The organism is Paenibacillus sp. DMB5 (genome assembly GCF_001517085.1).
Lineage (GTDB): Bacteria > Bacillota > Bacilli > Paenibacillales > Paenibacillaceae > Paenibacillus_AQ.
In genome coordinates, this window is sequence record NZ_LRAC01000092.1 from 56,149 (window position 1) to 101,914 (window position 45,766).

A 45,766-nucleotide genomic window follows, 5' to 3' on the forward strand; every position below is an offset into this window, starting at 1 on the left:
TTCTAAGGCTATGCTGATTCTTGCTATTCCGTATACTGTACTGTGCTCCGCGGTGGTCTGCATTCCGCTGTACGGCTGGTGGGGGCTGCTGCTGTTTGTCCCGCTGGGCTTCGGTATCGGAACCTTCATCGCCCGGATTTACAGCACGATCCGGCTGACAGAGCATTAAACGCTCTGAAACCCCAAAAAAGCGTTGCCCGCGCATAGGCCGCAGGCAACGCTTTTTGGCTCTTCCGAAGAAGAAGCTGCTCCTAACCAAGCCGGGAGGCGGCGTTTTCTCCGGCCATATAGCCTGTGGAGAAAGCAGCCGTAATGTTGTAGCCTCCGGTGTAGCCGTGAATATCAAGGATCTCACCGCAGAAATACAAGCCCTCCATTAGCTTGGACTGCATCGTTTTGGGATCAACCTCCTTGAGGTTTATGCCTCCGCCTGTTACAAAGGCTTCTTCAATCGACAGAGTGCCGTACACCCTGATCGGAAAACGCTTGACCAGCTGGGCAAGCTGCTGCCAGTCCTGCTTAGGGATATTGTCATAGGTAAGATTATCCGGCAGACCCGCCCTCTGCAGCAGAATCGGGATGATCCGCTCAGGCAGATAGCCCTTCAGCACATTTTTGACCGACTTTTTCGATTCCTGGGCGGCCAGCTTCAGCGTTTCGTTATATACATCTTCTTTACTCTTTTCGGGCAGAAAATCAATCGAGACCTCAATGTTTCCGCTGCCGTACTGCTTCAGGGCCTTGACGACAAACTGGCTGCAGCGCAGGGCAATCGGCCCGGAAATGCCGAAGTGGGTAAACAGCATATCCCCCTGGTGCTCAATAAGCTTTTTGCCTTTGGGATTCCATACGGACAGGGACACCTCTCTCAGAGAGAGGCCCTGAAGCTCCTTGCTCTGGATAAAAGGTTCATTCGAGGTAAGCGGAACCTCGGTCGGGAAAAGCTCCGTGATCGTATGCCCCGCCTGTTCAGCCCAGGCATAGCCGTCCCCTGTTGAGCCGGTCTGGGGTACGGATTTGCCGCCGGATGCGATAATGACACTGCGGGCCTCTAGAACCTCGCCGCTCTGCAGCTGGACGCCTTCAACCCGTCCTTCCTTGTAGAGAATCTCGCGTACGGGTGCGTGCAGCCGGATCTGCACCCCCTGTCCCCGCACCTGATTGACCAGTGTATCCACAACGGTTTTCGCTTTATCGCTTACCGGAAACATCCGCCCATTGTCCTCTTCCTTCAGCCGGATTCCCAGATTCTCGAAAAAGGCTATAATGTCTTTATTGCTGAACTGTGAAAAAGCGCTGTATAGAAACCGGCCGTTTCCCGGAATATACTTGATCAGCTCATCAATCTCTTTATTATTGGTGACATTGCAGCGGCCTCCGCCGGAGATGCCCAGCTTGCGCCCCAGCTTGTCCCCTTTTTCCAGCAGAAGCACCTTCCCGCCCTTGCCGCTTGCGGCAATTCCGGCCATCAGCCCGGCGGAGCCCCCGCCGATTATGATTACATCGTATCTCATATGTTTAACTCCCAAACTGTTTGTTTGCTTTAATTTTACCATGTCAGCCGTTTCAATGCAGCGCCAGGATCTGTGCGGGATTTCCGTTGTCAGAACTGCCTTGGCTATGCTTTAATCTTAATTGAAAAGGGTATTTTGTCTAACGCAGGGAGTGATTACAATTATTGAGCAAATTAAGGATATTCTATTGCAGATATCGGCAGCCGGTTCCTTTTTGTTTGTGTTTCAATGGTGGCTGGACCAGGGTCAGATGACCCGCAGGAACAGGCGTCTCCCTGATGATTTGTCCTTTCTGGTTATCGGCTGTGCGCTCAGCATTGCCGTCTGTTCGATCCTTTCCTCATCAATCGCTGGAGGGGTATATCTTAATCTGGCCGTTCTGCCGGCTTTTATCGGCATTCTGTATGCGCCTTTCCGTTCCGGGCTGAGCCTGGCTGTGTTCTTTCTCCTCTGTACCGCCCTGTTCTCTGAGCCGCCGGGTCTGAGCGCCATCATCATTAATTCAGGGGCATTGCTCTATCCGCTGCTCTTTGGGTTAGCGCATCCCTTCAAACAGGCTAAATGGTTAGAAAAGGTAGTCCTGCTGTGGGCTGTATTGTTCCCGTGCATGTTTTTCGTGGCCATGGTGCCCAATATGCAGAAAATCCATGAGGCACAGACGTTCAACTCTGATGTAATACTGGTTACAGCCTATCTGTTTGTTGCTGTGGTGACGGGAAGTCTGCTGATCTTTTGCATCGAAACCGCTTGGGATAAGGTTCTGGTAAAAGAGAAGATGGAGGGCCTTTCGGAACGGTTCATGTGGGAATCCAAAAAACTGGAGCAGGTCACAGATATTGTCCAGCTTAATATTATGTCGATGAATGAACTCGGCTATATAACAGAACTCAATGAGTACATGCTGAAGCTGATTCACAGGCATTATCCCGATTATACGAGAGAGATGCTTCTTTCCCGGCCGGCAGCACTGCTGTTCGCAGGCAGTGTGGACAAACAGACCTATATGCAGCTGAAGGCCATTTTTTTTAACAAACAGCGCTCCAATGCCAAAATAAACTGTGGAGACTACATCTATCAGATATATACAGCACCGGTTCATCAAGGTTCCGGTTATCCGGACGGCGTAGTGATGATTGTACAGGATGTGACGGAGGAAGAGAAAATCCGCACGGAGCTGGATCATGTCGAACGGCTGACGCTGGTAGGCCAGATGGCGGCCGGCATCACGCATGAGATCCGTAATCCCATGGCCGTAGTGCGCGGGTTCCTGCAGCTGATGCGGGAGAAAAGTCCGGGGGAGCTTGATTCCTATTATCAGATCGTAATGGATGAGCTGGACCGTGCCAACGGAATCATTGATGATTTTCTGTCATTGGCCCAGAGCAGGGTTTCAGACAAAGAACTGGTGCAGCTCCATCATATAATAGAAGAATTGTCTCCGCTGATCTGGGCGGATGCCAATCTGCGCGGCCAGAGCGTAGAGCTGAACACAGCGCCTGCCCTGCCGCTCCTCAGGCTGAATGTCCGGGAGGTCAAGCAGGTGATTCTGAATCTGGCCCGCAACGGAATGGAAGCCATGGAGGCCAAGGGAGTGCTGACTCTGGAAACCCGGGTGAACAACAGCAATATTGAACTGGTCATCAGGGATACCGGCAGCGGGATTGAACAAGATAAGCTTGCAAATTTGTTTACTCCCTTTTTTACGACGAAGAACCATGGAACGGGCCTCGGTCTGCCGTTGTGCCTGAGCATTGTTGAGCGTCATAACGGCACCATCAGGGTGGACTCTGCGGCAGGAGAAGGTACAGCAATCACGGTAGCCCTCCCTTATGAAGCGGCAGAAGAAAACCTTGCGGGATAAGGGGAACATCCGGCCCGCATTCCTTGCTTTCACAGGGTATGTATGTATAATAAAGTTAGTGATTGCTGCGGTAATGCAGCCTAACCTTACATTCAAGAGGCAAAGGAGAGTGCAGAAGAAATGTCCATGTCATTTAATCAATATATGCGGGATTCGATTCAGCCTATGCGTGATGACCTGACCAGTATCGGGTTCCAGGAATTGTTGACTCCGGAAGAGGTGGAAGCCGCTCTTCCAGCTGCAAAAGGAACAGCGCTTGTTGTTGTGAACTCTGTCTGCGGCTGTGCAGCCGGCCAATGCCGTCCAGGCGTAGCCCAGGCTCTGCAGAATGAGAATCTGCCGGATCACCTGTTTACGGTGTTCGCGGGCCAGGAGAAGGAAGCAACCGCCAAAGCGCGTGAATACTTCGCTCCGTATCCGCCTTCTTCACCTTCCATCGCGCTGATGAAGGATGGGGAGCTCGTTCATTTTATTGAGCGCCATGGTGTTGAGGACCGTTCGGCAAGCGAAATCGCTGCTGAACTGAAAGAGGTTTTCGACCGTTATTGCCAGTAAATTAAGGGTAATAAATCAGAGGAATCTCGCGGCGGCCGGAAGCCCGGCTCTGCGGGATTTTTTTTCAAATAAGGAGATGCAGAAACGGAGGAATGGTTATGAGCCTGCAAGAAGAGATTATTGCTGCCCTTGGCGTCAAGCCGGCCATTGATGTGGAAGCAGAGGTACAGAAACGTGTGGATTTCCTGAAATCTTATGTACGTCAAGCCGGTGCCCAAGGGCTGCTGATCGCGATCAGCGGGGGTGTCGACAGCGCAGTAGCTGCAGGATTGTGCAAACGGGCGACGGACGAGCTGACTGCCGAGGAAGGCAAGGAATATATAACGCTTGGCGTTTTCCAGCCTTACGGTGAGCAGGAGGATATTGAGCACAGCTATGCGGTGGCGGAGGCGTTTGGGCTTACCCGCAAAGTTGAAACCAATATTGAAGAAGCGGTTAATGAGATTGCGCTTGAAGTGGAGCACAGCCTCAAGGCGCTGGGGCAGCACCGTCATATTACGCATCAGGGCAAGGGGAATGTAAAAGCCAGAACGCGGATGGTGATGCAGTATGCGCTCGCTTTTGAGAATAATCTGCTGGTAGTGGGTACGGATCACGCTTCCGAGGCAATTACCGGTTTCTATACCAAGTGGGGCGACGGTGCGGTTGACATTACGCCGCTGAGTACGCTTAATAAGCGTCAGGTACGCCAGCTTGCGGTCTATCTGGGAGTGCCGGCCGAGGTTGTGACCAAAGCACCGACAGCGGGCCTGTGGCCGGGTCAAACGGATGAAACCGAGCTCGGCATTACGTATGATGAGAACAGCGACTATCTGGAGGGCAAGCCGGTTAGTCCGGAGGCAGCGGAGAAGCTTGAACGCTACTATAAGAGAACCGCTCATAAACGTAATGTCATACCGGGGATTTAACAGGGGCAGGCGCTAAAGATCCTAGCCCAAGATTCATAGGTCAAAAAAACCGCCGGAGTCAGCCTGTACCGCTATCCGGCGGTTTTGCTGTGCAGGTCAGAGAAGACTGCTGTTCTCCAGAGTGTGCCCGATAAAAGCTTCTGAAGCTGCAATCGCCTGCTCCAGTTGCGGTGTTGTTCCGGCAAAGGGATGAACGGTGCAGAAGGTATGGTTGCCTCCGGCAATCTGCACCCAGCTGATATCCGGACGGAGCCTGGTTAACTGCTCGGATCCCTGCCGCAGCCTTGCGCTGTCTTCGGTTCCCTGGATCAGGACGACCGGGAAAGAGGCCGATTTCATCCGCTCAAGAATATTGTAACGCTCAGCCTGGCGCTCCAGATCTTCAAGGATCACAGCATCCAGCGGCATTTGCTGGCCGGTACGGCCGTTAAGAACATGGCTGCGGCCTGATGTTCTCATTTCATGCTTCTGCTCCTCTGTGAACAGATCAAGGTCGGTGATCCCGTTCCAGGAGATGACTCCGGCAACCTCATCCGGATGGTCGAGCGCGTAGAGCAGACTGTCGCCGGCTCCCCGGCTGTGTCCCAGCAGAAACAGGGGCAGAGCACCGAATTTATGGTGCTGGCTGAGATAGGAGAGCAGGATCTTCATATCTTTGATCTCCCGGTTATAGGTGTTGCGGGCAAACTTCTCAAGCTCGGTGAAATGCTGCAAATCCTCGCCGATCCCGGCATGGGAAAAGTTGAAGGAGATCACTTCATGTTCATGGCTGAGTGCGGCTGCGGTGTAAGGGAACATCCCCCAATCCTTGAATCCTTTGTAGCCGTGTGCGATGACTATCAGGCTCTTGGCCTTACTGCGGGCAGGAAAATGGGAGCAGCGCAGGACTGCCTCCTCTCCGGCAGGTAACTCGAAATTACGGTTCATCGGGCGAATCCCCTCTCTTAATCAGAGATAATATGACAGAATCTAAAAGCCGGACTATAATCATTTCAGAATACCCAGAATGTATATGAAGATAATACCATTATTAAAGCGGTTAAAGAAAGATGGCAGATGAATGTGTTTAAGTGCGCCAAGCTCATAAGGAGTGTGAAATTGTGATTTATGGAATCGGCCATGATGTGCTGGAGATCGGCCGCATGCAGCGAATACTGGCCAACGAATCCGGCCCCAAATTTATCCGGCGCATTCTTACACCGGCCGAGCTGCAGCTGGCAGACGGGCGGACAGGCAGGCTGGCAGAATTCGTCTCCGGCCGGTTTGCTGCCAAAGAGGCGGTTGTGAAAGCGCTGGGCTGCGGAATCGGCAGCGAAGTGGGCTTTCAGGATATAGAAATACTGCCGGACGGCTCCGGCAAGCCGTCCGTGACGCTCTCGGAGGCTGCCTGGTCCAGGCTGGGCCTGAACGGGGCAGAGTATATTCTCCATCTGACCATCACACACAGCCAGGAATTGGCTTCGACCTTTGCGGTTATGGAGCGCAGGAACTAAAGCTTAATGGAGAAGTTAAGGACAGCCTTTTTATATAAATAGAATTTATAGGCAAGGAGATAAAGAATGACAACGCATGAACAGCAGGAGCAGGAGGTAAAACGGTTTTTCAGCACGAATCTGCTGGAATGGTATAAGGTTCAGAAGCGTGATTTGCCGTGGCGGCGTCACCGTAACCCGTATTATATCTGGATTTCGGAGATCATGCTGCAGCAGACGAGGGTGGATACGGTCATCCCCTATTTCAACCGGTTCATCGAACGGTTTCCTACGGTAGAGTCGCTGGCGGATGCGCCCGAGGAAGAGGTGCTGAAATGCTGGGAAGGCCTCGGCTACTATTCACGTGCCCGGAATCTGCAGCACGCTGCCCGGCAGGTTAAGGAGCTGTACGGCGGGGAGGTCCCGAATGACCGGGATGCCGTATTCGGACTGAAGGGCGTCGGGCCTTACACAGCCGGTGCGATCCTCAGCATCGCCTTCAACCGGCCTGAGCCGGCGGTGGACGGCAATGTCATGCGGGTGTTGTCCCGCTATTTCCTGCTGGAGGATGACATAGCCAAGGTACGACCCGGGTGAAAATGGAGCGCCTGGCAGCGGAGCTGATCCCTGAGGGGGAGGCGTCGCACTTCAATCAGGCGCTGATGGAGCTGGGCGCGCTGGTCTGCACGCCAAAATCACCGCGCTGCCTCATCTGCCCGGTGATGGAGCACTGCGCGGCGCGCCTGGCGGGCTGCGAGACCTCGCTGCCCGTCAAGACCAAGGCCAAGCCGCCGCGCCCGGAGGAGCGGCTGGCGGCCCTAGTCACCGGCAGCGGCGAGCACGCCGGCCGGGTGCTGATCCGGCAGCGGCCACAGAGCGGGCTGTTAGCCCGCATGTGGGAGCTGCCGCACTGGCCCGCGCCGCCTGCTGAGGGCGGCGGCCCCGGTGCGCTGCCGGAGGCGGCAGCGCTGGACCGGCTGCGCCGGTCCCTGCGTCAGGCCGGGATTCTCGCCCGGCCTGAAGGGCACTGGACGGCTGCGGAGCACACGTTCAGCCACATTGTTTGGACCCTGCAGGTGTACATCTGCAGGGAGGAGGACGCCCTGGCGCTGCCGCTGGCGGCAGAAGCGCGGGCGTCCTATGCGGCGGAGCCGTTCGCGGATGGAGGCCATCCGGAGGACGGCGGCGCCGTACGCTGGATCCGCCGTGAGGACATGGCGGACTATGCCTTTCCGAACGTTTTTCTCAAGCTGCTCAACAGCTACTTCGATGAGGTAGAGAAGGAGCAGCTGTAGGCGGCTGGTAGCCGGAGATGCTGCATATGTTAGCTGCAAGGAATGCGTTAATGCTGCTGACGAAGCTTAAAAAGCAATCATTGCTGCGGAGCGAATGTACAGTGGATGCCTCTTCATTATTGTAGCTATTGCAGCAGCCCCAACAAGATAAAGGCCTTGCCGTTTGCCCGGCAAGGCCTTTTTTGTATTATGGAGATGCGGCCTGGCAGTAGCCATACTAAAGCTGCCGGAGATGTTCCAGAGTATTCCCCAGGATACTTTAGGCTACCCCGGAATATCCCGCCTATTTGGGGAACAGTCAAAGGACTTCGCAGTTAAAAAGTATTTAAGTGGATTTCCGCCATCTAATTCTGTAATTTCTCTGAATTTCTGATCATTAGGTGTAAAAACGCCACTTATTTTAAGCGGAATGCCCCTTTAAGCAGACAAGCGGTATAATTAAGTGTCTTTTTTCAAATTAGAATCCCTTATCCCGGCAAATGCCGCCTTAATAGGTGATGATTTTCCACTTGGCGTGATTTGCCCTCACCTGCAGGCGCATGGCCATCATTAGATATTTAGAATAGATGCACTTTGTACACTTAAAACCGGCAGCTGAGGGGGGAAACCGGTATTTTAGCTGCACAAACTGCAATTAACTCTTAAGGTAACCCTCCCTTTTGAAGGTCTATAAGCATCCCTGACTTCAGGCAGTCGGAATTTATATGCAATCAGCCGGTACCTGCTCGAAGATTAATTTGTTGTACTACTTTCATGAACAGTTTAGCCCGCCTCACCCGAACATAAAAACGGATACCGCCCAAAGGGCAGTATCCGTTATGTGTACTCAAGCCGCTTCTGCGGTAAGAGTCTTATTTTGCGCTTTCGTAGCGTTTGCCGACTTCTTCCCAGTTTACTACGTTCCAGAACGCTTTGATGTAATCAGGGCGTTTGTTCTGGTAGTTCAGGTAGTAAGCATGCTCCCATACGTCCAGACCAAGGATTGGTGTAGCACCTTCGCTGATCGGGTTGTCCTGGTTAGGAGTGCTTGTTACAGCCAGCTTGCCGTCTTTAACAACGAGCCAAGCCCAGCCGCTGCCGAAACGGGTAGTTGCTGCAGTAGCGAAATCTTCTTTGAATTTATCGAAGCCGCCGAGCTCGCTGTCAATGGCTGCTGCAAGTGCACCAGTCGGAGCGCCGCCGCCGTTTGGCCCGATAACTTCCCAGAACAGGGTGTGGTTGGCGTGCCCGCCGCCGTTGTTGCGTACAGCAGTGCGGATGGCTTCAGGTACTGCGTTCAGGTCAGTGAGCAGCTCTTCGATGCTCTTGTCTTGCAGTTCAGGCGCCTTTTCCAGAGCGGCGTTCAGGTTCGTCACATAAGTGTTGTGATGTCTGTCATGGTGAATTTCCATCGTCAGAGCGTCGATGTGCGGTTCAAGTGCGTTGTTCGGGTAAGGAAGTGCCGGTAATTGAAATGCCATGGAAAAATCCCTCCTGAGTTTTATGAGAATTTGTATGATAAAGAATTTTGGCGGTCTTGACGTCAAAACCCCTTATTTCCAATACGTCTTATAGGGTATGTAACCACTACGTTATTATTATTAAACCGTATCTGGAAGAAGAATGCAACATTAAACAAACATAAATGTTTAAAAAGTGACAGCTGTGCCAACCTCACGGGAAGTGTAAACACTATGTTAAAGAAATAGATTAACCCGGGAAAATCCTTTTTATACACTGGATTTTACCTTTATCAAGAAAATGTGTAAATTGTTTTAATGAAAGCGCTTGATATAAAGCGCTTACTAAAGAAAAATGGTGATATCGCCAGAAAAGTGTGCTTTAATAGAGTCAAAAGCAGGTATTCCTCGTTTTTTGAACATTGAAGATGTGATCAGCCGTTTACATTCGGTTAATACTTCTTTGACCACGAGAAAAGCTTCTACGTCATGATGGATCCGGCAGCTTCTTCAGATAACATCCATTACTTTTTTTTCATGCTTTTTTTCTGTGTTTATTTTTTGCAGGAACTCCTTCTTTTTGTAACATCCAAGCCATAGAAAAGGGAGATTATAAAGAATGCACGTTCGTTCCTTTCAATTAAGCGACGTTACCCCTGTGACTGAATTGCTGCAGACCGCATTGTCGGAAGAATGTTTCGAGAGCACGATGGAGCCTTTTTCCAGGCAGCTTTCCTGGGATTCCGATCTCATTGTAGTAGCTGAAGAAGAAGGAGAAATTGTCGGTGCGCTGATTGGTACGATTGAAAAGAATCATGGCTGTTATTTCCGCATCGCCATTCATCCCGAATACCGCCGCAGAGGAATCGGCAGAAGTCTGGTTTCGGCGATGGAGAGCAGATTCCAGGCACGCAAGGTTAGCGGTATTTACGTGGCTGTTGATGAGCACAACTCGTTTGCTCTACCCCTGTATGAAGCTATGGGCTATAACGAGAATCAGATTTTCAAATCCGTCCGCAAGCTTAGCATTGTCGGATAAGAACCTTTGCCGTCCGGTATGACGTAAGCGGAAACATTTACTAGAATAGAGAACTTTAACGACTTATATGGTCTGTTCCATTATACTGAAGCATATCTCCCCGTTGTCCGTTGCAAATGGCCGGGAGATATGCTTTTCTATTGTTACGGGCCAAAGCTGCAGCGGCGGCAGTACCGTACCAATTACCGGAGCAAGAGGGTGGCATATGAACGGGGAAACCAAGGAAGAACTCATACGCAGCCGCAAGCAAAGATACCGCTCAGTTACCCATAACGGCTCCAGAAGAACTCCGGTGCAGAGATGGGCCCGCGAGATTCGGGACTGGATGGTCACTGCTGCAATTGTATTTGCAGTCATGTCGCTGCTTAATATATTCGTATTTAATGTCTCGACTGTTATCGGGCAGTCCATGCAGCCGACGCTGTATGAAGGGGAGAAGCTGATTATTAACAAAATCACCCTCAGCTTTGCGGATCCTGGACGGGGCGATATTGTCGTGCTTCATGATCCCAGTATCGGGCCGGACCGGAAGGAATATCTGGTCAAGCGCGTGATCGGGGTACCCGGAGATGTTATAGAAGTAAAGGAGCATCAGCTGTACGTCAATGGCGTATTGGCGGATGAGCCTTATATTGATACGGTTATTCAGGACTCCGATTTCCAGGCGGTGACGGTTGAAGCAGGGACCTATTTCGTAATGGGTGACAACCGCCATGCCGGAGCCAGCAAGGACAGCCGTTATTTTGGTGCTGTTCCGCAGTCCTTCATTGTCGGGAAGGCTGCTTATATCTGGTGGCCCCTGTCCAAGCTGAATGCACTGTAGGCAATACCGGAAAGACCGGCTGAATGATGACCCAAAAAGGAGAACGCGGAAATGAACATCAAGGCCCAATCAGCATATGCTCCGCCGGCTTCCCGGTGGGAACAGCTGAAGGCTGAAATTAAAGAGGCTGCCCCGCAGCTTGGAATTGACGATATCGGGTTCACTACGGCTGACCCCTTCTTATATTTGAAAGACATTCTTCAGGATCACCGGGACAAAGGCTATGAATCCGGCTTCGAGGAGCAGGATCTTGAGAAGCGGACAGTTCCGGCCCTGAAGGATGGCGTGCCTAAATCTATCATTGCAATTGCTGTAGCCTATCCGTCCAAAATGGAAAACCCGCCCAAGTCGGAGCCGGGGGCGCGGCGGGGAATTCTGGCCCGGGCCTCTTGGGGCCGGGACTATCATCAAGTGCTGCGTGAAGCGCTGGCGAAGCTTGAAGAATTCATCCGCGAGCGTGTCCCGGAAGCCGTGCTTGAGAGTATGGTCGATACGGGAGTGCTGGTTGACCGTGCGGTAGCTGAACGGGCCGGAATCGGCTTCAGCGGCAAAAATTGTGCGGTCATTTCACCCGAGTGGGGATCATGGATTTATCTGGGTGAGATGGTCACGAGTATTCCGTTCCCGCCGGATACACCTGTAGAGGACGGCTGCGGGGATTGCACCAAATGTATTGATGCGTGCCCTACAGGAGCACTTGTCGGACCCGGGCAGCTGAATGCCCAGGCTTGTATTTCCTTTCTGACACAAACCAAAGGCTTTCTGAGTGAGGAATATATGACGAAGATCGGCAACCGCCTGTACGGCTGCGATACGTGCCAGATTGTCTGCCCCAAGAACCGGGGGAAGAGCTGGAATCACCGCCCGGAGCTGCAGCCTGATCCGGAAATCGTCAAGCCGCTGCTGCTGCCGATCCTTGATCTCAGCAACCGGGAATTCAAGGAGAAATTTGGCATGAGCTCGGCAGCCTGGCGCGGCAAAAAGCCGATTCAGCGCAACGCGGTAATTGCGCTGGGGAACTTTAAGGAGACTGCTGCCGTGCCCAAGCTGGCGGAGATTGTTAAGCACGAATCGCGGCCGGAGATGCGCGGTACCGCTGCCTGGGCACTCGGTAAAATCGGCGGCAGTGAGGCATTGGCAGCGGTGGAGCAGGCACTGCAGCGTGAAGAGGATGGCACGGTGCGGGAAATGCTGGACCGCGCACACCGCAGACTGCTGGAGCAGAAGGAGACGGACAGTGAATAAGTACAGCGTGGCGGCAGCCGCAGGTGTAACAACGGTATTTTACAGTGAAATGCCATCATTGATCGGTGACTTGACTTTATGCACAACGGATAAGGGATTGTGTCTGGTCCGGTTCGGTCCGCTTGCCAGGACACGGCCGGATATGGAGAAATGGCTGGCTGCCCGGATGGGCAAGGTGGAACTGCTGCCCGGGGAAGATCAGCTTGCCGGGGCGAAGCACCAGCTTTCAGAGTATTTCAGCGGGCAGCGGCGGGAATTCTCGCTGCCGCTGGATATGCGCGGCACCCCGTTTCAGCTCCAGGTCTGGACAGCGCTGCGCACCATTCCTTACGGGGGGGCAGTTTCTTATAAGGATATGGCGATAGAGGTAGGGAACGCCAAGGCGGTACGGGCAGTCGGCGGAGCCAACAACCGTAATCCTGTGCCTGTAATTGTCCCCTGCCACCGGGTTATCGGTGCTGCTGGTGCCCTTGTCGGCTATGCCGGAGGTCTCGGAATTAAGAGCTGTCTGCTGGAGCTGGAGGCCGGACAGTCAGGAGCCAATCCGGACGGGAACTATCTTTTTTAACGATGGGATTTACCAATTGCTGTCCAGATGTTGAAATGCTATGATAGAATCGCGTGCCCAAGCCGGGCAATGCCGACAATTGAGTACAGAGGTGGACTTTAGATGAATATTGCGTTGCCTATTATTACGCTTGTCGTAGGTCTGATCGGCGGATTTGCCATTGGTGTTTTCTATCTGCGCAGACAAATGACAACGATGCAGAATGATCCGGAAATGCTCCAGAAGGTCGCGAAGCAAATGGGTTATAACCTGAACAACAAGCAGATGCAGCGTGCGCAGCAGATGCTGAAGAACAATAACCAGCCGGGACGGCCTGCACCTGCAGCCAGACAGAAGCAGGGCCGCAAAGGCAGATAAAGGGTTCTCGTAATAGATGATTACAGATACGGGGACGAAAGGGGGAGGCTCTATGGGGGGCATCAAGGAATATGTGAACGGCAAGGTATCTGCGAACCGTGAACAGATCGAGTACCACGTTGCCAGAATATTGGAATTAATCGGTGAAGACACCGGCCGTGAAGGCTTGCTGGATACGCCGGCACGCGTCACGCGGATGTATGAGGAGATCTTTGGCGGTTATTCAGTAGATCCCCGCGAGGCGCTCGGTGTAACATTCGATGAGTCTCATGAAGAGCTGGTCATCGTAAAAGATATTGTCTATTACAGCCAGTGTGAGCATCATATGGCCCCTTTCTTCGGCAAGGTCCATATCGGGTACGTGCCAAGCGGACGGATTGCCGGGCTTAGCAAGCTGGCCCGTCTTGTGGAGGCTGTTAGCCGCCGCCTGCAGGTGCAGGAACGTATTACAGCGCAGATCGCAGACATTATGGCCGAGGTGCTTAGTCCGCACGGCGTGATGGTTGTGGTGGAAGGCGAACATCTGTGCATGTGCGCCCGCGGGGTGAAGAAGCCCGGCAGCAAGACGGTGACTATGGCCACCAGAGGCACCTTCCGTGAAGATGCGGCTGCACGCGCGGAATTTCTGGCCCTGATCAAAGAATAGAACGGGACAGGCTGCAAGGTGCCCCGAATATATTGAAAGCCCGCCCGCACTTCTGTGCCGGACGGGCTTTTTGGTGTGCCTTGCCGGACCTTTTCTAAGGTAATAAGCCTGCTGCGAGCGGCGGGACCGGATTAAAAGGGTTGCCACATCAGCTTGCGGGCAGCGGCATAACGCTCCGAGACATATGGCCAGTTGACCACCTTCCACCAGTCCTTAATATAGTCGGCGCGGTTATTCTGGTGCTTGAGGTAATAGGCATGCTCCCAGACGTCCAGCGCCAGCAGCGGAACAACATCCCATTGTGACAGATTCTGATGCTTCTCCGCGGTCAGGATCTCCAGCCGGCGGCTGCGCGGACTCCAGACAAGCAGGGCCCAGCCGCCGCCCTCCACCTTATTTGCCGCCTCCGTGAACTGGTTCTTGAAGGCATCGTAGCTGCCGAAGCTGCGCTCGATCGCATCCAGCAAGGCACCAGTCGGCCGTCCTCCGCCCTGGGGCGACATAACGTTCCAGAAGATGGTGTGCAGATAATGCCCTGCCCCGTTAAAGGCAAGCTCCCGCTCCCAATGCTTGACCAGATCGAAATCGCCGCTCTTGCGGGCTTCCGCCAGCTTGAGCTCGGCTTTGTTCAGTCCGTCCACATAGCTCTGGTGGTGCTTGTCGTGGTGGATGATCATTGTTTTCTCATCGATGTAAGGCTCGAGCGCATTATAGGCATAGGGCAGCGGCGGGAGGGTGTGGCCGCCCACCGGTACGGTGCCCGGCTCGCGCAGCTCCGGCGGCGGAGCCCCCGGGAACGAAGGTGCAAAAGCATCTTCGGGCTCAGCCCTGAACTGTGGCTGATACAGCTCCGGTTGATCAATAGCGGCTTCCCGCATCAGCCCGGCGACCTGGCCAGGTGCACTCAGCGTTCCGAGTACCGCCAGGAAATACTCCGATTCGCGGATAATGTGCACAATCACAATTCCGGCAAGCGGCTGGGCATTTACCGCCGCACTCGCTTCACGCAAAGCGTACAGCTGGCGGATGAACTCGCGGGACTGGCCGCAGGCGGTGTGGACCAGCTGCTCCGTATCTGCAGCAAGCCCGGTGTGCCCGGCAGGGCCTGCTCCGAGTGAAACCTCCAGCAGGCGCCGCGCGGCCTGCTCTGCAGCGCCAAAAACAACAGCCCATTGATCCAGCAGCTTAACGTAAGGCTCCTCCAGGCGGGGGACAATGGCTTTTATAACCTCGGTGTGCTCCTTCTCCTGGTTTTTCCAGAAAATAATCTCTTCGAGAATACGTACAGGCAGCAGCGGCCCGTAAATATACAGCATGGCTGGCAGACCTCCTGTCTTTGGCTCAATAACGGTTCATTATATGAGCGCGGAAGAGAGAATATGAGGATTACCGGCGGGCCTGTACGCTCACGCAAAAACGTGCAGAGCTGTATAGATACAACTCTGCACGTTTTGTATAGGGGTCATGCCTGCTATTTGCTTGCTGTAGAGGTTTCGCTGCCTTCCATTGACCGGGCCAGCTGCACATTGCCGAGAAAGGCGGAGACACGGCGCAGATACTCGCGCGGATGCTCCCGGAAGAGCAGCTCATGGTGACTGTCCTCAATAATCCAGGAATCGGAGTAAGGATTACTCTGATTGGCTGCCAGCTCCTCGGCAATCGGATAGGGCGCCTTGTCATCCTTCGTGCCGTGCATGAACAGGATCGGAAACGGATAATCCTCTTTTTTTACCTTGGCGTAAGGAATCTGGTTGAGTCCGGTTCCATTCAGCACTGGGAACAGCATCTCCATGATCTCCAGGGAAGGCTGGCGCGGCAGATCAATGTTTTGCTTAATATTATGGTACAGCGTATCCGGCTCCAGCAGGAAGGTGCTGTCCAGTATCATAGCATCGACGTCCTTGGTGACAAGCCCGGCCTGAAGCGCAGTGCCTGCGCCCATCGAAAAGCCCCATACAACAATCTCCCTGGCTCCCCGCTCCTTGGCAAAGTTAATGGCGCCGAGCAGCTGCTGGGATTCTTTTTTGCCGCCGGTGGCAATATCCTTGTTAATCTGGGAAGCGAAGCCGTAATCGAACATGACGACGTTGAAGTTCAGGCTGTGCGCGTAGTGGGCCAAATCATACATTGGAACCCAGGTCTCCTCGCGGTTGGCGCCGTAGCCGTGACTGAACACTATCGTCTTGGTCGAGCCTTCTGAAGGAATGTACCAGCCCTGCATCGTCCGGCTGCCATCCTGTGCCGGGAAGTTAACATCCTCATATTCCAGTCCCTTGGCAATCATAGGTGTGGAATAGAGTGGGGCTACTGTGGGGTTGGACAACACCCAGGCAATATAGCCATGCAGTGCAATGAAGCAGAAGACAAAAAAGAAAAAGACAGATAACAGCAACGCCACAATAATATGTTTGACACGGATCATCCGCAGAGAAATCTGATGCGCTGCACCTGGCTTTTGTTTATCAGGCTTGTGTGAGACCGGCGGGCCGGTACGGAGGGTTGCCAGATCCATATTTTCAACTCCCAAAAAGAATAATTCATATATTTAATCGTAGGTTGATGCCCCTTTAAAGTCAATGAATTAGCCGCTTTTGTAATCTAAATGTAAACTGCGCCCCAGCCTTTTCCGGGGCTGTTATTATGCTGGACTTTCCCTGGAGTTTTGCTCTAAGATAGAGTTGACTATGTAGAATAATGTAACCGGGTTTCATTTAATGAAACAGGTAAGGGGAGAAGACCGTGGAGGACCGGAAACTGACTGTTCGCGCTGTTGAAAGGGCGCTGGATATATTACTTTGCTTTACCCAGGAGAGCGATTTAAGCCTGACGGAAATAGCCGGGAAAATCAGCCTGCACAAGAGTACAGTGCACCGGCTGCTGACAACACTTGAGGAAAAAGGGTTCCTGCTGCGCAATGAAGCGACGGATAAATATAGGCTTGGCATCCGGATCTGGGAACTGTCCACCCACCTGCCGACGCTTGATGAGCCTGCGGTGCTGCTGCTTCCGGCGATGGAGCGGCTGCGTGACCGGCTCGGTGAGACAGTCAGCCTCTATCTGCGCGATGACCTCGAGCGTGTGCGTATCCAGGCTGTCCAGAGCCATCAGGCTATCCGCCGTGTGGCGCAGATTGGAGCCCGGCTGCCGCTGTCTGTAGGCGCCTCCAGCAAGGTCCTTGCCGCCTACGCCCCATCGGAGGTCCAGGTGCGCCTGCTGGCGGACCCTGCCTGGCCGGAGAGCGTCGACCGCAGCCTCTATCTGGAGCAGCTCAGGGAGATCACCCGACGCGGGTATGCGACCAGCTTTGAAGAGCGGGAGCCCGGGGCGGCTGCAGTAGCGGTGCCAATTATAGGCCGCAGCGGCAAGGTGGTCGCGGCACTGTCCCTTTCGGGACCGGTCAGCCGGCTGTCGCGGGAGACGCTGGAGGAATATGCGGTCATTCTGGCAGAAAATGCTGCCGAAATGGGCTTAATGATCGGATAGCCGGGAATCGGCTCTGATCCCGGATTGCCGTTATGAAAGCGGTTAATTTGGTTAAATAAACAGTAAAGCTAAGGCAAAACCGGAGTGAAATGGCAACAGGGGCAACAGCATGCCGGCCTGATCATAAATAGAAAATGAAAAATTGTATCTCCGCCCAAAATGAACTATGATAAAAAGCTATATAGAAAGTAGGAAGTGGCGATAGTATTGCGTATTTATAAGTTCTTTGATAATTCCGGGCATGGGGTGATTCTATGAACACAGGAGTACCCGATTCTTTGATGGAAGAAATGCAGCAGCTGCAGGATATGTTCGCAGCTGCAATGGATCAGGCAATAATGCTCACCGATCAGGAGGGAGGCCTGATTACCCGTCCGGCAGCCGCCTGCGGGCATTACAGAGAAATGCTGGCTTCCCTGCAGGATTCATTCCGGACTAATGAACAGATGCTGCAGCAGCTGGAGGGATTGAGCGATCCCGCCGTTATGGAATGGGTTCCGGGGCTGAATGTTGTAGTTACCCCGCTGGCAGCGGGCTGCGGACAGGTGTATTATTTGTGGTCAGGGTTTTATATGGAGCAGGGCACACGGGAGCGGGTACTGGCGATATTCGACGACCGGATGCGGGAGCATCCTGCATATGAACAGCTGCGGGCCGGCCTTGGTGAACTGCCGGAACTTGGCCGGGAACGGATCGCAGAGCTCAGGAAGAGCAACGCAGCGCTCGGCAGCATCATGTGCAAGCTGCTGTGTCAGACACAGCTGGGCATGGAAGGGGCCCTGCGTCTAAAGGAAGCGGCAGCACAGCTGCAGCATGCCGGGTCGCTCCAGGAGCTGGGGACGCTGCTGCTTGATGTGGTGACGGGTCTGCCCGTCCTGGTGTCTTCGGTACTGGTGCATTTCCAGACCGGGGAGCATGCCGCTCATACATACTATGCGAGGGGCTGGGCACCGGAATCCGGAGAGGACTATGTAAGTGATCTGGAGGCCCGTTATACTCCTCAAGCGTTCCTGTCATCGGCGATAATCCGCGAGGCTGAGGCAAAACAGATTTTGCTCGAATGTCCATTGCTGTCCGGAAATGAATTCAAAGGAGTCCTCTCTGCCGGATTCAGGCAGCGCGGTGAGGCTGAACAGTGGATGATCCAGCTGGAAACCATTGCGGCGATGGCCGGCGCGGCTATCCGCCTGATCGAAAGGGACAGCAGATACTCCAGACAGTCTGAAGTGTTTCTTACTAATTTCCGCGAATTTCTCCAGAATAACAATGCACAGCTGTACTATCTTTCTCTTGATGCTTCGGAGCTGGCCCGTGATTTGTCACGCTATATGGGGCGCCCGGAAGCTGAGGCTGAATTGCTGAGGCGCGCGTGTCTGCTTGCCCCGTTCCGCAGCAATCTTTTGAGCGAGTATGGTTTCTTCCACAGGGAGATTGAGCTGATTGAGCTGGTGGGCCGGCTTCCTCTACAGCATCCGGCGAAAGATAAGCAGGTAATGCCGTTAACGGCTGAGCTGCTTCTGCTTGTTCTGCGGCACATAAGCGGACAGGCGGACCGCGAGCAGCTTGCCGGCCAGCCGCACAAGTGGATTGATCCGTCCCGGTTCGTTCTGGAGCCTGATGCGACAGATGCAGTTGAGGATGAACCGCTATCCTCGTTCCAGCAGTTTCTGCGAAGCCGCATCGATTCCCGGCCCAAGAAACGGGTTGTAAACGGGTCGAGGCTGCTGGACAGTGCGGCGCTTACGCTTTCCAAGGAGGAATGGGGCATATCCCCGCGCGAGGAAGAGGTGCTGGAGCTGATTGTGCACGGCAAAACGAACAAAGAGATTGCCAGCGCCCTGTTCATCAGTGAGCATACCGTCAAAAACCATCTGAGCCGGATTTTCAATAAAATGAATGTGACTGACCGCTCGCAGATCATTGCCCTTATCTATAAACGGATCCTGAATTCGGAACGGATTGAAATCTGACAGGTCGATAAATAAACAGCCCCCGCTGCTTCCAGATGAAGCAGGGGGGCTGTTTTATTTGGTCCGGCCGGCGGGCCGGATTATTCAAGCTGATTATTCTACAGGCAGAGCAGTTTCCGAAGCGGTAGCATCAGCCAGCATCTGGCGGAGTACCGTCTGCAGAATACCGCCATTGCGGTAGTAGTCGATATCCACAGTGCTGTCCAGGCGGGCAATAACCGGGAACTCGAACTGTGTGCCGTCTTCACGGGTAGCTGTAACAGTCAGCTCCTGCCCCGGAAGCACATAGTTGTCGAGGCCGGTGATATTGAAGGTCTCGCGTCCGGTCAGCCCCATGCTGCTCCAGCCGTGGCCTTCTTGGAACTGCAGCGGCAGTACGCCCATGCCGACCAGGTTGCTGCGGTGAATCCGCTCGAAGCTCTCGGCAATAACCGCTTTGACGCCCAGCAGCAGTGTGCCTTTGGCTGCCCAGTCACGCGAGCTGCCTGTGCCGTATTCTTTGCCGGCAATAACGACCAGATTCTGGCCGGCCGACTGGTACAGCATGGAAGCATCGTAGATGGACATGACTTCTTCGCTCGGGAGGAAGGTAGTCACGCCGCCCTCTGTGCCCGGAGCAACTGCGTTGCGGATACGGATGTTGGCGAACGTACCGCGCATCATCACTTCATGGTTCCCGCGGCGCGAGCCGTAGGAGTTGAAGTCAGCGCGTTCCACACCGTGGCTGCGCAGGTATTCCCCGGCAGGACCTGATGTAGAGATATTGCCGGCCGGCGAGATGTGGTCAGTAGTGACGGAATCGCCCAGCAATGCCAGAACGCGCGCATTGTTAATATCCTTGATATCGCCGATACCGTCTGCCAGATTCTCGAAGAACGGCGGATTCTGGATGTAGGTGGAGTTGTCATCCCACTCATACAGCTCGCCTTCCGGTACAGGAATTGCGTTCCAGCGCTCATTGGCGGTGAACACATTCTCATATTTACGGCGGAACATTTCCGGACTGAGCGATAATCCGATCGCCTCACGGATCTCGGCAGATGTCGGCCAGATGTCTTTCAGGAAGACAGGCTCGCCCTGCGGATCATAGCCAAGCGGCTCTGTCTGCAGATCGATATTAACCGTACCCGCCAGGGCATAAGCCACAACGAGCGGAGGTGAAGCCAGATAGTTGGCTTTGACCTGGGCGTGCACGCGGCCTTCAAAGTTACGGTTACCGGATATAACAGCGGCTACTGTCATATCATTGTCAGTGATGGCCTGGCTGACTTCATCCGGCAGCGGGCCGGAGTTGCCGATACAGGTTGCGCAGCCGTATCCGGCCAGATAGAAGCCCAGCGCTTCCAGCGGCTTCAGCAGATCGGCCTTCTCCAGGTATTCGGTAACAACGAGGGAGCCCGGGGTCAAGCTGCTTTTTACATAACCCGGTTTGGTCAGTCCCCGCTCTACAGCCTTCTTGGCGAGCAGCCCCGCACCGAGCATAACGCTTGGGTTGGAGGTGTTCGTACAGCTGGTAATTGCGGCAATAACCACGGCTCCTGTACCCATCTTGCTGGTGGTTCCGTTCTTGTGCTGCACTTCAACCACTTCGGCGATCTTCTCATCGCTGAGGCCGTAGCCGCCTTTATCGACAGGCGTACGGATGATGCCTTCGAAATTCTCTTTCATGTGCGACAGCTCTACACGGTCCTGCGGACGTTTAGGTCCGGCCAGGGACGGAACAACAGACGCCAGATCAAGCTCGATGACATCGCTGAACTGCGGATCAGGTGTATCGGCAGTACGGAACATGCCTTGGGCTTTATAGTAATCCCCGACCAGCTCAACCAGCTCATCCGGACGGCCGGTGCTGCGCAGATAGGCCAGCGTTTCGTCGTCTACAGGGAAGAAGCCGATGGTTGCCCCATATTCGGGAGCCATATTAGCGACAGTAGCACGGTCAGCGAGGCTGATGTTAGCCAGACCCGGGCCGTAGAATTCTACGAATTTGCCGACAACGCCCTTCTTGCGCAGCATCTGGGTAACAGTCAGCGCCAGGTCGGTTGCAGTAGCACCTTCCACCAGGCTGCCGGTAAGCTTGAAGCCTACAACCTCAGGTGTGACAAAATACAGCGGCTGTCCCAGCATCCCCGCCTCAGCCTCAATCCCGCCGACACCCCAGCCGACGACGCCGAGGCCGTTGATCATGGTTGTGTGGGAGTCGGTTCCGACAAGGGAATCCGGATAGACTACGGTTTCACCGTCAACGGTCTTGGTAGCTGCTACGGAAGCGAGATACTCCAGATTGACCTGATGCACAATTCCGGTTGCCGGAGGAACGGCACGGAAATTGTTGAATGCGGTCTGCGCCCAGCGCAGGAAGCGGTAACGCTCTTCATTCCGTTCAAATTCAACGTTCATATTATAATCAAGCGCATCGGCTGTGCCGAATGCATCAACCATGACGGAATGGTCAATAACAAGATCTACAGGAACCAGCGGATTGATCTTCTTAGGGTCTCCGCCAGCTTTCTTGACGGTATCGCGCATGGCTGCAAGGTCGACTACGACCGGTACGCCGGTGAAATCCTGCAGCACGATGCGTGCCGGAATAAACGGAATTTCCTTGTTGCGGTCGATGCCGCCGGACCAGCCGGCCAGCTGCTTCACATGCTCTTCAGTGATGGCACGCCCGTCATATTGGCGGACAGCAGCCTCCAGCAGCACTTTGATAGAAAAGGGCAGGGAGGAAATGTCGCCTACACCTTGTTGTTCGAGGGAATTCAGATCGAAGTAACGGTAAGTTTTGCCGCCTGATTCCAGGCTCTTGGACAGCGAAAAATGGTCCTTGCTTGGCATATATGCGCCTCCTTGTTTCATCTGGTGAAACTCCATTTCAAATTGCTTATATTTAAAGTATAACGGTTACATAGATGAGAGTAAAGTTTTTTTTGCTGTTATTTCTGCCCGGTTTTGTATGGGCTGCAGCTGGTTTTCCGGTGTTGCCGCATATGTTTTTTGTACACTATAACGGGATTTCGCCTGACATTGCAAACGGCCTGTGATAGCGCGAGGGTAAGCTGCCTGTCTGGCGGACCATTTTCCCCGCTCCCGCCTGTTTCCGCCTGTATAGCGGCTCCTTTTCGTTCATATACATAGGACAGCAGCCAAATAGGGAGAGGCGGGTATGAAATGGAGCACGAATGGAAAAAAAGTCTGTACGCTTATGTGGATCTGTTGAATAAAGGTAGGGTCGCTCCGGGATATGCGCAGGTTCAGGGCACCGTAAAGGATGCCCGTTTCCACAAAATGCAGGGTGAGCGTTCGCGCCGCATTGCGCAGTGGTATGAACGGCGCAGCATTACGCCGCTTCGCGGCGAGACCGGGGTGCGGACGCTGCGGACTGTGCGGCAGAACCCCGGTGAGCTTGTAGCCGATGTGGCTCTGCACAGTGCACTTTATTATGAAAAGGGCGGAATTACCCACCGCGAGGATAAAATTGAATCTGAACGGCTGACCTTTGTGCGCACAGGAAGCAGCTGGGAGATCGTGAACATTGAGCGAAGCGTGCCTGAGCGCAATTCCCTGCGGAGGGCAGCTGAGGCGGAACCTGTGGTCCGGCTGTCCAAATGGGGTGAGGTGCTGCGGGAGCCGCAGCCGTCGCAGCCGCTGCTTAACCGCAAGATTCTGCGCGGTACTCCCGGGGCCAGAGAGGTGAGGTACCGCCGGGAGGATGCGGTAGCTTATGCTGACCGGTGGTGGAAGGACGGCAATCCGGAGTTTGAAATTTTTGAGGTGGACTGCACCAATTATGTCTCCCAATGTCTCTTTGCAGGGGGAGCACCGATCAACTATACTGGTAAAAGAGAAACGGGCTGGTGGTACAAAGGCTACAACGGAACCCAGGAATGGTGGAGCTTCAGCTGGGCTGTGTCGGACAGTCTGGAACGGTATTTGAGCGCACAGCGCAGCAGCGGACTCCGTGCAGAAGCCGTGGACCGTCCGGAGCAGCTTAGCCTGGGTGACGTCATCCAGTATGACTGGGACGGCAATGGTCATTACCAGCACAGTACGATTGTTACCGCTTTTGATGCGGAAGGCATGCCGCTGGTGAATGCCCGGACGGTCTCAAGCCGCCACCGCTATTGGGATTACCGTGATTCCTATGCATGGACCGACAGAACAGCCTACCGTTTTTTTCATATTAATGACTACTTATAATTCAGAAAGAGGTTAGGGCATGGGGAACACAAAGTGTACCGTAGGACTGGTGTACGGGGGCAAATCCGGAGAGCATGAGGTATCGCTGCAGACGGCTTTTGCAGTCATGAACGCTTTTGACTACGATAAATATGAAATTATTCCATTTTACATTTCCAAGCAGGGGCTGTGGAAGGTCGGGGAGACGCTAGGTGCCCCATACAGCAGGATTGAGGAGCTGAAGCTGGAAGGACCGGCGGGAGACATGGGCATGGCGCTGAACACGGTTTTCAGCGGGCTGAACGGGGAAGAGAGCATAGTCGATGTCATGTTCCCGCTGCTGCATGGAACCAACGGGGAGGACGGCACCATTCAGGGGCTGTTCGAAATGGCTAATATTCCGTACATCGGAGCAGGAGTTTTGGCTTCCGCAGCTGGGATGGATAAGGTTGTAATGAAGAAGCTGTTTGGTGAAGCGGGACTTGACCAGTGCAAATACTGTTATTTCAGCGCCTCTGCATGGAAACGGAAAGGCCATGAGCTGATTGTCGGAGTAGAGGATAAACTGGGTTACCCGGTCTTTGTCAAACCGGCCAATCTGGGTTCAAGCGTAGGTATTTCCAAAGCATCGGATAAAGAGAGCCTGATCAAGGCTGTTGAATTCGCTCTCCGGTATGATACGAAGGTTATTATCGAGGAATTTGTGGATGCCCGTGAGGTTGAAGTAGCCGTACTGGGTAATGAAGAGCCTGAGGCATCGGTTCCGGGTGAAATCGTCTCTTCCGGTGAATATTATGACTATGCGGCCAAGTACATCGACGGCAAGTCGCAGATGCTGATTCCCGCCCCGCTTGATCCGGAAGTGGCCGACCGTCTGCGTGAAGCGGCGCTGCAGGCTTTCCGGGCCATTGAGGGGAGCGGCATTACCCGGGCAGACTTCTTCCTGCGGAAGTCCGACGGCAAAATTCTGATTAATGAAGTGAATACAATGCCGGGCTTCACCCCTTTCAGCATGTATCCGCTGCTGTGGCGGGAGACGGGCGTGTCTTACCAGACGCTCCTGGACCGTATGGTTGAGCTGGCGCTGGAACGGTATCAGTTCAGACAAGGCCTTAAATACGATAATGAATAATTAATATTAAGCGAAGCGGCGGAGGCAATCCGGCCGGGAAGGAGAATCGAATAGCAATGGGATTTCTATCGGAATTCAATTCAGTCTGCAAGTTCAAGAATGAGCAGGAGCTATACGAACTGCTGGAGTACGGGCGTACCAAGATGGTCAAGCAGGGCTTCCGCGTCTACCCGACCGGCCAGAAGGTGATCGCCTACACGCCTGAGAATGTGGCTGTGGCAATCGTGAAGATTTCCGCCTCGATCGCCGAGATCAATTTTCAGGGCAATGAGGTTACCGCAGTAGAGATGGATCTGGTGCGCAGGCTGAATGAGGAAGAATCACGGGTGCAGACTGCGCTCGCCTATGAGATGTTCTTCGGGGAAGAAAAATGATTGTCCGTTTCGGTTATGTGGCCATGTCGACTGTCATCAAAGACTGCTCACCCTCCAAGACCATGACTATGGCCAGCTTTAACAAGCTGGATGACCGGGAGGCCGGCCTGCGGCGCCTGGAGCAGATCGCCAGGATGAACCTGCATAACACACTGCGCCTCCTGAAGCATAACGTCGGCTCGGAGATCAAGGTGTACCGGCTTACCTCCAAGCTGATCCCGCTCTCGACCCATCCCGACTTGCAGGACTGGAACCCCTTTACGGCGCTCGCCGGGGAGTTTGCCGAAGTCGGGGAATATATTATTAAGCACGGACTCCGGGTATCGTTTCACCCGGATCACTTCACGGTGCTGAGCACGCCCCGCCCCGAGGTGCTGGCCAGCTCCGTCCGTGACCTGCAGTACCATACGGACATGCTGGATGCCCTCGGGCTTCCGGCAACGGCCAAGAACAACATCCATATCGGCGGAGCCTACGGGGACAAGCCTGCAGCGGCAGAGCGCTTCAAAACGCATTTCGCCGGCCTGCCCTCCAGGCTGCAGGAGCGGATGACGCTGGAGAATGACGATAAGACCTTCAATGCTCCGGAGACCTTAGCCGTCTGCCGCCAGCTTGGCCTGCCCATGGTGCTTGATATTCACCACCAGTGGGTGAACAACGAGGGCGAGCTGCCGTGGGAGATGTGGCCGGATATTCTGAGTACGTGGAAGAGCAGGCTTGCCCTGACGGATGTAGGACCTGGAGAGCAGCTCCCGCCGAAGATCCATGTCTCCAGCCCGCGCAGCCCGTCTGATCCGCGCAGCCATGCCGACGGGGTGGAGCCGGCGCCGCTGCTTGCTTTTCTGAAGCGGATTGCCGCGGATACGCCTGCTGTCGATGTAATGATTGAGGCCAAGCTGAAGGACGGGGCGCTGTTCAGCCTGATGGAGGCAATGAAGGAGCTGGCGGAGGCCGGCAACGGGATTACCGTCCTGAATGGAGCCAGCATCAATGTTGAGCCTTAAACAAGGTTAGACTTGATAAGTGCCCTGAAATAGGGTACGTTGAATGAAACTTAAGCGGCAGGGAGTGTGCTTGCTTAACTTGCAGTGTTTCACGGGAGAGCAATCAAGTTCAAGAAAGCGGAGTGAAGAGATGAATCCTTTGAATTCTGATAAACGGAATGAACGGGAGCCCTATGTGGTAACAAGCAAGGGTTATACGGCGGCGGCGATCAACGCTGCAGCCAAAGCGGGGGAATGGATCAAGAGCAGACAGGGACAAGTGAAGGAACTGGGCAGCAAGACGTCGGCACAGGATCTGGTTACTGAAGTTGATAAAGGTGTGGAGCAGATGATCCGGCGGCTGATCCTGACCCATTATCCCGACCATGCCATCCTCGGGGAAGAAGGGGTGACTCCCGGTGCAGATGCAGTCACTGCCGCCCTCGAAGAAGGACGCAAGCATGAATATCTGTGGATTGTTGATCCGATTGACGGGACAACCAATTTCGTGCACGGTTTTCCTTTCTACTGTGTATCGATTGCCCTGGCGATTAACGGGGAGCTGTCGGTTGGGGTTATTTATGATCCGATCCGCGACGAAATGTTCGTTGCCGAGAAGGGCAAAGGCGCTTATATGCATGGTATCCCAACCGCGGTATCCAAGGAGACGGAGCCTGGGTGCAGCCTGATTGCCATGGGCTTTCCGCCGGACCGCACCTTCGCCCAGCCGGCGAATATGGCCGGCCTGCAGCATATTCTGCCGCAGATCCGCGGCGTCCGTGCCGGAGGCTCGGCTGCTCTGCATCTGGCATATGTTGCAGCAGGCCGGGTGGACGGTTATTGGGAAGTCGGCCTGAGCCCTTGGGACTGCGCTGCAGGCGTGCTGCTGGTGCTTGAATCAGGCGGCCGGGTAACCGATACGCTTGGTAATCCTTATGACATCGGTACACGTCATATTGTGGCAAGCAACGGGAAGATCCATGAATTTCTGGTCTCCTCGCTGCAGGAAGCGGAAGCCACGGGATTCAAGCTTTAAGGAGGCAACTGAAGGATGGAAGATTACGATTTGGAGCGCAGGCTGAGTGAAATGCTGAGCGAAATGCTGCAGGAAGGTGAAATGGAGCAGAGCGACCGTACAGCCAAGGAGGTCCGCCAGATTTCGCCCAAATACGAAATCCGGATTCAGACTGCGCATGACCCGATTGTGGAAGAAACCCTGCGGTACCGCAAAATGGCCAGGGAGCTGGATGACCGTTACGACAAATATCTGAAGCGTTCCGGCATTATTGATCATCCGCAGGATAAAGACGGCAAGCCGGCTTCCGGTTCCGGAGGCGGGCAATAACAGAACAGAGCTATGGAGCGGGTTTCCGGTTAACGGGAACCCGCTCTTTTGCTGCAGGCCGTTCAGATGATAGAATGGAATTATAATAATGTAGAGGGGTACGATGCTGATGGCATGGAAAAAACTATGGGCCGCCGGAACAAGCGGCATGCTTCTGTTCACTCTGCTGCTGGGTGCAGGGGCGGAGCAGGCTGATGCTGCTGATACAGCGGCAAGTCAGGGAACAGGGCAGGATGTCTTTCGCATCGTGGCGTTGGGGGATTCAATCACAGCCGGTTATGAGCCGGGGATGACGGATCCGAATACGAAACCTTACGGATATGCAGAGCGGCTGCTGGAGCAGGGCTGGTATCACGGCAGAAGCGCTCTGAACAATTACGGGATTCTTGGTCTGACCTCGGCAGGTTTGCTTAACTATACCGGGGCTATCAAGAACGGCACCGTTATCCCGGCTGACGGCATTCAGGCAGGCCTGCCCGATCCGCGGATCAGCCAGTTTGCGCAGCTGACACCGCAGATCAAGACTGAGCTGGCAGATGCGGATCTGATTACCATTACAATCGGCGGCAATGATGTAAGCAGCCTGTTTCTGAAGGTGAAGGAGCTGCCCTCTGCCGATTTCGAGGCCCAGCTGGAGCAGCGGCTGACGGCATACACCACCAATGTAAAGGCAGCACTGGAGAATATACGGGCGGTCAATCCTGCTGCAACTATATTGCTTGCGGATCAATACCAGCCGGCTCCCAAAATCGCCCTCGGCGCCAATTATGCCACACTAATGGGTGCAGCGGAACGGTTTACGGCAGCTGCGGATAGCGTCACCGCCAGTCTGAATACGTCGGCAGCCCCGGTAGTTACAGCTCATGTTGCTGCCCGGTTTGCCGGAGTAGAGGCATCGCTCACTCATATTATTGGTGCAGGCGCAGCCGATTTTCATCCAACACAATTGGGCTATGAGAAGATCGCCAGAGTATTTGCCGAGCTGGAGTGGGGAGAATACCGTACACCTTCAGCTATAGCAATGACAGGTGCAGGAGCTGCGGCGGCTCCGATGTCGATCGTTGTAAGAGGCGTAGAGCTGAATACCCCAAATAAGCCTATATTGAAGAATGGCCAGAACTTCCTGGCCTTGAAGGATATTCTCAATGCGGTAGGCGCCACGGGTAAATGGGACAACAAAACGTCCAGCGCAACCATTGTATACGGCGGGCGCACGGTGGTCATAACGATCGGGTCCAAGTTTATCAAGGTTAACGGAGTGAACCAGGCGATTGATACCCCGGCATTTCTGCAAAAGGTGGGCAAAGAGGACAAAACGTATCTTCCACTCGCTGCACTCGCTACCGGACTTGGCTTTGATGTGAACTACAGCAGCAAGCTGCGCACGGCATTTATTAATCCATAACCGTAACATTACTTTAAGATAGTGGTTAACCAGCCAAAAGCAAAGGTGGATGAATTGCGTTGTCTAGTACAAAATTCAAGGCAGACTATATCATAACGATGGATGATATTATTCGTGAGGGCGATCCCGTGCTCCGCAGTGTAGCTGCGCCGGTGGAGCTTCCGCTTGGGGCGGAGGACCGTGAGGCGCTTGCATGCATGCTGCAGTTTCTCAAGAACAGTCAGGACCCCGAGCTGTCAGCCAAATATAAGCTGCGTTCCGGCGTAGGGCTGTCTGCGAATCAGATTGGCCTGAAGAAGCGGATGTTCGTAATGTACTCGAAGGATGAAAAAGGCAGAATCGTTGAGCATGCCTGGGTCAATCCGCGGATAATCAGCCATTCGGTCTCTATGGTCTATCTGCCTGAGAGTGAAGGCTGCTTGTCCGTAGACCGGCCGGTGCACGGCTTTGTACCCCGCTATGAAACAGTGAAGGTAAAGGGCTTTGACCTGGAGGGGAAGCCGGTTACCCTGAAATTCAAAGGCTACCAGGCCATCATTATCCAGCATGAAATGGATCATCTTGATGGCGTTATGTTCTATGACCGGATTAATCAGGAGAATCCGTTCAAGCTGCCGCAGGATGTGGAAATCCGCAGCCTGTATGACCTGAAATAGTCATATAAATAACCCGCTGCCTCCCCGGCAGCGGGTTATTTGCATGGAACCGGATATATTAACGGACAGGTTATTTGTTCTCTGCCGCCATAGCCTGGAAGGACGCTTCAGCCGCCTCCAAGGTAGCATCAATATCAGCATCCGTGTGCGCCGTAGTCAGGAACCAGGCCTCGTATTTAGACGGGGCGAGGTTGATGCCGCGGTTCAGCATATGGCGGAAAAAGCTGGCGAACAGCTCGCTGTCCGTATCCTGTGCTTCGTCATAGTTCGTAATCGGATGCTCGCAGAAATGGGTGGAGAACGCGCCGCGGATGCGGTTGATGGTCAGCGGGATGCCGTGGCGGCCGGCCGAGGCCTGCAGCCCTTCGGTCAGGCGGATGGCCAGACGTTCCATTTCATCGTAGACACCCTCTGCGCTAAGCACTTCCAGACAGGCGATCCCTGCCGAGATGGATGCCGGGTTGCCGGCCATCGTTCCGGCCTGATAGGCCGGTCCCAGCGGAGCGACCTGCTCCATAACATGCTTGCGGCCGCCGTAAGCGCCGATCGGCAGCCCGCCGCCGATGATTTTGCCCAGTGCGGTCAGGTCCGGTGTGATGTCCTCATGATTATCAAGACCGGCATAGGTCTGGGTGGAGCCGTAATGGAAGCGGAAAGCGGTAATAACCTCGTCATAAATGACGAGTGAGCCGTTATCGTGAGCCAGCTTGCACAGCCCTTCAAGAAAGCCGGGCTTCGGCATAACCATACCGAAATTGCCGACAATCGGCTCTACCATAACAGCAGCAACATCCTCGCCCCACTTCTCAAGAGCTTCGCGCAGCCCGTCCAGGTCATTGAATGGCACGGTGATGACTTCCTGGGCGATGCTGCCGGGGACACCGGCGCTGTCCGGAATGCCGAGCGTGGAAGGGCCGGAGCCGGCGGCAACCAGCACCAGATCGGAGTGGCCGTGATAGCAGCCGGCGAATTTAACGATTTTGCTGCGTTTGGTGTAGGCACGGGCAACGCGGATAGTAGTCATTACGGCTTCGGTACCGGAGTTGACGAAGCGGACCTTATCCATCGAAGGGATGGCTTCCTTGAGCATCTTGGCCAGCTTGATCTCAAGCTGGGTTGGCGTTCCGTACAATATGCCGTTCTGCGCGGCTTCCGTGATTGCTGCGGTAATATGCGGATGGGCATGGCCGGTAATGATCGGACCGTATGCCGCAAGATAATCAATGTATTCGTTGCCGTCCTCATCCCAGAAACGGGAGCCGTTGGCGCGCTTCATGAATACAGGGGCGCCGCCGCCGACAGCCTTGAAGGAACGGGACGGGCTGTTAACCCCGCCGACAATATGCTGGAGGGCTTCCTGGTATAATTGCTCTGAATTACTGCGGTTCATTAAAATCATCCTTTCATACTGGTTGTGGGGTGTCTTATGTAACCCTGGGCATGGGAACGGGCGAACAACGGGGAATTCCGCTGTCCGCCCGTCCTTTGGCCGAGTGGGAACTGCTTAGTGGGTTTCTGCTGTTGCAGAAGGGCTGCTCTCTGGAGATGCCTCCGGTGTTGCCGTAGGCTCCGGTTCAGCCATTGCATCCTGTACGAACTGCTTCAGCTCTTCTTCACTCTTGAATCCGATGACCGAAGCGCCGCCGCTGGTTCTCTCTTCGGTCAGCAGGTCCATAGGCGGAATCTGCTCGCTGCCGCCCATGGAGCTGTCATAACCGACGGAGCCCAGCTTCCACATATCGTTCATGTCCAGGTTCGTATCAATGAAAGGGGTAACCTGGGACAGGATGGACGGAAGCTTGATAATGGAGGTGGTGCTGATTACCTTGTCTGCTACGGCTTTCAGGAAGCTGCGCTGGCGCTCTGTCCGGGTGAAATCGGAGGTTGCGTCATGACGGAAGCGCACATATTGCAGCGCCATACTGCCGTCGAGATGCTGGAAGCCTTTTTTGAGATCGATGTCATATTCGGGTCCGTCAGCTATGGTCTTGTAGACCATGTCCTTCTCGACCTCATAATCCACACCGCCGACTGCATCAACCAGCGCTATGAAGCCCTGGAAATCTGTATATACATAATACTGAACCGGGATGCCCAGCAGATCGCTTACGGTCTGCATCGCTACCTCGGGACCATGTGTAATTGCTGTGTTAATGCGCTCCTTGCCAAAGCCGGGAATGTCGACATAGGTATCACGGAGAATGGAAAACACATAAAACTTCTTCTTAACCGGGTCAAGAGAGGCAACCAGCATGGTATCTGAGCGCGGAACTTCGCCTTTCTTCACTCCGCGTGCATCGACGCCCATAAGCAGGATGTTAACAGGCTCGGTGCCTTCCCATTCAGGAGGCTGCACAACTTCAGCTGAAGATGTAGGAACGGCTGCAAACGGTGAAGCCTCTCCGGTCTTATGCAGGTTGTCCAGCTGGGTGTAAAGACTGGTAAAGTAGTAAGCGGCGCCGCCGGCAATCAGGAGAAGTATAATGGCCAGAGTCCAGAGCAGCGGTTTCTTTTTTGACTTGCCGGCTTTTGCGTGCCGGTTCTTTCTTGGAGGCATTTCGTTCTTCCTTTCGCATTCACATTCTCTACATTATAATTTCTTTTAGGAATACAAGCAATTTCGGAATATTTCACCAAAATGTTTAGCACAATCGTAAGACAAAGCAACGGATTAGGAGTGGTATACATATGACGAAACCAATCGAAATCGGACAGAAGGTCCCTGACTTCACGCTTCCTGCATCCACAGGCGGCAACATCAGCCTGAGCCAGTATCTTGGGCGTAAGGTGCTGCTTTATTTTTATCCCAAAAATATGACCCCTGCCTGTACCCAGGAGGCCTGCGAATTCCGTGACGCCCATGATGAGATTTCCGCCCGGGGAGCGGTCCTGCTGGGGATCAGTCCGGACAGCCTGGCCTCACACGGCAAGTTCACAGAGAAGAACAGCCTGCCGTTTCCGCTATTGTCGGATGAAGAGCACCGGGTAAGTGAAATGTTCGGTGTGTGGCAGCTCAAAAAGCTGTACGGCAAGGAATTTATGGGGATTGTGCGCTCGACCTTCCTGATTGATGAACAGGGAAAACTGGCGGCAGAGTGGCGCAAAATCCGTGTTAAAGGCCATGTGGAAAAGACATTGGAAGAGCTTGCGAAATAATTAAGTATGCTGGTAATGATTTGAAACTGTCTGTAACATTTTTAACAGCCTCTATAAGGCGCTCTCATGATATAGTTGCCTCATATTACTTCAAATTTGGGGCAAGGCAAGGGGATGGCATGATGATGCGTATAGGGCTTGATGTCGGATCAACTACGGCCAAATTGGTTGTTATGGAACGGAATACCATTGTTTATCAAGACTATGTCAGACATTTCAGTGATATAAAAAAAGCCGCCCTGTCTCTCCTGTCCGATGTCCGGGACAGGTTTCCGGACAGGAAGGCGGCACTCGCTGTAAGCGGTTCCTCGGGAATGTCCCTATCCAAGCTTGGCGGAATCCCCTTTGTCCAGGAGGTCATTGCCTGCACCAAAGCGATCAGTGAGCTGATCCCGCAGTGCGACACGGCAATCGAACTTGGCGGGGAGGATGCCAAGATTATTTATTTAAACGGCGGGATCGAGCAGCGGATGAATACTGCCTGTGCAGGAGGCACAGGGGCGTTCATCGATCAGATGGCTGCGCTGCTGCAGACGGACCCGGGCGGCCTGAATACGCTCGCTGAGAAGCATGAGCGGATCTATCCGATTGCTTCCCGCTGCGGGGTGTTCGCCAAAAGTGATGTGCAGCCGCTGCTTAATGAAGGGGCGCGGCGCGAGGATATCGCCGCCTCGATCTTCCAGAGCATTGTGAACCAGACGATCAGCGGTCTGGCCTGCGGCCGTCCGATCCGCGGCCGGGTGGCTTTTTTGGGCGGTCCGCTGACCTTCCTGCCTGTGCTGCGGGAGCTGTTCGCGAAGACGCTGGAGCTTAGCAAGGGGGAGGTGCTGTTTCCGGAGCGCTCCCAGTATTTTGTGGCAATCGGCTCAGCGCTCTCGAAGGCGGAGCCGCTTGTTCTGCCGCTGGCAGACTGGATTTCCCGGATTGCCGCAGTTGATTTCAAGGCTGACCGCGCCGAGGATGCCGAGCTGCCGCCTTTGTTCGAGACGGCCGGAGATCTGGCGGAATTCCGGCAGCGCCACGGCAGGGCTGCGGTCAAGCGTGCTGAACTGGCGGATTACAGCGGACCCTGCTACTTGGGCATTGATGCAGGCTCGACAACCACCAAGCTGGTTATCACCGGCAGCGATGATCAGATCCTATACACCTCTTACGGAAGCAACAAGGGTAATCCGCTGCAGTCGGTCAGTGATGCACTGAAGGAAATCTACCGGCTGCTGCCGGAGGACTGTTATATCGCCGGCTCCTATGCGACCGGATACGGCGAAGGCCTGATTAAGGCTGCGCTGCGGACAGACGGCGGTGAGGTAGAGACGGTAGCCCATTACAAAGCAGCCTCTAAATTCATGCCTGAGGTTGATTTCATTCTCGATATCGGCGGACAGGATATGAAGTGCATCAAGATCCGCGGGGGAGCAATCGACAGTCTGATGCTGAACGAGGCCTGCTCGGCGGGCTGCGGCTCTTTCCTGGAGAGCTTCGCTTCCGCTCTGGAGCTGGGCATCGCCGAATTTGCCAAGGCTGCACTGGAATCAAGCAAGCCGGTTAACCTCGGCTCACGCTGTACCGTATTCATGAATTCCAAAGTGAAGCAGGTACAGAAGGAAGGCGCTTCGCTGGCCGATCTTTCAGCCGGCCTGGCTTACTCGGTGATTAAGAATGCCCTGCAAAAGGTCATTAAAATCCGGAATAGCGAAGATCTGGGGCGAAATATTATTGTGCAGGGCGGAACCTTCTATAATGAGGCTGTGCTGCGGGCATTCGAGCTGCTGACCGGCAGAACAGTGGTACGGCCGGACATTGCCGGAGTCATGGGTGCCTACGGCTGCGCCCTGCTGGCCAAGGAACAGGCCGTTCCCGGCGTAGTGAGCTCGCTGCTCGGGCCGGAGGAGCTTGAGGCCTTTGCCTATCAGGTTTCCCCGGGCCGCTGCGGATTGTGCGCCAACAACTGCGCACTGACCATCAGCCGCTTCCCGGATAAGAGCTTCCATGTGACCGGCAACCGCTGTGAACGCGGTGCAGGCGGCAAGAAGACCAAGAACACGCTACCCAATCTGATGCAGTATAAGTATGAACGGTTTTTTGATTATGAAGGGCTGCCTGAAGAGCAGGCAGAACGTGGTGTTGTAGGCCTACCAAGGACGATGAACATGTTCGAGAACTACCCGTTCTGGCATACCTTTTTCACAAGCTTGCGATACCGCACGGTCCTGTCCCCCAAATCCAGCAAAAAGCTCTTCGAAAGCGGAATGGATACCATTCCTTCCGAGTCAATCTGCTATCCGGCCAAAATGGCCCATGGTCATGTGCAGAGCCTGGTCGGCAAAGGAGTAGACTTTATCTTCTATCCGGCGGTTGTCTATGAGAAGAAGGAAGACGACGCGGCGACGAACCACTTCAATTGCCCGGTGGTCGCCTCCTATCCCGAGGTCATCCGCAACAATATGGACAGCCTGAAGGAAAAGGGTGTCCCGCTGGTCAGCCCGTTCCTGACCTTTGACGATATTAATGCCCTGACCAAAGGACTGATGAAGACCTTTACCGACATTCCGCGGGAAGAGATTGCAGCGGCTGTTCAGGCGGGGCTGGCTGAAGCGGAGCACGCCAAAAGGGATGTGCGTACCAAGGGCGAAGAGACGCTGGTATTCCTCAGTGAGACAGGGACCAAGGGCATTCTCCTGTGCGGGCATCCCTATCACGCTGATCCGGAGATCAACCACGGCATTGCCGATATGATCACAGGTATGGGGCTTGCTGTGCTTACCGAGGATTCGGTCTGCCACCTGGACCGCAGCGAAGGCGACGTGGCGGTGGTTAATCAATGGACCTATCATGCCCGGATGTACCGCGCTGCCCGGCTGGCCTCGGCCCGGAAGGATCTTGAGCTGGTCCAGCTGACCTCCTTCGGCTGCGGCATCGACGCCATAACCTGTGATGCCGTGCAGGAGATCATGGAGCGGCACAACAAGGTGTATACACTGATCAAGATCGATGAGATCAGCAACCTGGGGGCAGCCCGCATCCGGCTGCGCTCACTGCTGGCTGCTATGCGCGAACGCGAGAAGAGCGAAGTGCAGCCGCAGCTCATGTACAAAACCCAGGCCAATGTTACCTTTACCAAAGAAATGAAAGAGACCTACACCATTTTGTCGCCGCAGATGTCACCGGTGCATTTCGAATTGTTCGAACGTGTCTTCCGGGACGCCGGATACCGGCTCAAGATCCTGGAGACGACCGGACCGCAGGAGACGGAGGAAGGGCTCCGCTATGTGAACAATGACGCCTGCTATCCGGCCATTGTCACTATCGGGCAAATTCTGTCCGCGCTTAAAGGCGGTGATTATGACCTGAACCGCACAGCGGTCATCATGTCACAGACAGGCGGCGGCTGCCGGGCAACCAATTACATCTCGCTGCTGCGCAAGGCCCTGAAGGACTCCGGACTGGGGCATGTTCCGGTTATCTCGCTCAATGCTTCCGGCATGGAAAACCAGCCCGGCTTCAAGATCAGCCTCAAGCTGGCCAACCGGCTGGTGGCCGCAGCCTGCTACGGCGATCTGATGATGCGGCTGCTGCACCGGTTCCGTCCGTACGAGCAGATTCCGGGCAGCGCCGAAGCGCTATACCGCAAGGGAATGGAGCGCTGCAAGAGCAGCCTGTCGACCTTCTCCTTCCGGGAATACAAACGGCTGGTCCGGGAGATTGTCGCTGAGTTCTGCCGCCTGCCGGTGCATGATTACGAGAAGCCGAAGGTGGGTATTGTCGGCGAAATTCTGATCAAGTTCCATCCGGATGCCAATAACCGGATCATTGAGATGATTGAAGCGGAGGGCGGCGAAGCGGTGATGCCGGACTTCCTGGACTTTATTTTTTACTGCATCTACAATCCGATTTACAAGGCGGAGCAGTTCGGGAAGAGCAAGAAGCTCGGCTATATCAACCCGATGCTGATCTCTTATCTGGAGATTTACCGCAGACCGGTGAAGGTGGCGCTGGAGGAGGCGGGCCTGGCGAAGAGCCGCGAGAATATTTACGGGCTGGCCGAGAAGGCAAGCCGGCTTGTATCGGTCGGCAACCAGATGGGTGAGGGCTGGTTCCTGACGGCGGAGATGATGGACCTGCTGGACAACGGGGTGAACAATATCGTCTGCATCCAGCCGTTTGCCTGCCTCCCGAATCATATCACCGGCCGCGGCACCATCAAAGGGCTGAAGGAGCTGTACCCGGGAGCGAATATTGCGGCGATTGATTATGATGCCGGCGTCAGTGTAGTGAACCAGGCGAACCGGATCAAGCTGATGATGTCCATAGCAAGTGAGCTGGCCGGCGGTACGAAGGCCAGACAGGCGGCCACCCGCCTGGGCAAGCCCGTTAAGCTAGGGACCTTTAGCGGCGGGGTATGAACCAGTTCCTTGGGAAGCTATGAGCTCGACAAAATTACACAAAAAGCGGAGCAGGTAGATTCCCTGCCCCGCTTTTGTTGTAGTTTCCCCCTATGGGGAAACCGGCATCTTCTGCAGCTTCAGCTTAGCCTTCATCGCCTTGTTCAGATGCAGGAAGTTATGCCTGGTGGCCGGCATCAGCACCAGACCGGCTGCGCTTTTGCCGCCCCAGTAATCGAGCAGCCACTGCTCTGAAGCTTTGACTGCCTCCTGATCACTGATCTGTCTAAGCCGTGATACATCTACCTTGGCCTTCAGCTCAGCAGCGCTTAGTCCGGAAATAAGAGAACGGGTCCGCGCGGCAACGGCCAGCCTGTAGTCTTTTAATGCCTCAAAAGACAGATTCGCACTCAGTTCAGCGATCTCTGCCTCATCCATCCCGTTGCCCGAATGGATGAAACGCGTATTCATTTTCTCCGCAAATCCTCCGCTGTGCAGCACCTGCTCCCGGCCTGCGACAAGAATATTCATCGTGATGTCTTCAATCCGCGCAGCGTGCCACAGATGCCAGGCGATAGAGTTCCTGCTGGCTGTTGTATGTACCGGATAATTGCGGAAGGACTGCTCTGTGAGGGCGCTTAAAATTTCATCCTCATAAGTCCTTTGTCCGGAAGACTCAGCTCCCGAGGCATACAGCCAGCGGTGCTGTTCCAGAAATAACTCCACAGCCCCGGGGTGCTGATCAGGCCGGGCGAGCATTTCCGTTAGCGCCTTGTGCTTCACATTCCACATTTTCCGCTGCTCAAGATTCAACTTCACCACCTCTTTCCCAAAAGATCCTGCCAACCAGAATTATAAATAAAATCCAGTCATCAAGTCGATGAACTTGCCGGCTGTGAGGGGGAATTATAGACAGCGGCAATACCGGCGGCTATTTCGCCCAGTCTGTGCCGGATATGCTCCGGCTCCAGTACTTCGGCTAAGGGCCCAAAGCCGAGAAGGAAGCCGTAGAGCCAATTATCTTCAGGGTAATAGACGGTCACCGTATAGCCGCCGTCTCCGTCCGGATGCAGCTCGCTGCAGTCAAAATAGTCTTCCGCAAGATGCCTGCCTGCAGCCGTAAAATGCAGCACAACCGGCGTTGTGCCTGAAGGGTCAGCCCAGCCGCTGCTCCAGGGCAGCTCCTTTACAGGAATGTCCTGGCGGACATACCGGCGCTCCTCCTTGACCAGTGATTTCATGCGGAGCAGCTTGAACAGCCTGAAATCGCCGCGCTCTGTACAGAAGCCGTACAAATACCAGGACTGGCCTTTCAGCACCAGAGTGTAAGGCTCTACCGTGCGCCGGCTTACTGCTCCGCTGGCAGCAACATATTCGAAAGTAACAGCTGCAGATTCCTCCAGTGCCTCCTTGAGCAGCGCCAGCCGCTCCTCCAGCGGCCCCTGCATTCCCCAGGGGGAGAAGTCGACAACCAGCTGGGCGGTTTTGCTGCGGAAGGCGGCGGATTGGGAGGGAGGGATGACACTGCTGATTTTTTCCATGAGCAGCGAATGCTCGCCCCCGCCATAAGAGGACACGCTCTGCAGTGCGGTAAAAATATCAGCCAGCTCATGCTCGGTCAGCAGGTTGCGGTCCAGCCGATACCCTTCCATTAATCCGATTCCGCCGCCTGCACCCTGGTACGTAACAACCGGGATTCCGGCTCCGTTAATGCTTTCAATATCCCGGTAGATGGTGCGCACGGATACCTCGAACATATCGGCAAGCTCCTTGGCCTGGATCAGGGGACGGTTAATCAGAAGGATCACGATGGAAAGCAGGCGGTCTATTTTCACGGAAGGACACCTCTTTATCAATAAGTTAAATCCGGCATAGCGGTCAACAATCATTTTATATTTTGCGCAGGGTAAAGAAAAGAAGGCATTGCCATAACTATGATATTCGATTAGTATCTAATTAGATATTATATTAATTAGAATGTGGGGTTATTGCAATGAGTAGAAGGATTGCCGGTCCGGGCCTGCGGCAGCTGAAGGGCTACTCCAGATTATTTGCTGCCGGGCTGGTCAACGGAATCGGTGACCGTTTCAGCAGTGTAGCGATGCTGGCACTCGTCCTGCAGCTGACAGGATCGGGAATGGCTGTAGGGATCTCGCTTGGAGTCAGAGTGCTGCCTTATTTGTTTATGGCCCCCCTGGGGGGACTGCTGGCAGCCAGGCTGCCGCGCAAAGCAATCATGATTACCGTCGATCTGCTGCGTGTACCGGTCGCACTGTCCTTTCTGCTGGTGGACGGGGAAGATAGACTGTGGCTGCTGTATGCCGGCAGTTTTGTTATGGCTGCCGGAGAGGCTGTCTACAGCCCTGTACGCAAATCCTCCATTCCGCTGCTTGCCGATGCCTCCGCGCTGCTGAAGATAAACGGTCTGGAGCAGCTGATGAACGGCAGCGTACTGATAATAGGCGCTTTTATCGGCGGTGTGGTATCGCTGTGGTTCGGCCCCGATATGGCTTTTGTCATGAATGCCCTGTCCTTCCTGGCAGCGGCTGTGCTTCTGTGGGGGATTTCATTTCCGCAGACTGAGGCAGCGGGCAGGGCAGGACGGAAGAGGCTTGAGGCCTCCACAGCGTCTGCGGACGGAGAAAGAGGGAGGACAGGAGCGGCTGGTGAATCTGTGAAGGGAGAGCAGCCTGGCAAAGGCCGTCTGCAGACCCTTAAATTTGTGGCCCGGGGCAGTCTGGCACTGCAGATTGTAATCGCCTATGAGCTTCTGGTGCCGGTGATCAACGGGTGGGATAATGTGCTGATCAGTGTGTATGCGGTGCAGGAGTTTCATGCCGTGGATGCCGGGGTGGGTGCTTTCTATGCAGCGCTTGGAATTGGGCTGAGCCTCAGCTTTTTCGCGGGAAGGCTGCTGACCAAGCGGCTGCTGGCAGCAGCGCTCACCGGACTTCTGCTGGAAGGAATTCTGCTGATGGCCATCAGCAGCAGCGGGAGTTTTCTGCAGGCATTTTTCCTGTATATCCTGCTCGCTCTGGCCGGTGGCGCCGGAAATGCCTGTCTGGATACGTTAGTCATGCGCGAAACGCCGCCCCGGCTGCAGCCGGTTGTCTTTGGCATGCTGTCTGCCGTCAGCGGCACGCTGCTGGGACTGTCCATGTTCGGGGCAGGCTGGATGCTGGATTATGTGGAGCCAAGAATGCTCGGCTTTGCGGGCGGAGCCGGGTTCGCAGCCATCGCGCTGCTGCTGGCCGGATATGCCGCCTTGCGTGCAAGAATGGGCATTACCGTTAGCGGCACCAATAGAAGAGGGAGAGCAGGTGAAAGGTGAGAACGGTAACCTTTCAAAGAGGAACAGTGCGTGCAGGCCAACAGCCGCTGCGTATAACGGGATTTTTTCCGGCGCAGGGCTGTTTTTTTATACAAAATGTGATTTAGCGCTCCTTGGATGTTTCTTTCAGCTTGGTCTTCAGTTCAAGCTCAGTGCTGCGCCGCAGCACCCGGACAGTCAGGATACGCCTGTAGCGAATCAGGACAATCAGAGCGGCAAGGGCTGCAACACCGGAAACAATCCAGAGCGCGTACAGCTCAAACAGGTGGAAGATGCCCATCCATTGCGGGCCGAACACTTTTCCGATACCGAGAAACAGGATGACCCAGATTAGGGCCCCGCCGTAGGCGTACAAAGCGAATTTCCGGAAGGGCAGGGCGATAATGCCGGCAAAATAGCCGGTAAAGTGCCGGACGCCGGGAATAAAATATCCGATGGAAATCAGGAAGCTCCCGTAACGCTCGAACCAGCGCTGTGTTTTATCCAGTTTGGCCGGCGAGAACAGGAACCATTTACCGTAACGCTGGATGAAGGGAAGTCCTGCTTTTAGCCCGATGAAATAAGTAATCGTCATGCCTGCAGTCGTCCCTGCAAAAGCGACAACAACCAGAGTCAGAAAATCCAGCCTCCCGGTATAAGAGAGGAATCCGGCGAAGGCCATCGTGGTTTCCCCCGGAAAAGGCAAAGCTACAAATTCCAGCAAAAGCCCAAAGAACAGCACATTATAGCCATAATTGGCGAACAGTTCCTGAATCCACTTCAGCATTTCCATAATAAAGTCACTCTCCAAAGGCAGCGCGCCTAATTCTATTTCGATGCTTGTCTTCATACAATCTACCAACCAGGTGCTAAGCCAATAGAATGCTGGAGGTAGAGAAGATGAACGGTAGCAAAAGAACCCTGATCCGCCGGATGGTCATCCGCGGGTTGCTTGCTATGGCTGTTGTACTATTTGTTTTGACAGGTTGGGGCGTACATTCCTTCCCTGAGCGGAAGTCTGTCCCTATGCAGGCCGGTGTTGCCGTACCTGTTCTCTCTAAGAATAATCTTCCGGCTGCCGTGACGCAAGATTTGAGCGCTCCGGCTGTTATCCGTCAGAATCGTACAAATATGAATACAGACCGGACGGTACAAGCCTCAGGTATAGAGCCGGTTACTTCGGTACAGCAGAAAGGGACTGCCGCAGCCGCGGTACAGAAGGTCAATAAAAAGGCAGGGCAAAAAACGGTCTATCTCACCTTTGATGACGGTCCCAGCAATGTTACACCGGCTGTGCTGGAGATTCTGCGGAAGCAGGATGTCAAGGCGACATTTTTTGTACTGGGGCAGCAGGCCAAAAGCCATCCTGAACTGATCAACGCCATCTGGGAGCAGGGGCATGTCATCGGTAATCATACCTATAATCATAATTACCATGATTTATATAGCGGATTCACGGAATTCTGGAGCCAGATCAAACAGACTGAAGAGGTAGTGCGGGAAATTACAGGCATCCGGCCTCAGCTGGTACGTGCACCAGGCGGTACGTACGGGCATTTTGACGATACATATTTCGAACTGTTAAAAGAAGCGGGATACACCGTCATGGACTGGACTGTGGACAGCGGGGATTCCAAAAGAAAGGGTGTACCGGCGGCGGAAATCCTGCAGGAGTCAGTATCGCTGAAGAGCTCCCGGATAATTCTGCTGCTTCATGACGGGGCAGGCCATGCGGAGAGCGCCAAGGCTCTGCCGGACATTATTGCACGGTACAAGGCTGCAGGCTACAGCTTCGGTGTACTGGATGCGGATCAGGAGCCGGTACAGTTCAGAGTGTCAGCTGTTGCAGCAGCGGCAGGGCGGACCAAACCGTCTGCGGCCTGGATAGCCTCGAATATTGTACCGAATGCTGGACTGTTCGGGCCTGGGAAGCCGCTCATACTGGAAGTGGGCAAACTGGAAGCGAGGCTGGACCCGGGTGAATTCAGAATCAGCAACGGCCAATATATAGTTCCGCTAAGGGCGGTAATTGAGCGGCTGGGAGGGCGGGTCGGCTGGGATACGGTCAGCCGGAGCGGCAGCGTGTACTGGAACGGCCGTGAGGTGAATGCGGATGCCCGGAATAAGCGCCTTACCCTAACAACGGATGAGGGTACTCATATAAGCAGGAATTCGGATATAGAGCTGATTGGCTCTGCCCTCTGGCTCCCGCTGCGTGATCTGCTTGAGGAGGCGGGCCACCCGCTGCTGGAGGTTAACGTAACGGCAGAGGAACGGCGGGTAAAGGCACTTTGAGCATTTGGAAATAAAATAACAGCCCTTATTGTCGAAAAGACACCGGGGGTTTGGGCACTCTTTTACGTGGGAAGAATAGACAATAGTAGGCTCTGGTATGCTGCACTGCCGCATACACCGGAGCTAGTCTATGACCACAAAGGAAGGGTGCCGATTGTCCTCTTCATCACTAATGGAGCAAACGCCCGACAAGCGTTCATCTGACGTCCAGGGACTGTTGTTCCGCCGGAGCCGCAGCATTGCTGCGGAGTGGCTCCGGATGCTGGCAGTTGCCCTAGTTCTCGGAGTCTTATATGTTTGGCGGGGTGGGGCCTCGCTGCTGTTTCTGCTGATTGCCAGCGGACTGCTGATGGGCGGGGGCTCCTGCTGCAGGCCTTCGGACCGCGGCGGTTCAGAATTACGCGCAGCATCACCCCGGGCCGTCCGGTAGCCGGGGACAGCCTGCTTGTCGAAGTGCAGGTCAGCTTCGCGACCCGGCTTCCGGTTCCCTGGATGATCATAACTGATTATTGGGGAGGGGGCTGGCACCGGGAGCTGCTGTTCCCCGGCTTCCGGCGTTCCTTCCGGTATTCCTACAGGCTTAGTGAGGTCCCCCGGGGGATTCACCGGCTGTACGGCAGCCGGGTAAGCTGGGGAGATCCGGCAGGGCTGTTCACTGGGGAAAGCCGGCTTGAAGCCCGGGAGAGCCTGAAGGTACTTCCCAAACCGCTCTATACCGGGGCAGGTCTTCCGGAGAGCAGCCGCAAGAGCGGAGAAATGCTGCTGAAGCGGGGAAGCAGCGGCGGGGAAGCTGCGGATATCCGTCACTATATACCTGGTGATCCGATGAACCGGATCCACTGGAAGAGCAGCGCCAGCAAGGGTACGCTGCAGAGCCGGGTGCCGGAGAAGGAGGAGGGGCGGATGTCCTGCATCGTGCTGGCCAACTGTCCGGAGGACTATGAGATTCCCTTTAACGCTTTGTCGCCGCGCAGCCAGCGGGACAAGTCGAGTCCGGCCTTTGAGCGGGCGGTCTCGGCAGCGATGGGACTGCTGCTCTCCGCTGAGCGCAGCGGGGGCTATGTCCAGCTGTTCACCGGAGGCTGGCCTGAAGGGATGGCCAGGCATGAGGGGCTGGGCAAAATCCCCGGCAGGGTGCAGGATATGCTTACTGAAATTACGCCCGGTGGAACACGGAGTCTCAGCCGGCTGCTGGAGGATGCTTCGCAGCACTGGATTCCCGGCATGACGGTGGCTGTCATTACGGGACGGCTGGAGGAAGAAGCCGCCCGCACGCTTGCCCGGTTTCTGGTGCAGGGCGTGAAGGTGGAGCTGTACTATGTATGGGATCAGCCTGCCCCGCAGTCTGAAAGCGCAGCCTCGGGAGCTCTGAAGAACCAGGCCTCAGCGGGGCAGCTGGCAGGAGTCTACAGGCCGTATGCGGCAGGGACCATCAGCGGCAGCTTGGCCCGGCTGGGCGCAAGGCTGTACTGCCTGGATCAAACGGCTGTGCCTGAATGGAAGAAGGAGGGGGAGGCACATGAATTTCCGGGGAAACCCACACTGGGGTAGTCCGCTGCAGGGTGGTACCGGGATCACCACACCATCCCCTCCCGGCTTCAGCGGAGACGGGCAAAGCCTGAGGGCAGTGTCTGCCTCCGCATACCGCCCGGATATACAACCAACCGAGAACAGCCAGACCGGTAACGGAGACAGCAATCCTCTGTACTACCGTCTGCTGTTCTCTTTGGCTATTATGAGCATGTTCATCAGCTGGCTGATGCCGCTGCATCAGTACGTACCGGCGGCGGATACAGTGGAGCTGCTGGAGCTGCTGATGCTTGCAGCAGGAGTGCTGCTCCTGTGGGGCAGCTTCCGGGTTCCCGCCGTGCTGCAGTTTTCTGTACAATTTGTCCTGATTGCCCTGACCTGGTACATTGCCTGCGACAGAAATGAAGGTCCGCACTGGCTTGGAGCTTATGCTGCAGGGATTCCCGGGGATGCTGCACGGTTATTTACCGGCAGAGTGTCGGAGCTGAGCGAGGATAGCCGTCTGCTTATTCTGGTTCTGGGCTGGGGCCTGCTCGTTGCTTCCGTACAGCAGCTGGCGCTGTACAGAGGGACCACTACCCTGTTTACAGCCGTTACTGCAGGCTATCTCATTGTGCTTGATATTATTTTTGGTATTAATACAACAGGGTGTATAATAGCGGCCGCAGTGCTGACGCTCTGGATGCGGGGGCTGGCCGGGCTGCAGCAGCTCAAAGAGCAGACGGATCAGAGCAGGCTGCCTTATTACCGCTGGGCAGGCTTTACGCTGCTCGCGGCTATCCTGCTGACGGTAGCGGCCTGGACGGGCAGCCGGCTGTACGGGCCTCGTCCGGCTGCGCCTGTAACCCTGCAGCCGGTAATGGAGCAGCTGAGGCATTGGGCCGAAAGCGGAGTTTCGAGCCGGACAGGGAAGGAAGTGTCTTTTGCCGGTACTGCGGGAACCACAGGATATGGAACCGGTGAGGGTGAGCTTGGAGCGCCGCTGACTCCGGGCACTGCACCTGTTTTTACTGCAGCCGTCAGCCGTCCGGTATACTGGCGGGGGGAAAGCCTTGCCTATTACGACGGGCGCCGCTGGATCCGGGAGGGCATTATGTATGAGCCGCTTAATCTGACGGTTCTTCCCTCGGATGAAATGACTGCTGCCCTGGCTGCGGATTCCTCCGGCCGCCGGACACTGGCTCAGCGGATTGAGCTTGCCGCTCCTGTGTCCGGCGGCCAGCCGCTGTTCAGTGCAGGCACGGTAGCTGATGTCGGGAAGGTGGAACTGACGGATGGAACCAGGCTTGGATATGTGCTGACGAATCCGGAGAAGGACCGCTTCCGTCTGCCCGTAACTGCCGGCTCAGCCGCAATCACAGCCTATGAGGTTCAATCGCTGCTGCCGGAGAGTGATCCTGCATTGCTGCGCGGGCTGAATGACCAGGATCCGCAGGATATCGCCGGTCCATATCTGCAGCTGCCGGCAAATCTTCCCGGACGGGTCGCCGCACTTGCTGCAGAGCTTACGTCCGGGGCGGAGAACCGGTATGATGCCGCCGCAGCGGTCCGCAGCTACCTCAGCAGCAGATATCCGTATACGCTGGATACCCGTATTCCGCCGGAAGAGGCGGATTTCGTGGATGATTTCCTGTTCACTGCCAAGCAGGGCTACTGCGTCCATTTTGCTTCGGCGATGACGGTCCTGCTGCGCAGCAGCGGCATTCCGGCCCGCTATGTGCAGGGCTACGGGCCCGGCACTCCTGAGCGCGGGCGCTATCTTATCACCCAGGCGGATGCCCATGCCTGGGTGGAAGTGTACTTCCCCGGCGCGGGCTGGGTCCCCTTCGACCCTACGCCGGGGG

At 54.9% G+C, this 45,766-nt stretch carries 37 protein-coding genes and 2 pseudogenes (1 of these 39 cut by a window edge); 28 read left to right on the forward strand and 11 right to left on the reverse strand.

Annotation, left to right across the window (positions count from 1 at the left end; translation table 11 throughout):
• A protein-coding gene (locus AWJ19_RS09455; protein ID WP_128083552.1) for an ABC transporter permease crosses the window boundary here: on the forward strand, positions 1-169 show its 3' portion. 1,145 nt of this gene lie to the left of the window's left edge; 169 of the gene's 1,314 nt are visible here — the last part of the coding sequence; the start codon falls outside the window, past its left edge; the stop codon is at positions 167-169.
• 82 nt (positions 170-251) lie between these two features.
• Here the strand turns inward: AWJ19_RS09455 and AWJ19_RS09460 are convergent, their stop codons facing one another.
• Positions 252-1,514, reverse strand: a complete 1,263-nt coding sequence (locus tag AWJ19_RS09460; protein ID WP_068723214.1) for an NAD(P)/FAD-dependent oxidoreductase — start codon at positions 1,512-1,514, stop codon at positions 252-254.
• Between the two features lie 151 nt (positions 1,515-1,665).
• Here AWJ19_RS09460 and AWJ19_RS09465 point away from each other — a divergent pair, with 151 nt between their 5' ends.
• The 3 genes from AWJ19_RS09465 (at position 1,666) to nadE (ending at position 4,838) form a co-directional block, all read left to right on the forward strand.
• Positions 1,666-3,375, forward strand: a complete 1,710-nt coding sequence (locus AWJ19_RS09465; RefSeq protein WP_082707796.1) for an ATP-binding protein — start codon at positions 1,666-1,668, stop codon at positions 3,373-3,375.
• Positions 3,376-3,495: 120 nt separating this feature from the next.
• Positions 3,496-3,930 (forward strand): BrxA/BrxB family bacilliredoxin, encoded by a 435-nt coding sequence (locus AWJ19_RS09470; protein ID WP_068723216.1) that lies wholly within the window; start codon positions 3,496-3,498, stop codon positions 3,928-3,930.
• A 98-nt stretch (positions 3,931-4,028) separates the two neighbouring features.
• Positions 4,029-4,838: an ammonia-dependent NAD(+) synthetase gene (nadE, locus tag AWJ19_RS09475; RefSeq protein WP_068723218.1), complete on the forward strand. Its 810-nt coding sequence runs from the start codon at positions 4,029-4,031 to the stop codon at positions 4,836-4,838.
• A 96-nt stretch (positions 4,839-4,934) separates the two neighbouring features.
• On the opposite strand, the gene AWJ19_RS09480 is transcribed toward nadE, so the two are convergent.
• Entirely contained in the window at positions 4,935-5,765 is an 831-nt protein-coding gene (locus AWJ19_RS09480) for an alpha/beta fold hydrolase (RefSeq protein WP_068723220.1), read from the reverse strand.
• Positions 5,766-5,938: 173 nt separating this feature from the next.
• On the opposite strand from AWJ19_RS09480, the gene acpS reads away from it, so the two are divergent.
• Together acpS and mutY are read left to right on the forward strand one after the other, a co-directional pair.
• Positions 5,939-6,331 carry a holo-ACP synthase gene (gene acpS, locus AWJ19_RS09485; protein ID WP_068723221.1) on the forward strand — a complete coding sequence of 131 codons (393 nt, stop codon included), beginning with the start codon at positions 5,939-5,941 and terminating at the stop codon, positions 6,329-6,331.
• A 66-nt stretch (positions 6,332-6,397) separates the two neighbouring features.
• Positions 6,398-7,605: pseudogene (gene mutY, locus AWJ19_RS09490) on the forward strand (A/G-specific adenine glycosylase).
• Positions 7,606-8,456: 851 nt separating this feature from the next.
• Here the strand turns inward: mutY and AWJ19_RS09495 are convergent.
• Positions 8,457-9,065, reverse strand: coding sequence for a superoxide dismutase (locus AWJ19_RS09495; protein WP_054943040.1), 609 nt, complete (start codon positions 9,063-9,065; stop codon positions 8,457-8,459).
• A gap of 598 nt (positions 9,066-9,663) precedes the next feature.
• Between AWJ19_RS09495 and AWJ19_RS09500 the strand changes: the two genes are divergently transcribed.
• The 6 genes from AWJ19_RS09500 to folE all read left to right on the forward strand — a co-directional run bounded on the left by AWJ19_RS09500 (position 9,664) and on the right by folE (position 13,722).
• Positions 9,664-10,083: a GNAT family N-acetyltransferase gene (locus AWJ19_RS09500; protein WP_068723222.1), complete on the forward strand. Its 420-nt coding sequence runs from the start codon at positions 9,664-9,666 to the stop codon at positions 10,081-10,083.
• Between the two features lie 205 nt (positions 10,084-10,288).
• Positions 10,289-10,906 carry a signal peptidase I gene (gene lepB / locus AWJ19_RS09505; protein ID WP_082707797.1) on the forward strand — a complete coding sequence of 206 codons (618 nt, stop codon included), beginning with the start codon at positions 10,289-10,291 and terminating at the stop codon, positions 10,904-10,906.
• A 51-nt stretch (positions 10,907-10,957) separates the two neighbouring features.
• The gene (gene queG, locus AWJ19_RS09510) at positions 10,958-12,151 is read left to right on the forward strand and encodes a tRNA epoxyqueuosine(34) reductase QueG (protein ID WP_068723223.1); all 1,194 of its coding nucleotides are present in this window, start codon (positions 10,958-10,960) and stop codon (positions 12,149-12,151) included.
• Positions 12,144-12,719 carry a methylated-DNA--[protein]-cysteine S-methyltransferase gene (locus tag AWJ19_RS37570; protein WP_347231097.1) on the forward strand — a complete coding sequence of 192 codons (576 nt, stop codon included), beginning with the start codon at positions 12,144-12,146 and terminating at the stop codon, positions 12,717-12,719. Before queG ends, AWJ19_RS37570 begins: the two co-directional genes overlap by 8 nt.
• A gap of 102 nt (positions 12,720-12,821) precedes the next feature.
• The gene (locus AWJ19_RS09520) at positions 12,822-13,076 is read left to right on the forward strand and encodes a YneF family protein (protein ID WP_068723224.1); all 255 of its coding nucleotides are present in this window, start codon (positions 12,822-12,824) and stop codon (positions 13,074-13,076) included.
• Positions 13,077-13,128: 52 nt separating this feature from the next.
• Entirely contained in the window at positions 13,129-13,722 is a 594-nt protein-coding gene (gene folE / locus AWJ19_RS09525) for a GTP cyclohydrolase I FolE (protein WP_068723229.1), read from the forward strand.
• Between the two features lie 131 nt (positions 13,723-13,853).
• Here the strand turns inward: folE and AWJ19_RS09530 are convergent, their stop codons facing one another.
• Positions 13,854-15,038 (reverse strand): Fe-Mn family superoxide dismutase, encoded by a 1,185-nt coding sequence (locus AWJ19_RS09530; protein WP_068723231.1) that lies wholly within the window; start codon positions 15,036-15,038, stop codon positions 13,854-13,856.
• Between the two features lie 155 nt (positions 15,039-15,193).
• On the reverse strand, positions 15,194-16,234 hold the full coding sequence (locus AWJ19_RS09535; RefSeq protein WP_082707799.1) for an alpha/beta hydrolase: 1,041 nt from the start codon (positions 16,232-16,234) through the stop codon (positions 15,194-15,196).
• A gap of 227 nt (positions 16,235-16,461) precedes the next feature.
• Here AWJ19_RS09535 and AWJ19_RS09540 point away from each other — a divergent pair, with 227 nt between their 5' ends.
• Positions 16,462-17,205 carry an IclR family transcriptional regulator gene (locus AWJ19_RS09540; protein ID WP_068723233.1) on the forward strand — a complete coding sequence of 248 codons (744 nt, stop codon included), beginning with the start codon at positions 16,462-16,464 and terminating at the stop codon, positions 17,203-17,205.
• Between the two features lie 1,766 nt (positions 17,206-18,971).
• A pseudogene (locus tag AWJ19_RS37255) lies at positions 18,972-19,175 on the forward strand (helix-turn-helix transcriptional regulator); the annotation flags it as partial.
• 93 nt (positions 19,176-19,268) lie between these two features.
• Here the strand turns inward: AWJ19_RS37255 and acnA are convergent.
• Positions 19,269-22,013: an aconitate hydratase AcnA gene (acnA, locus tag AWJ19_RS09550; RefSeq protein ID WP_068723237.1), complete on the reverse strand. Its 2,745-nt coding sequence runs from the start codon at positions 22,011-22,013 to the stop codon at positions 19,269-19,271.
• 333 nt (positions 22,014-22,346) lie between these two features.
• On the opposite strand from acnA, the gene AWJ19_RS09555 reads away from it, so the two are divergent.
• From AWJ19_RS09555 to def, 8 genes are all read left to right on the forward strand, one after another.
• Complete coding sequence (locus AWJ19_RS09555; protein ID WP_068723239.1) at positions 22,347-23,375, forward strand: amidase domain-containing protein; 1,029 nt, start codon at positions 22,347-22,349, stop codon at positions 23,373-23,375.
• Positions 23,376-23,394: 19 nt separating this feature from the next.
• Positions 23,395-24,486, forward strand: a complete 1,092-nt coding sequence (locus tag AWJ19_RS09560; protein ID WP_068723242.1) for a D-alanine--D-alanine ligase — start codon at positions 23,395-23,397, stop codon at positions 24,484-24,486.
• 56 nt (positions 24,487-24,542) lie between these two features.
• A complete protein-coding gene (locus AWJ19_RS09565) occupies positions 24,543-24,860 on the forward strand; it encodes a hypothetical protein (protein WP_039869572.1) in 318 nt (105 codons plus the stop codon).
• Positions 24,857-25,864 (forward strand): UV DNA damage repair endonuclease UvsE, encoded by a 1,008-nt coding sequence (uvsE, locus tag AWJ19_RS09570; protein ID WP_068723244.1) that lies wholly within the window; start codon positions 24,857-24,859, stop codon positions 25,862-25,864. Before AWJ19_RS09565 ends, uvsE begins: the two co-directional genes overlap by 4 nt.
• 130 nt (positions 25,865-25,994) lie before the next feature.
• Complete coding sequence (locus tag AWJ19_RS09575) at positions 25,995-26,879, forward strand: inositol monophosphatase family protein (protein ID WP_068723249.1); 885 nt, start codon at positions 25,995-25,997, stop codon at positions 26,877-26,879.
• Between the two features lie 15 nt (positions 26,880-26,894).
• A complete protein-coding gene (locus AWJ19_RS09580) occupies positions 26,895-27,188 on the forward strand; it encodes a hypothetical protein (protein WP_068723251.1) in 294 nt (97 codons plus the stop codon).
• A gap of 109 nt (positions 27,189-27,297) precedes the next feature.
• Positions 27,298-28,593, forward strand: a complete 1,296-nt coding sequence (locus tag AWJ19_RS09585) for a stalk domain-containing protein (RefSeq protein WP_241781669.1) — start codon at positions 27,298-27,300, stop codon at positions 28,591-28,593.
• A gap of 98 nt (positions 28,594-28,691) precedes the next feature.
• The gene (gene def, locus AWJ19_RS09590; RefSeq protein ID WP_068723281.1) at positions 28,692-29,249 is read left to right on the forward strand and encodes a peptide deformylase; all 558 of its coding nucleotides are present in this window, start codon (positions 28,692-28,694) and stop codon (positions 29,247-29,249) included.
• Between the two features lie 70 nt (positions 29,250-29,319).
• Here def and AWJ19_RS09595 read toward each other — a convergent pair whose 3' ends face one another.
• Both AWJ19_RS09595 and AWJ19_RS09600 read right to left on the reverse strand, forming a co-directional pair.
• Positions 29,320-30,639, reverse strand: a complete 1,320-nt coding sequence (locus AWJ19_RS09595) for a glutamate-1-semialdehyde 2,1-aminomutase (protein WP_068723254.1) — start codon at positions 30,637-30,639, stop codon at positions 29,320-29,322.
• 114 nt (positions 30,640-30,753) lie between these two features.
• Positions 30,754-31,806, reverse strand: coding sequence for an LCP family protein (locus tag AWJ19_RS09600; RefSeq protein ID WP_068723257.1), 1,053 nt, complete (start codon positions 31,804-31,806; stop codon positions 30,754-30,756).
• 131 nt (positions 31,807-31,937) lie between these two features.
• Between AWJ19_RS09600 and bcp the strand changes: the two genes are divergently transcribed.
• Together bcp and AWJ19_RS09610 are read left to right on the forward strand one after the other, a co-directional pair.
• Complete coding sequence (gene bcp / locus AWJ19_RS09605) at positions 31,938-32,405, forward strand: thioredoxin-dependent thiol peroxidase (RefSeq protein WP_068723259.1); 468 nt, start codon at positions 31,938-31,940, stop codon at positions 32,403-32,405.
• Between the two features lie 119 nt (positions 32,406-32,524).
• Positions 32,525-36,808 carry a 2-hydroxyacyl-CoA dehydratase gene (locus AWJ19_RS09610; protein ID WP_082707801.1) on the forward strand — a complete coding sequence of 1,428 codons (4,284 nt, stop codon included), beginning with the start codon at positions 32,525-32,527 and terminating at the stop codon, positions 36,806-36,808.
• A 90-nt stretch (positions 36,809-36,898) separates the two neighbouring features.
• On the opposite strand, the gene AWJ19_RS09615 is transcribed toward AWJ19_RS09610, so the two are convergent.
• Both AWJ19_RS09615 and AWJ19_RS09620 read right to left on the reverse strand, forming a co-directional pair.
• Entirely contained in the window at positions 36,899-37,600 is a 702-nt protein-coding gene (locus tag AWJ19_RS09615; RefSeq protein ID WP_068723261.1) for a DinB family protein, read from the reverse strand.
• Between the two features lie 59 nt (positions 37,601-37,659).
• The gene (locus AWJ19_RS09620; protein ID WP_068723263.1) at positions 37,660-38,622 is read right to left on the reverse strand and encodes a YafY family protein; all 963 of its coding nucleotides are present in this window, start codon (positions 38,620-38,622) and stop codon (positions 37,660-37,662) included.
• Positions 38,623-38,780: 158 nt separating this feature from the next.
• On the opposite strand from AWJ19_RS09620, the gene AWJ19_RS09625 reads away from it, so the two are divergent.
• The gene (locus tag AWJ19_RS09625; protein ID WP_068723264.1) at positions 38,781-40,118 is read left to right on the forward strand and encodes an MFS transporter; all 1,338 of its coding nucleotides are present in this window, start codon (positions 38,781-38,783) and stop codon (positions 40,116-40,118) included.
• A gap of 103 nt (positions 40,119-40,221) precedes the next feature.
• Here the strand turns inward: AWJ19_RS09625 and AWJ19_RS09630 are convergent, their stop codons facing one another.
• Positions 40,222-40,890 (reverse strand): DedA family protein, encoded by a 669-nt coding sequence (locus tag AWJ19_RS09630; protein ID WP_068723265.1) that lies wholly within the window; start codon positions 40,888-40,890, stop codon positions 40,222-40,224.
• A 107-nt stretch (positions 40,891-40,997) separates the two neighbouring features.
• Here AWJ19_RS09630 and AWJ19_RS09635 point away from each other — a divergent pair, with 107 nt between their 5' ends.
• From AWJ19_RS09635 to AWJ19_RS09645, 3 genes are all read left to right on the forward strand, one after another.
• Positions 40,998-42,392: a polysaccharide deacetylase gene (locus AWJ19_RS09635; protein WP_068723267.1), complete on the forward strand. Its 1,395-nt coding sequence runs from the start codon at positions 40,998-41,000 to the stop codon at positions 42,390-42,392.
• A 297-nt stretch (positions 42,393-42,689) separates the two neighbouring features.
• On the forward strand, positions 42,690-43,943 hold the full coding sequence (locus tag AWJ19_RS09640) for a DUF58 domain-containing protein (protein ID WP_068723269.1): 1,254 nt from the start codon (positions 42,690-42,692) through the stop codon (positions 43,941-43,943).
• The coding region (locus AWJ19_RS09645; protein ID WP_068723270.1) for a transglutaminase-like domain-containing protein at positions 43,912-45,766 on the forward strand (1,855 nt) is incomplete at its 3' end. The genes AWJ19_RS09640 and AWJ19_RS09645, both read left to right, overlap by 32 nt.

Excerpts from the sequence above, each read along its gene's own strand:
- queG (WP_068723223.1), top strand. The coding sequence starts at position 10,958 with ATGAACATCAAGGCCCAATCAGCATATGCTCCGCCGGCTTCCCGGTGG.
- AWJ19_RS09610 (WP_082707801.1), top strand. The coding sequence starts at position 32,525 with ATGATGATGCGTATAGGGCTTGATGTCGGATCAACTACGGCCAAATTG.
- AWJ19_RS09555 (WP_068723239.1), top strand. The coding sequence starts at position 22,347 with ATGGAGCACGAATGGAAAAAAAGTCTGTACGCTTATGTGGATCTGTTG.
- AWJ19_RS09495 (WP_054943040.1), bottom strand. The coding sequence starts at position 9,065 with ATGGCATTTCAATTACCGGCACTTCCTTACCCGAACAACGCACTTGAA.
- nadE (WP_068723218.1), top strand. The coding sequence starts at position 4,029 with ATGAGCCTGCAAGAAGAGATTATTGCTGCCCTTGGCGTCAAGCCGGCC.
- AWJ19_RS09585 (WP_241781669.1), top strand. The coding sequence starts at position 27,298 with ATGGCATGGAAAAAACTATGGGCCGCCGGAACAAGCGGCATGCTTCTG.
- lepB (WP_082707797.1), top strand. The coding sequence starts at position 10,289 with ATGAACGGGGAAACCAAGGAAGAACTCATACGCAGCCGCAAGCAAAGA.
- AWJ19_RS09635 (WP_068723267.1), top strand. The coding sequence starts at position 40,998 with ATGAACGGTAGCAAAAGAACCCTGATCCGCCGGATGGTCATCCGCGGG.
- AWJ19_RS09625 (WP_068723264.1), top strand. The coding sequence starts at position 38,781 with ATGAGTAGAAGGATTGCCGGTCCGGGCCTGCGGCAGCTGAAGGGCTAC.
- AWJ19_RS09520 (WP_068723224.1), top strand. The coding sequence starts at position 12,822 with ATGAATATTGCGTTGCCTATTATTACGCTTGTCGTAGGTCTGATCGGC.
- AWJ19_RS09535 (WP_082707799.1), bottom strand. The coding sequence starts at position 16,234 with ATGGATCTGGCAACCCTCCGTACCGGCCCGCCGGTCTCACACAAGCCT.
- uvsE (WP_068723244.1), top strand. The coding sequence starts at position 24,857 with ATGATTGTCCGTTTCGGTTATGTGGCCATGTCGACTGTCATCAAAGAC.
- AWJ19_RS09630 (WP_068723265.1), bottom strand. The coding sequence starts at position 40,890 with ATGGAAATGCTGAAGTGGATTCAGGAACTGTTCGCCAATTATGGCTAT.
- folE (WP_068723229.1), top strand. The coding sequence starts at position 13,129 with ATGGGGGGCATCAAGGAATATGTGAACGGCAAGGTATCTGCGAACCGT.
- def (WP_068723281.1), top strand. The coding sequence starts at position 28,692 with ATGGATGATATTATTCGTGAGGGCGATCCCGTGCTCCGCAGTGTAGCT.
- AWJ19_RS09530 (WP_068723231.1), bottom strand. The coding sequence starts at position 15,038 with ATGCTGTATATTTACGGGCCGCTGCTGCCTGTACGTATTCTCGAAGAG.
- AWJ19_RS09470 (WP_068723216.1), top strand. The coding sequence starts at position 3,496 with ATGTCCATGTCATTTAATCAATATATGCGGGATTCGATTCAGCCTATG.
- acnA (WP_068723237.1), bottom strand. The coding sequence starts at position 22,013 with ATGCCAAGCAAGGACCATTTTTCGCTGTCCAAGAGCCTGGAATCAGGC.
- bcp (WP_068723259.1), top strand. The coding sequence starts at position 31,938 with ATGACGAAACCAATCGAAATCGGACAGAAGGTCCCTGACTTCACGCTT.
- AWJ19_RS09575 (WP_068723249.1), top strand. The coding sequence starts at position 25,995 with ATGAATCCTTTGAATTCTGATAAACGGAATGAACGGGAGCCCTATGTG.
- AWJ19_RS09595 (WP_068723254.1), bottom strand. The coding sequence starts at position 30,639 with ATGAACCGCAGTAATTCAGAGCAATTATACCAGGAAGCCCTCCAGCAT.
- AWJ19_RS09500 (WP_068723222.1), top strand. The coding sequence starts at position 9,664 with ATGCACGTTCGTTCCTTTCAATTAAGCGACGTTACCCCTGTGACTGAA.
- AWJ19_RS09580 (WP_068723251.1), top strand. The coding sequence starts at position 26,895 with ATGGAAGATTACGATTTGGAGCGCAGGCTGAGTGAAATGCTGAGCGAA.
- AWJ19_RS09480 (WP_068723220.1), bottom strand. The coding sequence starts at position 5,765 with ATGAACCGTAATTTCGAGTTACCTGCCGGAGAGGAGGCAGTCCTGCGC.
- AWJ19_RS09460 (WP_068723214.1), bottom strand. The coding sequence starts at position 1,514 with ATGAGATACGATGTAATCATAATCGGCGGGGGCTCCGCCGGGCTGATG.
- AWJ19_RS09565 (WP_039869572.1), top strand. The coding sequence starts at position 24,543 with ATGGGATTTCTATCGGAATTCAATTCAGTCTGCAAGTTCAAGAATGAG.
- AWJ19_RS09600 (WP_068723257.1), bottom strand. The coding sequence starts at position 31,806 with ATGCCTCCAAGAAAGAACCGGCACGCAAAAGCCGGCAAGTCAAAAAAG.
- AWJ19_RS09560 (WP_068723242.1), top strand. The coding sequence starts at position 23,395 with ATGGGGAACACAAAGTGTACCGTAGGACTGGTGTACGGGGGCAAATCC.